The 55,340-nt window shown below is 64.4% G+C and carries 59 protein-coding genes and 5 tRNA genes (1 of these 64 running past the window's edge); 58 read left to right on the top strand and 6 right to left on the bottom strand.

Annotated features, from left to right (window positions below):
• The 3 genes in view from RTX79_RS14845 to hemA are tightly spaced (each overlapping or abutting the next) and all read right to left on the bottom strand, a layout consistent with a single transcriptional unit that may run on beyond the window.
• Positions 1-515, bottom strand: partial view of a tetratricopeptide repeat protein gene (locus RTX79_RS14845; protein ID WP_312684546.1) — the 5' portion only. Its footprint begins 1,189 nt before the window's first position; only the first 515 of its 1,704 coding nucleotides appear in the window; it begins with the start codon at positions 513-515; the stop codon falls past the left edge of the window.
• Positions 515-1,600 (bottom strand): peptide chain release factor 1, encoded by a 1,086-nt coding sequence (gene prfA, locus RTX79_RS14840; protein ID WP_123698705.1) that lies wholly within the window; start codon positions 1,598-1,600, stop codon positions 515-517. Before prfA ends, RTX79_RS14845 begins: the two co-directional genes overlap by 1 nt.
• On the bottom strand, positions 1,578-2,861 hold the full coding sequence (gene hemA, locus RTX79_RS14835) for a glutamyl-tRNA reductase (RefSeq protein WP_312684544.1): 1,284 nt from the start codon (positions 2,859-2,861) through the stop codon (positions 1,578-1,580). Before hemA ends, prfA begins: the two co-directional genes overlap by 23 nt.
• Positions 2,862-2,924: 63 nt before the next feature.
• Between hemA and RTX79_RS14830 the strand changes: the two genes are divergently transcribed.
• From RTX79_RS14830 to RTX79_RS14555, 56 genes are all read left to right on the top strand, one after another.
• Positions 2,925-4,613, top strand: a complete 1,689-nt coding sequence (locus tag RTX79_RS14830; RefSeq protein WP_312684543.1) for a tetratricopeptide repeat protein — start codon at positions 2,925-2,927, stop codon at positions 4,611-4,613.
• The gene (gene lolB, locus RTX79_RS14825; RefSeq protein ID WP_428696017.1) at positions 4,613-5,266 is read left to right on the top strand and encodes a lipoprotein insertase outer membrane protein LolB; all 654 of its coding nucleotides are present in this window, start codon (positions 4,613-4,615) and stop codon (positions 5,264-5,266) included. Before RTX79_RS14830 ends, lolB begins: the two co-directional genes overlap by 1 nt.
• Entirely contained in the window at positions 5,263-6,135 is an 873-nt protein-coding gene (gene ispE / locus RTX79_RS14820) for a 4-(cytidine 5'-diphospho)-2-C-methyl-D-erythritol kinase (RefSeq protein ID WP_312684603.1), read from the top strand. Before lolB ends, ispE begins: the two co-directional genes overlap by 4 nt.
• 12 nt (positions 6,136-6,147) lie before the next feature.
• Positions 6,148-6,224, top strand: a tRNA-Gln gene (locus RTX79_RS14815).
• Between the two features lie 138 nt (positions 6,225-6,362).
• The gene (locus RTX79_RS14810; RefSeq protein WP_042614861.1) at positions 6,363-7,322 is read left to right on the top strand and encodes a ribose-phosphate diphosphokinase; all 960 of its coding nucleotides are present in this window, start codon (positions 6,363-6,365) and stop codon (positions 7,320-7,322) included.
• A gap of 111 nt (positions 7,323-7,433) precedes the next feature.
• A complete protein-coding gene (locus RTX79_RS14805) occupies positions 7,434-8,057 on the top strand; it encodes a 50S ribosomal protein L25/general stress protein Ctc (RefSeq protein WP_042614860.1) in 624 nt (207 codons plus the stop codon).
• Between the two features lie 77 nt (positions 8,058-8,134).
• Positions 8,135-8,713 (top strand): aminoacyl-tRNA hydrolase, encoded by a 579-nt coding sequence (pth, locus tag RTX79_RS14800; RefSeq protein WP_042614859.1) that lies wholly within the window; start codon positions 8,135-8,137, stop codon positions 8,711-8,713.
• A 112-nt stretch (positions 8,714-8,825) separates the two neighbouring features.
• Positions 8,826-9,917 carry a redox-regulated ATPase YchF gene (gene ychF, locus RTX79_RS14795; protein WP_309687882.1) on the top strand — a complete coding sequence of 364 codons (1,092 nt, stop codon included), beginning with the start codon at positions 8,826-8,828 and terminating at the stop codon, positions 9,915-9,917.
• 860 nt (positions 9,918-10,777) lie between these two features.
• Positions 10,778-11,806 carry an isoaspartyl peptidase/L-asparaginase family protein gene (locus RTX79_RS14790; RefSeq protein ID WP_312684538.1) on the top strand — a complete coding sequence of 343 codons (1,029 nt, stop codon included), beginning with the start codon at positions 10,778-10,780 and terminating at the stop codon, positions 11,804-11,806.
• Between the two features lie 136 nt (positions 11,807-11,942).
• A tRNA-Tyr gene (locus RTX79_RS14785) sits at positions 11,943-12,028 on the top strand.
• Between the two features lie 35 nt (positions 12,029-12,063).
• Positions 12,064-12,137 (top strand) — tRNA-Gly (locus tag RTX79_RS14780).
• Positions 12,138-12,190: 53 nt separating this feature from the next.
• Positions 12,191-12,266, top strand: a tRNA-Thr gene (locus RTX79_RS14775).
• 40 nt (positions 12,267-12,306) lie between these two features.
• Positions 12,307-13,497, top strand: coding sequence for an elongation factor Tu (gene tuf, locus RTX79_RS14770; protein ID WP_101098575.1), 1,191 nt, complete (start codon positions 12,307-12,309; stop codon positions 13,495-13,497).
• Between the two features lie 103 nt (positions 13,498-13,600).
• Positions 13,601-13,676 (top strand) — tRNA-Trp (locus RTX79_RS14765).
• A 46-nt stretch (positions 13,677-13,722) separates the two neighbouring features.
• On the top strand, positions 13,723-14,136 hold the full coding sequence (gene secE / locus RTX79_RS14760) for a preprotein translocase subunit SecE (RefSeq protein ID WP_312684537.1): 414 nt from the start codon (positions 13,723-13,725) through the stop codon (positions 14,134-14,136).
• 10 nt (positions 14,137-14,146) lie between these two features.
• Positions 14,147-14,710 (top strand): transcription termination/antitermination protein NusG, encoded by a 564-nt coding sequence (nusG, locus tag RTX79_RS14755; RefSeq protein WP_042615323.1) that lies wholly within the window; start codon positions 14,147-14,149, stop codon positions 14,708-14,710.
• Between the two features lie 222 nt (positions 14,711-14,932).
• The gene (gene rplK / locus RTX79_RS14750; RefSeq protein WP_042615322.1) at positions 14,933-15,361 is read left to right on the top strand and encodes a 50S ribosomal protein L11; all 429 of its coding nucleotides are present in this window, start codon (positions 14,933-14,935) and stop codon (positions 15,359-15,361) included.
• A 4-nt stretch (positions 15,362-15,365) separates the two neighbouring features.
• Positions 15,366-16,064 (top strand): 50S ribosomal protein L1, encoded by a 699-nt coding sequence (gene rplA, locus RTX79_RS14745; RefSeq protein WP_042615321.1) that lies wholly within the window; start codon positions 15,366-15,368, stop codon positions 16,062-16,064.
• A gap of 386 nt (positions 16,065-16,450) precedes the next feature.
• Positions 16,451-16,984 carry a 50S ribosomal protein L10 gene (gene rplJ / locus RTX79_RS14740; protein WP_057687563.1) on the top strand — a complete coding sequence of 178 codons (534 nt, stop codon included), beginning with the start codon at positions 16,451-16,453 and terminating at the stop codon, positions 16,982-16,984.
• Between the two features lie 63 nt (positions 16,985-17,047).
• The gene (gene rplL / locus RTX79_RS14735; RefSeq protein ID WP_042615319.1) at positions 17,048-17,416 is read left to right on the top strand and encodes a 50S ribosomal protein L7/L12; all 369 of its coding nucleotides are present in this window, start codon (positions 17,048-17,050) and stop codon (positions 17,414-17,416) included.
• 310 nt (positions 17,417-17,726) lie between these two features.
• Entirely contained in the window at positions 17,727-21,881 is a 4,155-nt protein-coding gene (gene rpoB / locus RTX79_RS14730) for a DNA-directed RNA polymerase subunit beta (protein ID WP_057687562.1), read from the top strand.
• 89 nt (positions 21,882-21,970) lie between these two features.
• Positions 21,971-26,215, top strand: coding sequence for a DNA-directed RNA polymerase subunit beta' (rpoC, locus tag RTX79_RS14725; RefSeq protein ID WP_312684533.1), 4,245 nt, complete (start codon positions 21,971-21,973; stop codon positions 26,213-26,215).
• A gap of 290 nt (positions 26,216-26,505) precedes the next feature.
• Positions 26,506-26,880, top strand: coding sequence for a 30S ribosomal protein S12 (gene rpsL, locus RTX79_RS14720; protein WP_042615316.1), 375 nt, complete (start codon positions 26,506-26,508; stop codon positions 26,878-26,880).
• Positions 26,881-26,891: 11 nt separating this feature from the next.
• Complete coding sequence (gene rpsG / locus RTX79_RS14715; protein ID WP_042615315.1) at positions 26,892-27,359, top strand: 30S ribosomal protein S7; 468 nt, start codon at positions 26,892-26,894, stop codon at positions 27,357-27,359.
• Positions 27,360-27,496: 137 nt separating this feature from the next.
• Positions 27,497-29,638: an elongation factor G gene (gene fusA / locus RTX79_RS14710; protein WP_057687560.1), complete on the top strand. Its 2,142-nt coding sequence runs from the start codon at positions 27,497-27,499 to the stop codon at positions 29,636-29,638.
• A gap of 50 nt (positions 29,639-29,688) precedes the next feature.
• Positions 29,689-30,879: an elongation factor Tu gene (tuf, locus tag RTX79_RS14705; RefSeq protein ID WP_101098575.1), complete on the top strand. Its 1,191-nt coding sequence runs from the start codon at positions 29,689-29,691 to the stop codon at positions 30,877-30,879.
• 330 nt (positions 30,880-31,209) lie between these two features.
• Entirely contained in the window at positions 31,210-31,521 is a 312-nt protein-coding gene (gene rpsJ / locus RTX79_RS14700; protein WP_010341589.1) for a 30S ribosomal protein S10, read from the top strand.
• A gap of 11 nt (positions 31,522-31,532) precedes the next feature.
• Positions 31,533-32,183, top strand: coding sequence for a 50S ribosomal protein L3 (gene rplC / locus RTX79_RS14695; RefSeq protein ID WP_042614230.1), 651 nt, complete (start codon positions 31,533-31,535; stop codon positions 32,181-32,183).
• A 12-nt stretch (positions 32,184-32,195) separates the two neighbouring features.
• Entirely contained in the window at positions 32,196-32,801 is a 606-nt protein-coding gene (rplD, locus tag RTX79_RS14690) for a 50S ribosomal protein L4 (RefSeq protein ID WP_057508940.1), read from the top strand.
• The gene (rplW, locus tag RTX79_RS14685; RefSeq protein WP_042614228.1) at positions 32,798-33,097 is read left to right on the top strand and encodes a 50S ribosomal protein L23; all 300 of its coding nucleotides are present in this window, start codon (positions 32,798-32,800) and stop codon (positions 33,095-33,097) included. Before rplD ends, rplW begins: the two co-directional genes overlap by 4 nt.
• Positions 33,098-33,107: 10 nt before the next feature.
• Positions 33,108-33,935: a 50S ribosomal protein L2 gene (rplB, locus tag RTX79_RS14680; RefSeq protein WP_042614227.1), complete on the top strand. Its 828-nt coding sequence runs from the start codon at positions 33,108-33,110 to the stop codon at positions 33,933-33,935.
• A 6-nt stretch (positions 33,936-33,941) separates the two neighbouring features.
• Positions 33,942-34,211 (top strand): 30S ribosomal protein S19, encoded by a 270-nt coding sequence (gene rpsS / locus RTX79_RS14675; protein ID WP_042614226.1) that lies wholly within the window; start codon positions 33,942-33,944, stop codon positions 34,209-34,211.
• 12 nt (positions 34,212-34,223) lie between these two features.
• Positions 34,224-34,559 carry a 50S ribosomal protein L22 gene (gene rplV / locus RTX79_RS14670; protein WP_017355410.1) on the top strand — a complete coding sequence of 112 codons (336 nt, stop codon included), beginning with the start codon at positions 34,224-34,226 and terminating at the stop codon, positions 34,557-34,559.
• 17 nt (positions 34,560-34,576) lie between these two features.
• The gene (rpsC, locus tag RTX79_RS14665) at positions 34,577-35,308 is read left to right on the top strand and encodes a 30S ribosomal protein S3 (protein WP_042614225.1); all 732 of its coding nucleotides are present in this window, start codon (positions 34,577-34,579) and stop codon (positions 35,306-35,308) included.
• Between the two features lie 5 nt (positions 35,309-35,313).
• The gene (rplP, locus tag RTX79_RS14660) at positions 35,314-35,727 is read left to right on the top strand and encodes a 50S ribosomal protein L16 (RefSeq protein ID WP_042614224.1); all 414 of its coding nucleotides are present in this window, start codon (positions 35,314-35,316) and stop codon (positions 35,725-35,727) included.
• Positions 35,727-35,912: a 50S ribosomal protein L29 gene (rpmC, locus tag RTX79_RS14655; RefSeq protein ID WP_042614223.1), complete on the top strand. Its 186-nt coding sequence runs from the start codon at positions 35,727-35,729 to the stop codon at positions 35,910-35,912. The genes rplP and rpmC overlap by 1 nt, the downstream gene beginning before the upstream one ends.
• 11 nt (positions 35,913-35,923) lie before the next feature.
• Complete coding sequence (gene rpsQ / locus RTX79_RS14650) at positions 35,924-36,193, top strand: 30S ribosomal protein S17 (RefSeq protein WP_042614222.1); 270 nt, start codon at positions 35,924-35,926, stop codon at positions 36,191-36,193.
• Between the two features lie 13 nt (positions 36,194-36,206).
• Positions 36,207-36,575, top strand: a complete 369-nt coding sequence (rplN, locus tag RTX79_RS14645; RefSeq protein WP_042614221.1) for a 50S ribosomal protein L14 — start codon at positions 36,207-36,209, stop codon at positions 36,573-36,575.
• Positions 36,576-36,591: 16 nt separating this feature from the next.
• A complete protein-coding gene (gene rplX / locus RTX79_RS14640) occupies positions 36,592-36,909 on the top strand; it encodes a 50S ribosomal protein L24 (RefSeq protein WP_042614220.1) in 318 nt (105 codons plus the stop codon).
• Between the two features lie 10 nt (positions 36,910-36,919).
• Positions 36,920-37,462, top strand: coding sequence for a 50S ribosomal protein L5 (gene rplE, locus RTX79_RS14635; protein WP_042614219.1), 543 nt, complete (start codon positions 36,920-36,922; stop codon positions 37,460-37,462).
• A gap of 20 nt (positions 37,463-37,482) precedes the next feature.
• Entirely contained in the window at positions 37,483-37,788 is a 306-nt protein-coding gene (rpsN, locus tag RTX79_RS14630) for a 30S ribosomal protein S14 (protein WP_042614218.1), read from the top strand.
• Positions 37,789-38,012: 224 nt separating this feature from the next.
• Positions 38,013-38,411 (top strand): 30S ribosomal protein S8, encoded by a 399-nt coding sequence (gene rpsH, locus RTX79_RS14625; RefSeq protein ID WP_004145387.1) that lies wholly within the window; start codon positions 38,013-38,015, stop codon positions 38,409-38,411.
• 17 nt (positions 38,412-38,428) lie between these two features.
• Positions 38,429-38,953, top strand: coding sequence for a 50S ribosomal protein L6 (rplF, locus tag RTX79_RS14620; protein WP_312684524.1), 525 nt, complete (start codon positions 38,429-38,431; stop codon positions 38,951-38,953).
• Between the two features lie 80 nt (positions 38,954-39,033).
• Positions 39,034-39,393, top strand: coding sequence for a 50S ribosomal protein L18 (gene rplR / locus RTX79_RS14615; RefSeq protein ID WP_312684602.1), 360 nt, complete (start codon positions 39,034-39,036; stop codon positions 39,391-39,393).
• A 160-nt stretch (positions 39,394-39,553) separates the two neighbouring features.
• Positions 39,554-40,096, top strand: coding sequence for a 30S ribosomal protein S5 (rpsE, locus tag RTX79_RS14610; RefSeq protein ID WP_042614215.1), 543 nt, complete (start codon positions 39,554-39,556; stop codon positions 40,094-40,096).
• Entirely contained in the window at positions 40,089-40,280 is a 192-nt protein-coding gene (gene rpmD, locus RTX79_RS14605) for a 50S ribosomal protein L30 (protein ID WP_042614214.1), read from the top strand. The genes rpsE and rpmD overlap by 8 nt, the downstream gene beginning before the upstream one ends.
• A 4-nt stretch (positions 40,281-40,284) precedes the next feature.
• Positions 40,285-40,728 (top strand): 50S ribosomal protein L15, encoded by a 444-nt coding sequence (gene rplO, locus RTX79_RS14600; RefSeq protein ID WP_057508937.1) that lies wholly within the window; start codon positions 40,285-40,287, stop codon positions 40,726-40,728.
• A gap of 7 nt (positions 40,729-40,735) precedes the next feature.
• Complete coding sequence (secY, locus tag RTX79_RS14595) at positions 40,736-42,103, top strand: preprotein translocase subunit SecY (protein ID WP_057508936.1); 1,368 nt, start codon at positions 40,736-40,738, stop codon at positions 42,101-42,103.
• Positions 42,104-42,464: 361 nt separating this feature from the next.
• Entirely contained in the window at positions 42,465-42,821 is a 357-nt protein-coding gene (gene rpsM / locus RTX79_RS14590; RefSeq protein WP_042614233.1) for a 30S ribosomal protein S13, read from the top strand.
• Between the two features lie 11 nt (positions 42,822-42,832).
• Positions 42,833-43,222 carry a 30S ribosomal protein S11 gene (rpsK, locus tag RTX79_RS14585; protein WP_042614211.1) on the top strand — a complete coding sequence of 130 codons (390 nt, stop codon included), beginning with the start codon at positions 42,833-42,835 and terminating at the stop codon, positions 43,220-43,222.
• A 14-nt stretch (positions 43,223-43,236) separates the two neighbouring features.
• On the top strand, positions 43,237-43,866 hold the full coding sequence (rpsD, locus tag RTX79_RS14580) for a 30S ribosomal protein S4 (protein WP_042614210.1): 630 nt from the start codon (positions 43,237-43,239) through the stop codon (positions 43,864-43,866).
• 55 nt (positions 43,867-43,921) lie between these two features.
• Positions 43,922-44,920, top strand: a complete 999-nt coding sequence (locus RTX79_RS14575; RefSeq protein WP_312684521.1) for a DNA-directed RNA polymerase subunit alpha — start codon at positions 43,922-43,924, stop codon at positions 44,918-44,920.
• 245 nt (positions 44,921-45,165) lie between these two features.
• Positions 45,166-45,552, top strand: a complete 387-nt coding sequence (gene rplQ, locus RTX79_RS14570; protein WP_042614208.1) for a 50S ribosomal protein L17 — start codon at positions 45,166-45,168, stop codon at positions 45,550-45,552.
• A gap of 151 nt (positions 45,553-45,703) precedes the next feature.
• The gene (locus tag RTX79_RS14565) at positions 45,704-46,207 is read left to right on the top strand and encodes a disulfide bond formation protein B (RefSeq protein WP_312684519.1); all 504 of its coding nucleotides are present in this window, start codon (positions 45,704-45,706) and stop codon (positions 46,205-46,207) included.
• 66 nt (positions 46,208-46,273) lie between these two features.
• Complete coding sequence (locus RTX79_RS14560; protein ID WP_312684518.1) at positions 46,274-47,632, top strand: class II 3-deoxy-7-phosphoheptulonate synthase; 1,359 nt, start codon at positions 46,274-46,276, stop codon at positions 47,630-47,632.
• A gap of 134 nt (positions 47,633-47,766) precedes the next feature.
• Positions 47,767-48,885, top strand: a complete 1,119-nt coding sequence (locus RTX79_RS14555) for a mechanosensitive ion channel family protein (RefSeq protein ID WP_312684601.1) — start codon at positions 47,767-47,769, stop codon at positions 48,883-48,885.
• 72 nt (positions 48,886-48,957) lie between these two features.
• Here the strand turns inward: RTX79_RS14555 and RTX79_RS14550 are convergent, their stop codons facing one another.
• The 3 genes from RTX79_RS14550 to typA are packed head-to-tail and all read right to left on the bottom strand — an operon-like array spanning position 48,958 to position 52,930.
• Positions 48,958-50,559, bottom strand: a complete 1,602-nt coding sequence (locus tag RTX79_RS14550) for an amidase (RefSeq protein ID WP_312684599.1) — start codon at positions 50,557-50,559, stop codon at positions 48,958-48,960.
• 47 nt (positions 50,560-50,606) lie between these two features.
• Complete coding sequence (locus RTX79_RS14545) at positions 50,607-51,074, bottom strand: DUF2127 domain-containing protein (protein WP_123700513.1); 468 nt, start codon at positions 51,072-51,074, stop codon at positions 50,607-50,609.
• A gap of 8 nt (positions 51,075-51,082) precedes the next feature.
• Entirely contained in the window at positions 51,083-52,930 is a 1,848-nt protein-coding gene (gene typA, locus RTX79_RS14540; protein WP_312684517.1) for a translational GTPase TypA, read from the bottom strand.
• A 597-nt stretch (positions 52,931-53,527) separates the two neighbouring features.
• Here typA and RTX79_RS14535 point away from each other — a divergent pair.
• Both RTX79_RS14535 and RTX79_RS14530 read left to right on the top strand, forming a co-directional pair.
• On the top strand, positions 53,528-54,025 hold the full coding sequence (locus RTX79_RS14535; RefSeq protein WP_057687625.1) for a peptidylprolyl isomerase: 498 nt from the start codon (positions 53,528-53,530) through the stop codon (positions 54,023-54,025).
• 116 nt (positions 54,026-54,141) lie between these two features.
• Positions 54,142-55,128 (top strand): malate dehydrogenase, encoded by a 987-nt coding sequence (locus RTX79_RS14530; protein WP_057687624.1) that lies wholly within the window; start codon positions 54,142-54,144, stop codon positions 55,126-55,128.
• The last annotated feature ends 212 nt before the right edge of the window (positions 55,129-55,340 follow it).

The raw sequence follows: 55,340 nt of genomic DNA, 5'->3' as shown, positions 1-55,340 counted from the left end.
GCACTGGCGTCTTCGCTGAGGAAGGCGAACGGTTCCACCGCGCCGCGGCCGCTGGCCACGGCATCGCGGACCTGCCGCGACAGCGCATCGATGTCCTGCCAGTCGCACAGGCGGCGCTGCCAGGCCAGCCGCTGCGCGGCGATGTAGGGCTCGTCGGGCAACAGCGCGTGGGCGCGTCGGTACGCATCCGCCGCGCCTTCGGCATCGCCGGCATCTTCCAGCGCGTGGCCCAGCCACAATGCAATGCCAGGGTGCTGCGGCGCGCCGGCTGCGGCCTCGCCAAGCAGCTGGGCGGCATCGCCGTGCGCGCCGGCCATCCACGCCACCCGGCCCAGCCGGGCCAGCGCTTCGGGATGCCGCGGACGCAGCTGCAGGGCACGCCGCGCGGCCTGCTCACCGGCTGCCAGGTCGCCGGCTTCCAGTTCGGCATCGGCCAGCATCACCCAGGCGATGAAGTCCGCCGGCTGGCGGCGGACCGCCTGCTGCAGCTGCTGGCGCTGGCTGGCCGGCTGCATCAGGGGGACGCGGCCAGCTGGGCCAGGGCGTCGGCCTGGTGTTCCTGCGAAAGCCGCTGCAGCAAGGCATCCATGTCGCCGGCCATCACGTTGGGCAGGTCATACAGCGTCAGTCCCTCCACGCGGTGGTCGGTGATGCGGCCCTGCGGAAAACTGTAGGTGCGGATGCGCTGGCTGCGGTCGCCACTGCCGACCTGCAGGCGTCGCGATTCGGCCTGCGCTGCATCCTGGCGCGAACGCTCGGCATCCAGCAGCTGCGCTTTCAGGCGCTTCATCGCCTTGTCGCGGTTGGCATGCTGGCTGCGCTCGGTCTGGCATTCCACCACGACCCCGGTCGGGACATGGGTGATGCGGATGGCCGATTCGGTCTTGTTGACGTGCTGGCCACCGGCGCCGGAGGAGCGGAACGTATCCACCCGCAGGTCGGCCGGATTGATCTGTACCTCGTCGATTTCGTCGGCTTCGGGGATGATCGCCACCGTCGCCGCCGAGGTATGGATGCGGCCCTGCGATTCGGTCGCCGGCACCCGCTGCACGCGGTGCGTGCCGGATTCGAATTTCAGCCGCGAGAACGCGCCGCGCCCGACCACCCGGGCCACCACTTCCTTGTAGCCGCCGTGTTCGCCGGGGCTGTCCGATTCGACTTCCACCTTCCAGCCCTGGCGTTCGGCGTAGCGGGCATACATGCGGAACAGGTCGCCGGCGAAGATCGCCGCTTCGTCGCCGCCGGTGCCGGCACGTACTTCCAGGAACAGGTTGCCCTCATCACGCGGGTCGCGCGGGACCAGCAGCAGCGCCAGGTCATGGTCCAGCTGCGCCAGGCGGGCCTGCGCGGCGTCCACTTCCTCGTCGGCCAGCTCACGCAGGTCCGGGTCGGCGCGCATCGCCTCGGCGGCGGCAAGGTCGTCCTTGGCGCGGCGCTCTTCGGCCAGCGCGGTGGCGACCGGTTCCAGCTGCGCGAATTCGCGCGAAAGATCGCGGAAGCGCTTGTTGTCGGCCACCACGCTGGGGTCGGAAAGCAGGCGTTCGAGTTCTTCGCGGCGCTCGGCCAGCGCTTCAAGCTTACGGCGCAGGGTCGGCGTCATCAGGTCTCACGGCAGGATGGTGGTATCCCGGCTGCGCCGGGAACAGGCGCTCGGCGGCGCGGGTCAGGTCGGCATCGCCGGTCAGCGCGGCGGCGCGCAGGGCGGCGGTGGGCGGGTGCAGCAGGCGGTTGGTCAGGCCATGGGCGAGCAGTTCCAGTACTTCGTCGGCCGGCTTGCCGTTGGCCAGCTGCGCCCGCGCCCGTTCCAGCATTTCCGCGCGGGTGGTTTCGCCGAACGCGCGCAGCTGCTTCAGCGGCGCATGGTGCGCGCCCGCCTGCTGGGTTTCCACGAAACGGGCGACCTGCAGCTCGATGATGGCTTCGGCTTCAGCGGCGGCCTCGCGGCGCCCGCGGCGGTTGTCTTCCACCGCCCGTTCCAGGTCGTCCACGGTGTACAGGAAGGCATCGGCCAGGGCGGCCACGCTGGCTTCGATGTCACGCGGCACGGCCAGGTCGAACAGCAGCATCGGCTTGTGCCGGCGGGCACGCAGCGCCGCGGCCACCGCGTCGCGGTGGATCACCGGCTCGCGCGCGGCGGTGGCGGAGAACACGATGTCCGCTTCGGCAAGATGGCGGTCCAGCTCGGCCAGCGGCAAGGCCACCCCGCCGTGCCGGCTGGCCAGGTCCTGGGCGTGGGCCAGGGTGCGGTTGGCGATCAGCAGGCGGCGCACCTTGCCATCGCTGAGGTGGCGCGCGGCCAGTTCGATGGTTTCCCCGGCGCCGACCAGCAGCACGGTGGAATCGTCCAGCCGCGCGAACGAGTTCTGCGCCAGCCGCACGGCGGCAGAAGCCACCGAGACCGGATTGGCGCCGACCTGGGTATCGGTGCGGGCGCGCTTGGCCACCGAGAAGGTCTGCTGGAACAGCCGGTCCAGGCGCTGGCCGAGCAGGCCGTGTTCGCGCGCCACCGACCAGGCGTCCTTCACCTGGCCCAGGATCTGCGGTTCGCCCAGCACCATCGAATCCAGCCCGGTGGCGACCCGGAACAGGTGGCGCACCGCATCGGCGTCGGCATGCTGGTACAGGTAGCCCTGCAGGTCACCGGCCTGGCCCTGCAGCCACTGGTTCAGGGCGGCTTCGGAGTCGGCCACCGCATACAGTTCGGTGCGGTTGCAGGTGGACAGCAGCACTGCCTCGGCGATCTGCGGGGTGTCGCGCAGCGAACCGAGCGCGCGCGGCAACGCCTCACCGGCGAAGGCCGCGCGTTCGCGCAGGTCCACCGGTGCGGTCTGGTGATTCAGTCCGAGCACCCACAGGGTCATTGTTCAGTTGCTTGCGATAAGCTGCTGGCCATAGGCACACATTTTAAGGCCCCAATGCCGTCGATGCCCGCATTGATTCGCATCTCCAGTGTTCTGCTGCTCAGCCTGATGGCGGGCGAAGCGCTGGCAGCCCCCTCCATCGCCCGCGTGCTGGACCAGGCCGAACGTGCCCAGGAGCCTTCGCTGGAGCCTGCGCTGGTGGGCGAATTCGCCCTGCAGGCGGGCAAATTGCCCGACTCGGCGGCGCAGTACCTGCTGGCCGCGCAGGCCAGTGAAGGCGATGCCGGGCTGGCCGAACGTGCCACCCGGATCGCCATGCTGGCCAATGATGATGCGCGTGCCGCGCAGGCGCTGGCCCTGTGGCAGCAACGCGCACCGCGTTCGCTGGCGATGCGCAGCGCCGCCGCGGCGCTGGCGATGCGGCAGGGCAAGCCCGAGGTGGCGGAAGCCGAACTGAAGGCGCTGCTGGCCGCACCCGGCGAGGAAGGCTGGCGCTTCAGCCTGGCCGCGCTGGTCGGTGGTGGGCGCGACCCGGGAGTGCCGGCGCAGGTGCTGGAAGCCCTTGTCGAGGCCGATGCGATCCCCAACCGGATCGAGGTCTGGCAGGAGTTCGGCCGGCTGGCGATGCGCATGGACAAGCCGGAACTGGCCCAGCGCATGGTCGACCAGGTGGTGCGCCGCTTCCCGCAGGACCCGCGCGTGGCGCTGCTGCGGGCCAGCCAGCTGCAGCAGACCGGACACACCGCTGAAGCGGTGACCGTGCTGCAGGCACTGGAGCCGCAGACCCGCACCAGCGTCGACCTGCGCAATGCGGTGGCCATTGCCTACGACAGCATGAACGAGGCGGTGGCTGCCGAGCGCGTGCTGTCCAGCGGACCGCAGGACACCCAGACCTACGGCATGCGCGCATCGCTGTTGGCCAAGCAGGATGACGCCACCGCGCTGACCGCGCTGTACACCGAGCTGTCGCGTGCGGCCAGCAAGCCTGATCCGGCTCAGCGCCTGCTGCTGGGCAAGATCGCCGAATACCTCAAGCGCTACCAGGAGGCGGTGGACTGGTACCACAGCGTGCCCGGGGGCGAGGAACTGAGCGAAGCCCGGCTGCGCGCGGCCAACGCACAGGGCCTGCTCGGCAACCAGGCCAAGGCGCTGGAAGAGGTGCGCGCCGTGCAGTCCGACGCGGTGCTGGCCGAGGAAGCCCGCCGCGACGCCTACCTGCTGGAAGCCGAGCTGCGCCTGCGGGCCGGCGACGAGGCCGGCGAGCTGGACGCGCTGGCCCGTGGGCTGGCCGCGTATCCCGATGAAAACGCGCTGCTGTACGCCCGCGCGCTGGCCTGGGAGCGCCGCGATGACATCCCGCGTGCGGAGGCCGACCTGCGCAAGGTGCTGGTCACCGAACCTGAAAACGTCGCCGCGTTGAATGCCTTGGGCTACACCCTGGCCGACCGCACCCACCGCTACCAGGAGGCGCTGGAGCTGATCGACCGCGCCCGCGTGGCCGAGCCGGACAACCCGGCCATCATCGACAGCCATGGCTGGGTGCTGTATCGGCTGGGGCGCAACGAAGAGGCGCTGGTGCAGCTGCGTCGTGCCTACGGACTGGCCAAGGATGCCGAGATCGCCGTGCACCTGGGCGAAGTGCTGTGGGTGAGCGGCCGGCAGGACGAGGCGCGCCGTTACTTCGACGAGGCCGCCAGGCTGGACCCCGACAACCGCGCGCTGCAGCGCGTCCGCGAGACCCTGAAACCATGATGCATTCAATGACCCGGCCGCTGCTGTTGGCCGCGGCCACGGTGGCGCTGGCCGCCTGTACGTCGGTCGGCTCGCAGAAGACGCCGGTGCCGGACGTGGCCTATACCGTTTCGCCGGCCGCCGAACGTGCCGAAGCGGCACGCGTGCAGGCACTGCGGGCACAGCCGGACTGGTCGTTCCAGGGGCGGGTGGCGGTCAGCAAGGGAAAAAACGGCGGCAGCGGCCGGATCGACTGGGGGCAGCAGGGCAGTGCCTACCAGGTGCAGCTGAGCGCCCCGGTGACCCGGCAGAGCTGGCGCCTGCAGGGCGACGCCCTGCAGGGCAGCGGCCGGCTGGAAGGCCTGGACGGTGGGCCGCGCGAGGGTGCGGATGCGCAGGCCGTGCTGCTCGAGGCGACCGGCTGGGACATCCCGGTCAACCAGCTGCCCGACTGGACCCGCGGACTGGTGCTGGAAGGCAGCGGCGAAGCCGCCCTGCAGCGTGACGCCGAAGGGCGCCCGCGCCAGCTGCGGCAGGCCGGATGGCAGGTGGATTACCTGGACTGGTACCCCGCGCAGGACGGCCGGCAGTCGCTGCCGCGGCGCATCGAAGCCAGCAAGGGCGACGCCAAGGTGCGGCTGGTGGTCGACCAGTGGGGCGCGGCCAACCCATGAATCCGTCGTGTGATGACGCCGATGGCTGGTCCTGGTGGCCGGCGCCGGCGAAGCTGAACCTGTTCCTTCATATCACCGGCCGCCGCGCCGACGGCTATCACCAGCTGCAGACCGTGTTCCGGCTGCTGGACTGGGGTGACCGGATCGGCCTGCGGCTGCGCCAGGATGGGCAGATACGTCGCCAAGGGGCGTCGCTTCCCGGTGTCGCCGAGGCTGATGACTTGGCGGTAAGGGCGGCAGTTGCGCTCAAAAAAGCCGCGAAAACCGACCAAGGCGTGGATATCGTCGTCGAAAAGCACGTCCCAGCCGGTGGCGGCTTTGGCGGCGGATCGTCCGATGCGGCGACCGTGCTGGTGGCCTTGAACCGGCTGTGGCGCACCGGGCTGGACCCGGATGCGCTGGCCGCGCTGGGCCTGCAGCTGGGGGCGGACGTGCCGGTTTTCGTGCGCGGACACAACGCCTGGGCCGAAGGCATCGGCGAGCAGCTGACCCCCATCGACCTGCCACCGGCGTGGTATGTGATCGCCGATCCGGGGGTCCACGTGCCCACGCCGGCCCTTTTTGCAGATCCGGATTTGACGCGCGACAGTCCAATGGCGAAAATAGAGGACTTCGTTTCCGGATACCTGTCCGGCAATGCGTTCGAGCCGGTGCTGCGCCGCCGCGAGCCTGCCGTTGAGGCCGTGCTTGCTGCGTTGAGCGACATCGGCACGGCGCGGCTGACAGGATCGGGAAGTGGGTGCTTCGTCGAGTTCCCTTCGCAGCAGGCTGCGCAGGCGGGCAGGGCGGAGTTGTCCAAGGAGTTGCGGGCGTGGGTGGTGGCGGGCGTTGGCCGGTCACCACTGCTGGATGCACTCGAGCGTAACTGATTCATTTGATGCAGGGGCGTCGCCAAGAGGCCCAAGGCACCAGGTTTTGATCCTGGCATTCGGAGGTTCGAATCCTCCCGCCCCTGCCACTTGCGGCTTGGTCCGCGCCAACCAGCGCAGCTGTCTGCGCGGGACGTGGAAATGCCGTGGTGCAATCAGCCGCAGGGGCCTTCGGGTGCCTGGGGTAACCCGATCTCCGCCACTCGCCCCCGCCCGAGACAATCATGATGCAAGATTCGCCCAACCTGCTGGTGTTTTCCGGCAACGCCAACAAACGCCTCGCACAGAACATCTGCAAGGAACTGGGCGTGCGTCCGGGCAAGGCACTGGTGTCGCACTTCTCCGATGGTGAAGTGCAGGTCGAAATCGAAGAGAACGTCCGCAAGCAGGACGTCTTCGTGATCCAGCCGACCAGCGCACCGAGCGCAGAGAACCTGATGGAACTGCTGGTGCTGATCGACGCGCTCAAGCGCGCATCGGTAGCCAGCGTCACCGCCGTGGTGCCGTACTTCGGCTACTCGCGCCAGGATCGCCGCATGCGGTCTTCGCGCGTGCCGATCACCGCCAAGCTGGCAGCGAAGATGTTCAGCACCGCCGGTGCCGATCGGGTGCTGACCGTGGACCTGCATGCCGACCAGATCCAGGGCTTCTTCGACATCCCGGTGGACAACGTATATGCGTCGCCGCTGCTGCTCGCCGATATCTGGCGCGCCTACGGCACCGAAAACCTGATCGTGGTGTCCCCGGACGTGGGTGGCGTGGTGCGTGCGCGCGCCGTGGCCAAGCGCCTGGACGACGCCGACCTGGCGATCATCGACAAGCGCCGTCCGCGCGCCAACGTCTCCACCGTGATGAACATCATCGGTGACGTCGAAGGCAAGACCTGCGTGATGGTCGATGACATCGTCGATACCGCCGGCACCCTGTGCGCCGCTGCTGCTGCCCTGAAGGCGCGCGGTGCGCTTAAGGTCGCCGCGTACTGCACCCACGCGGTGCTGTCCGGCCCGGCGGTGGACAACATCACCAATTCCCAGCTCGATGAGCTGGTGGTGACCGACACCATCCCGCTGAAGGACGCCGCGCGCGTGTGCAGCAAGATCCGCCAGCTGAGCGTGGCGGAGATGCTGGCCGAGACGATGCGCCGCATCGCCTTCGGTGAGTCGGTCAGCTCGTTGTACGTGGATTGATTTTTTTTTCGTCCCCGCCGGTAACGGCAGGGACCTCCAAGGGCACTTCTGGTCGCGGAAGTGCCTTCATCCGCCCCGCCACACGGCAGGGCACCCAACAGGTAGTAGAAAATGTCCAAGACCCATGAAATCAAGGTCACCAAGCGTGAACTGCAGCGCAAGGGTGCGAGCCGCCGCCTGCGTCACGCTGGCGTGATCCCGGCGATCGTCTACGGCGGCAACGCCGAGCCGGTGGCCATCAGCCTTGACCACAATGAAATCTGGCTGGCCCAGTACAACGATTGGTTCTACTCGTCCATCCTGGACCTGAACCTCGATGGCAAGGTCGAGCGCGTGCTGCTGCGTGACATGCAGCGCCACCCGTTCAAGCAGCTGATCCTGCACCTGGATTTCCTGCGCGTGAACGAGAACGAAGTCCTGACCGCTTCGGTGCCGCTGCACTTCATCAATGAAGAAACCTCGCCGGCCGGCAAGGCTTCGGACATCGTGGTCACCCACGAAGTGAAGGAAGTCACCGTGTCCTGCCTGCCGAAGGACCTGCCGGAGTCGATCGAAGTCGACCTGGGCGCCCTGGAGGCCGGTGGCGTGATCCATCTGTCCGACCTCAAGCTGCCGAAGGGCGTTGAGCTGCCGGCGCTGGCGCTGGGCAAGGATCACGACGATGCCGTGGTCACCGCCAAGCACGGCAAGGAAGATGCTGCCGACGCTGCTGAAGACGCAGAAGCCGCAGAGTAATGCCGTTGCGGCGCCTGTCCTCCGGGACGGGCGCCGTACCTGCCGGCAGCGCTGGCAGGCCGTGACAGGAAGAGACAATGGCAGGATTGCGACTGATCGTCGGCCTGGGGAACCCAGGTGCCGAGCACGCCCGGACCCGGCACAACGCTGGGTTTCATTTTGTGGAGGCCCTGGCCGAAAAGGCGGGCGCACGCTGGAGCGTGGACAGCAAGCTGTTCGGCGAGACCGCCAAGGTCGATATCGCAGGCCAGCCGGTCTGGCTGCTGAAGCCGGCCACGTACATGAACCTCAGTGGCAAGTCGGTGACTGCCGCGCAGCGGTTCTGGAAGATCGAGCCCGAAGAAACCCTGCTGGCCCACGACGAACTGGACCTGCCGCCGGGTGCGGCGCGCTTGAAGTTCGATGGTGGCCACGGCGGGCAGAATGGCCTTCGCGATACCATCCGCCTGCTCGGGCATGGTCGCTTCCATCGCCTGCGCGTGGGCATCGGCCATCCCGGCCACAAGGATCGCGTGGTGCCGTGGGTACTGGGACGTGCATCGAAGGACGACGACGTGCTGATCGCGCGCGCCATCGATGATGCGATCGACGTGCTGCCGTTGGCGGTGCAGGGCGATTTCAGCGAGGCGATGAAGCGCCTGCACACCCCGAAGTAACCCAGAAGCGTGATGGCGCCGAGCCGTGCTCGGCGGCGGTACGACGAAAATGATTTGCCAAACAGCGCGTGCGCTTTTTCGCCAATCACTTTCACCCCAAAGGTTGTCGAACATGGGTATCAAATGCGGAATCGTCGGCCTGCCCAACGTGGGCAAGTCGACGCTGTTCAATGCGCTGACCAAGGCGGGTATCGCCGCGGCCAACTTCCCGTTCTGCACGATCGAGCCGAACGTCGGCATCGTGCCGGTGCCGGATCCGCGGCTGAACGAACTGGCGGGCATCATCAATCCGCAGAAGGTCATCCCGACGGCGGTCGAGTTCGTCGACATCGCCGGCCTGGTGGCCGGTGCGGCCAGCGGTGAAGGGCTGGGCAACAAGTTCCTGGCGCACATCCGCGAAGTGGATGCGATCACCCACGTGGTGCGTTGCTTCGAGAATGCCGACGTCATCCACGTCAACAACAAGGTTGATCCGCTGTCGGACATCGACACCATCGATACCGAGCTGGCGCTGGCTGACCTGGACAGCGTGGAGAAGGCGCTGAACCGCGCCGAGCGTTCGGCCAAGGGCGGTGACAAGGAGGCAGCGGCACGCAAGCCGGTGCTGGCCAAGCTGCAGGCGGCGCTGGCCGACGGCAAGGCCGGTCGTGCGGCCGGCCTGGACGAAGAAGAAAAGGCGCTGGTGCGCGATCTGTTCCTGCTGACGCTGAAGCCGGTGATGTATATCGCCAACGTGCTGGAAGATGGCTTCGAGAACAATCCGCACCTGGATGCCGTGCGTGCGCGCGCTGCCGAAGAGGGGGCCAAGGTGGTGCCGGTCTCGGCGGCCATCGAAGAAGAGCTGTCGCAGCTGGATGACGAAGACCGTGACACCTTCCTGGCTGATCTCGGCCTGCAGGAGCCGGGCTTGAACCGCGTCATCAACGCGGCTTACCAGCTGCTGGGCCTGCAGACCTATTTCACCGCTGGCGTGAAGGAAGTCCGTGCCTGGACCGTGCGCAAGGGGGCCACCGCGCCGCAGGCCGCCGCGGTCATCCACACCGATTTCGAGAAGGGCTTCATCCGCGCCGAAACCATCGCCTATGACGACTTCATCAAGTTCAAGGGCGAAGCCGGTGCCAAGGAAGCCGGGCGGTTGCGCCTGGAAGGCAAGGAATACCGCGTGCAGGAAGGCGACGTGCTGCATTTCCGCTTCAACGTCTGATCCTGCAACGGGCGATCGGAAGTCCCGCCTGCGGGCGAACGGCGGAGCCCCTCGTGGTGGGTCTCTGTGAGCGGTTTACCAGGGTGGGCCGGGCGCGAGGGGTTGGTGGGGGACGGCAAAAACCGCATCCATGCGGGCCTCGTTTCGCGCCATCCTTGGCGCTCAACGCCCCCATCAACCCCTCCCGCCCGGCCCTGACAATCCGCGCGCGCGCGTCCCGCCACGTTGAAGAAAAAAGCTTAAAGGATGGGTGGAGGGAGCCCCTGAGTCAGGGGCGGCCGCGAAGCGGCGGGGTGTGGGTGCTGGTGAGATGGGGCCCACGGTTTGCGCAGCAAAGCGTGGGAGCGGCAGCGCGAATGCGGTGACGTGGACCCGTGCCATGGATGGCGCGAAACGAGGCCCGCATGGACGCAGTTCTTGCCGTCCCCCATCCAGCATCGCCGCCCGGCTCCAGCCTGAGAACCCGTACTGCGCGACCCCCACGAGGGGCTGTGCCGTTCGCTGCTGCGATACATCGCTCGCTTGAGTGAGCGGCAGCATGCCTGAGCGCGGCACTTTTTCTGTGTGGACAAATAATGACCAGCATCTGAAACGCTTGCGGCGTGTGGCTCAGTGGCACTTGTCCACACCAAACCCCCATCGCTCTCCACGCGGGGTGTGGAAAACCGCGGCGGTGCGTGGACAAATAATCGCCACCTTTGGAAACGCTTGCGGCGTGTGGCTCAGCGCTACTTGTCCACACCAAACCCCCATCGCTCTCCACGCCGCGTGTGGAGAACCCGGCGCCGGCAGCGAAAGGCACTTGCCAACGGCCACGCCGCCGCGCAGCGTGTCGGCAACGATGGGGATGGAGTTGCCGAATGAACCTGCGCCTGGGAATGCTGTGCGTGCTGTTGACGATCTCCGGCACCGCTGTGGCGGCCGCCGCTGCGAAGGAGCCGCAGCCATTGCTGGTGATCCACGGAGGTGCCGGCGTGCAGCGCGCAGGGCTTTCCGCTGAGGAGGAGCGCGCCGCGCGCGAAGCGCTGCGCAGTGCGTTGCTGCAGGGGCATGCCGAGCTGAAGGCGGGCCGCCCAGCGCTGGCCGCGGTGACCCGGGCGATCACCGTGCTGGAGGACGATCCGACCTTCAATGCGGGGCGCGGTGCGGTATTCACCCATGACGGCCGCAACGAACTGGACGCGGCGCTGATGGAGGGCGCGACGCGCCGCGCGGGTGCGGTGGCGGGCGTGCAGCGGGTGCGCAACCCGATCCTGCTGGCGCAGGCGGTGATGGCGCACTCCGCGCACGTGATGATGGTCGGCCAGGGCGCCGAGGCCTTCGCGGCCGAACAGGGCGTCGCCCTGGTCGATCCGTCGTACTTCCGCACCGAAAAGCGCTGGCAGCAGCTGCAGCGCGCCCTGCAGGAGGAGAGGGCAGGGCAGGCGCATGCCGAGCTGGAAACCGCCCGGCACTTCGGCACCGTCGGCGCGCTGGCGCTGGATGCTGCAGGCACGCTCGCGGCGGGCACGTCGACGGGCGGCATGACCAACAAGCGCTATGGGCGGGTCGGCGACTCGCCGATCCTCGGCGCGGGCACCTGGGCCGACGAGGGCTGTGCCGTTTCCGGCACGGGTTGGGGCGAGTACTACCTGCGCACCGCGGCCGCGCACGAGATCTGCGCGCGCGTGCGGCTGGCCGGCGCGTCCGCCGCGCAGGCCGGCCGCGAAGTGATCAACGAAATGATTCCCGCGCTGGGCGGCGACGGTGGGGCGATCGTGCTCACCGCGAAGGGCGAAATCGGGCTGCCGTTCAACACCGAGGGCATGTATCGGGGCTGGATCGGCGCGGACGGTGTGCCGCATGTCGCGATCTTTGCCGACGAAGCGCTGCAGCCGCCCGGCCAATAACCTTGCGTATCAACGGGTTTGCGACAGCGTGTGAAAAAAAAGAAAAAACGTGTTGACAGACCCCCGCCGGATCAGCAGAATTGCGGGCTCACCACCACACACCGCAACGCTTCGGCGCCACGGCATGGGGTGGTAAGGAGGGATACCCAAGCGGCCAACGGGGGCAGACTGTAAATCTGCTGGCTTACGCCTTCGGTGGTTCGAATCCACCTCCCTCCACCAGTTTCACGTAGTTTCACGTTGTGGCAATTCCCGGTGCGGGAGTAGTTCAATGGTAGAACTTCAGCCTTCCAAGCTGATTGTGCGGGTTCGATTCCCGTCTCCCGCTCCATTGAATGTTTAGAACTTTGAAGATATTTCAGTTCATGCCATAATGCAAAACTCGCTCACGTAGCTCAGTCGGTAGAGCACTTCCTTGGTAAGGAAGAGGTCGAAGGTTCGATTCCTTTCGTGAGCACCATCTTCAGCACCACCCCAAGACGAATTCGAGATAAGCAGCCATGGCCAAGGGTAAGTTCGAGCGCACCAAGCCGCACGTCAACGTCGGCACCATCGGTCACGTCGATCACGGCAAGACCACGCTGACCGCCGCACTGACCAAGATCGGTGCCGAGCGCTTCGGTGGCGAGTTCAAGGATTACTCCGCGATCGACGCCGCGCCGGAAGAAAAGGCACGTGGCATCACGATCTCGACCGCACACGTCGAATACGAATCCACCGTCCGTCACTACGCCCACGTCGATTGCCCGGGCCATGCTGACTACGTCAAGAACATGATCACCGGTGCTGCGCAGATGGACGGCGCGATCCTGGTCTGTTCCGCTGCTGACGGCCCGATGCCGCAGACCCGCGAGCACATCCTGCTGTCGCGCCAGGTCGGCGTGCCGTACATCGTCGTGTTCCTGAACAAGGCCGACATGGTCGACGACGCAGAGCTGCTTGAGCTGGTCGAAATGGAAGTGCGCGAGCTGCTGAGCAAGTACGACTTCCCGGGCGACGACACCCCGATCATCGCTGGTTCGGCCCGTCTGGCGCTGGAAGGCGACCAGAGCGACATCGGCGTGCCGGCCGTGATCAAGCTGGTCGAAGCCCTGGACAGCTGGATTCCGCTGCCGGAGCGTGACGTCGACAAGCCGTTCCTGATGCCGGTGGAAGACGTGTTCTCGATCTCGGGCCGCGGCACCGTGGTGACCGGTCGTATCGAGCGCGGCGTGATCAAGGTCGGCGAAGAAATCGAAATCGTCGGTATCCGTGACACCGTCAAGACCACCGTCACCGGTGTGGAAATGTTCCGCAAGCTGCTCGACCAGGGTCAGGCAGGCGACAACGCCGGTCTGCTGCTGCGCGGCACCAAGCGTGACGACGTGCAGCGCGGTCAGGTCCTGTGCAAGCCGGGTTCGATCAAGCCGCACACCGAGTTCGAAGGCGAAGTGTACGTGCTGTCGAAGGATGAGGGCGGCCGTCACACCCCATTCTTCAACGGCTACCGTCCGCAGTTCTACTTCCGCACCACCGACATCACCGGCGCAGCCAAGCTGCCGGAAGGTGTTGAAATGGTGATGCCGGGCGACAACGTGAAGATGGTTGTCACCCTGATCAACCCGGTCGCCATGGACGAAGGCCTGCGCTTCGCCATCCGTGAAGGCGGTCGTACCGTCGGCGCCGGCGTGGTCTCCAAGATCATCAAGTAATCTGCACTACCGGCGGTTTTTCTAAAGCTGCCGGTCGCGCGAGTGGCGGGCCGGGAACCTCGGTCCGCCTTCGCCGTCTAAGGCAAGGCAAAGTTTATAACGTACGCCAGTAGCTCAATTGGCAGAGCAGCGGTCTCCAAAACCGCAGGTTGGGGGTTCGAGTCCCTCCTGGCGTGCCATCTGCCTTCCTAACCAGCGGTCCGCCGCTAAAGCAGCCCGAGCCGGATGAACAGCAAGATCGAACACTCCAAGGATACGTCCACTTCTGGTGGAGACCTCGTCAAGTACGTCGCCGCAGCCCTGCTGGTGCTGGCCGGACTGTTCGTGTGGTTCTGGTTCTCCGCAGACTCCGGTCGTGCCGCCCAGCTGGGTGCCTGGACCGCTCAGATCCGCGCGCTTGCCGTCATTGCCGGCCTGGCGGGCGGTATTGCCGTTTTCATGCTGACCGGGAAGGGTCGCGATACCCGCGAGTTCCTGTCCGAGTCGCGTTTCGAACTGCGCAAAGTGGTCTGGCCGACGCGCCAGGAAGCCATCCGGATGACCTGGGTCGTCATCGTTGTTGTGATCATCCTCAGCCTGCTGCTGGGTGGGTTCGACTTCGTCATTCAGAAACTGACTCAGCTGTTCCTGAGCCGGTAAGGAGATACCCATGAAGCGCTGGTACGTTGTTCACGCCTATTCAGGCTTCGAGAAGTCGGTTGCGCAGGCCCTGCGCGATCGCATCGTTCGTGAAGAGAAGCAGGAGCTGTTTGGTGATGTGCTGGTCCCGACCGAAGAAGTGGTCGAGATGCGCGCTGGCCAGAAGCGCCGCTCCGAACGGAAGTTCTTCCCCGGCTACGTGCTGGTCCAGATCGAGACCCACGAAGAAGGCGGCATTCCGCGCATCGACAGCGAGAGCTGGCACTTGGTGAAGGACACCTCCCGCGTGCTGGGCTTCATCGGTGGCACCGCTGATCGTCCGCTGCCGATTGCCGATTCGGAGGCCGAGGCCATCCTGAACCGGGTCCAGGACGGTATCGAGAAGCCGCGTCCGAAGGTGCTGTTCGAGCCGGGCCAGATGGTCCGCGTCACCGACGGCCCGTTCAACGACTTCAATGGCGTCGTGGAAGAAGTCAATTACGAGAAGAGCCGCCTGCGCGTCTCGGTGCTGATCTTCGGTCGCGCCACCCCGGTCGAGCTCGAGTTCGGCCAGGTCGAGAAGGCCACGGGCTGATCGCCGCAGCGCCAGGCACCGCCTGGCGTTCATGTTGCCAGTGTGGACGCTTCGTCAAAGCGCTGGTATAGTGCCCGGCTTCCTGCCAGGAATCTGGCAAAAGTGAAGGCCGCCGAAAGGTGGCCTTCTGCATGTATTCAAAAACGCGATGCCGGGACGCGTGATTCCCGGTCCGATGGGGAGCCTGTTGTCGTAAGGCGCTAGCACCCGGAGAGCATACTCATGGCAAAGAAAGTTGTCGGTTACATCAAACTGCAGGTGAAGGCCGGTCAGGCCAACCCCTCGCCGCCGGTCGGTCCTGCGCTGGGTCAGCGCGGCCTGAACATCATGGAATTCTGCAAGGCCTTCAATGCCGCCACGCAGAAGCTCGAGCCGGGTCTGCCGGTTCCGGTGATCATCACGGCCTATTCGGACCGTACGTTCACCTTCATCACCAAGAGCACCCCGGCGACCACCCTGCTGAAGAAGGCTGCTGGCATCTCGTCGGGCTCCAAGCGCCCGAACACCGAGAAGGTCGGCAAGGTCACCCGCAAGCAGCTGGAAGAGATCGCCAAGGCGAAGGAACCCGACCTGACCGCCGCTGACCTGGACGCCGCCGTGCGTACCATCGCCGGCTCGGCCCGTTCTATCGGCATCGTGGTGGAGGGCTAATAACATGGCACTGAACAAGCGTGAGAAGGCCCTGAAGGCCGCCGTCGTCCCGGGCAAGTCGTATGGCTTCGAAGACGCGATCAAGATCCTGAAGACCACCGCCAGCGCCAAGTTCGTCGAGTCGATCGACGTGGCTGTGCGCCTGGGCGTGGACGCCAAGAAGTCCGACCAGCAGGTGCGCGGTTCCACCGTGCTGCCGGCCGGTACCGGCAAGTCGGTCCGCGTTGCGGTGTTCGCACCGGCCGGTGCCAAGGCTGACGAAGCCCTGGCCGCTGGCGCCGAAGCCGTCGGCATGGACGACCTGGCCGAAAAGATGCAGGCCGGTGATCTGAACTATGACGTCGTGATCGCGACCCCGGACGCCATGCGCGTCGTGGGTAAGCTGGGCACCGTGCTCGGCCCGCGCGGCCTGATGCCGAACCCGAAGGTCGGCACCGTCTCGGCCAACCCGGGTGAAGCCGTCAAGAACGCCAAGTCGGGCCAGGTGCGTTACCGCACCGACAAGGCCGGCATCATCCACTGCACCATCGGCAAGGCCAGCTTCGAAGACGAAGCGCTGAAGTCGAACCTGCAGGCGCTGCTGCTGGACCTGATCAAGGCCAAGCCGGCCACCTCGAAGGGCCTGTACCTGCAGAAGGTGTCGGTCAGCTCGACGATGGGCCCGGGCGTCACCGTCGACCAGTCGACCCTGACCCTGAAGTAAGTGTTTGAAGCGGATGTGGAGCCCCCGGGTTCCGCATCCGTCCCATTTGAAGGCAACCGCCGGCAGCGCATCGCCGGTGGCAGCCGTCAAAGACCGCAGGTGCGGTCGTGGCATGCCGGCGACGGGCACGGAAGCTCGATTTGGCAGGGAGTCGCCGCCGGAGCAGTCACGAACGCTTAATCGATCCGTCCGGATCACCCTGCGTAGATGGTGCCCTTCTGGAGTTTTTCTGGTTTACGCAATTCTGGTTTGATACCAGGTTGAGTCCAGGTCTGGAACGGCCCACCCCCCGGAACATCAACCCGATGTTCCCGGTGTCCAGGAAGGACGCCGCCCAGGACCGCAAACGGCAGGAGCCGTAAGCGGAGTTCAATCGGAGGAGTGCAATGGCTCTCAATCTGTCCCAGAAGCAAGAAGTAGTCGCGGAGCTGGCAGACGTCGCCGCCAAGGCCCACTCCTTGATCGCAGCCGAATACGCTGGCACCACGGTCTCCCAGATGACCGCGATGCGCAAGCAGGCTCGTGAAACCGGCGTTTTCTTGAAAGTCGTCAAGAACACCCTGGCCTCGCGTGCTGTTGAAGGCACCGAATTCGCATGTGCACAGGACAAGCTGGTCGGTCCGCTGCTGTATGCGTTCTCGCTCGAGGAGCCCGGCGCAGCCGGTCGCCTGATCAAGGAATTCGCCAAGGGCAACGATAAGCTGCAGCCCAAGGTCGTCGCCATTGGTGGCGAAGTGTTCCCGGCAAGCCACGTTGACGTGTTGGCCTCGCTGCCGACCCTCGACCAGGCCCTGGCAATGCTGGCACGCGTCCTGACCGAGCCGGTCACGATGTTCGCGCGCGCCAACAAGGCACTGGCGGATCAGCTGGGTGGTGGCGAAGCCGCTGCTGCTGCTGAGCCGGTCGCCGAGACCGCCTGAGTTTCGACCTACCGTGGTTCCTGACGGAACCTCAATCCAGAAAATCATTCAAAGGTAATCAAAATGTCCCTTTCCAACGAACAGATCGTCGAAGCCATCGCCTCGAAGTCCCTGATGGAAGTGATGGAGCTGGTCAAGGCCATCGAAGAGAAGTTCGGCGTTTCCGCCGCTGCTCCGGTCGCCGTGGCTGCTGCCGCTGGCCCGGCTGCCGCTGTTGAAGAGCAGACCGAATTCACCGTGACCCTGAAGTCGCCGGGCGACAAGAAGGTCGAAGTGATCAAGGCCGTCCGCGCCATCACCGGCCTGGGCCTGAAGGAAGCGAAGGACCTGACCGAAGCCGGCGGCGTCGTGAAGGAAGGCGCGTCGAAGGACGAAGCCGAGAAGATCAAGAAGGACCTGGAAGCTGCTGGCGCGACTGTCGAAGTCAAGTAAGCAGATCCCTTGCGTCGCCATCGATTTCCGGCGATGCAGCCAAGGCTGGGGGCGTAAAGCCCCCGGCCTTTGGTCGTTTCACGCGGTACCCCGAAACATCGTTTGAAAAAGCCCAACACGGGCTGCAGGAAAAGGCCCGTCCGGCCAGCGCCAAGCGCGCCGGCGGTCACGCAGATGCAGTCAAGTTGGCAGTTGGAAGTAGCAATAGAAGGCGTGCTGGTGCCGGCAATACCAGCGACTTCCAACTGACAATTTCAAGTTTCCTTTTGGGTCGTGGACGCACGCCCCGCACAACAAGGTGGAAGATCTCATGACGTCCTATTCGTTCACCGAGAAGAAGCGCATCCGCAAGGATTTCGCCAAGTCGCGCGCTATTCTCGAAGTGCCGTTCCTGCTCGCCATCCAGGTGGACTCCTACCGCGAGTTCCTGCAGGAAAACGTCGATCCGGCCAAGCGCACGGACCACGGCCTGCACGCCGCACTGAAGTCCGTCTTCCCCATCTCCAGCTACAGCGGCAATGCCGCGCTGGAATACGTCGGCTACAAGCTGGGCGAACCGGTGTTCGACGAACGCGAGTGCCGCCAGCGTGGCATGAGCTACGGCGCCCCGCTGCGCGTGACCGTGCGCCTGGTGATCTACGACCGTGAGTCGTCGACCAAGGCCATCAAGTACGTGAAGGAGCAGGAGGTCTATCTCGGCGAAATCCCGCTGATGACCGACAACGGCACCTTCATCGTCAACGGCACCGAGCGCGTCATCGTCTCGCAGCTGCACCGCTCGCCGGGTGTGTTCTTCGACCACGACCGTGGCAAGACCCACAGCTCGGGCAAGCTGCTGTACAGCGCCCGCATCATCCCGTACCGCGGTTCCTGGCTGGACTTCGAGTTCGACCCGAAGGACGCGCTGTTCACCCGTATCGATCGCCGTCGCAAGCTGCCGGTGTCGATCCTGCTGCGCGCGCTTGGCTACAGCAACGAAGAGATGCTGGCCGAGTTCTTCGAAATCAACACCTTCCACATCAACCCCGACGAAGGCGTGCAGCTGGAGCTGGTCGCCGAGCGTCTGCGCGGTGAAACCCTGGGCTTCGACCTGGCCGACGGTGACAAGGTCATCGTGGAAGCCGGCAAGCGCATCACCGCGCGCCACGTCAAGCAGCTGGAAGCCTCGGGCATCGCCGCCCTGGCCGTGCCGGACGATTACATCGTGGGCCGCATCCTGTCGCACGACGTGGTCGATTCGGCCACCGGCGAACTGCTGGCGCAGGCCAACGACGAGATCACCGACGACCAGCTGCAGGCCTTCCGCAAGGCCGGCGTGGACGCGGTGGGCACCCTGTGGGTGAACGACCTCGATCGTGGTCCGTACCTGAGCAACACCCTGCGCATCGATCCGACCAAGACCCAGCTGGAAGCGCTGGTCGAGATCTACCGCATGATGCGTCCGGGCGAGCCGCCGACCAAGGACGCCGCGCAGAACCTGTTCCACAACCTGTTCTTCACCTTCGAGCGTTACGACCTGTCCACGGTCGGCCGGATGAAGTTCAACCGTCGCGTGGGCCGCAAGGAAACCACCGGCGAAGCCGTGCTGTACGACCGCAAGTACTACGGCGAGCGCAATGACGAAGAGTCCAAGCGCCTGGTTGCCGCGCATGGCGAGTCGTCCGACATCCTGGACGTGATCAAGGTCCTGACCGAGATCCGCAACGGCCGTGGCGTCGTCGATGACATCGACCACCTGGGCAACCGTCGCGTGCGTTCGGTCGGTGAAATGGCCGAGAACGTGTTCCGCGTGGGCCTGGTCCGCGTCGAGCGCGCGGTCAAGGAACGCCTGTCGATGGCCGAATCCGAAGGCCTGACCCCGCAGGAACTGATCAACGCCAAGCCGGTGGCTGCGGCGATCAAGGAATTCTTCGGCTCCTCGCAGCTGTCGCAGTTCATGGATCAGAACAACCCGCTGTCGGAAGTCACGCACAAGCGTCGCGTCTCGGCCCTCGGCCCGGGCGGCCTGACCCGCGAACGCGCCGGTTTCGAAGTGCGCGACGTGCACCCGACCCATTACGGCCGCGTCTGCACCATCGAAACGCCGGAAGGCCCGAACATCGGCCTGATCAACTCGCTGGCCGTGTACGCCCGCACCAATGAGTACGGTTTCCTTGAAACCCCGTACCGCAAGGTCGTGGACGGCAAGGTGTTCGACGAAGTCGAATTCCTGTCGGCGATCGAAGAAAACGAGTACGTCATTGCCCAGGCCAACGCCCTGACCAATGCCGACAGCGTGCTGACCGAGCAGTTCGTGCCGTGCCGCTTCCAGGGCGAATCGCTGCTGAAGCCGCCGGCGGAAGTGCACTTCATGGACGTCTCGCCGATGCAGACCGTGTCGGTCGCCGCGGCGCTGGTTCCGTTCCTGGAACACGATGACGCCAACCGTGCACTGATGGGCGCCAACATGCAGCGCCAGGCCGTGCCGACCCTGCGTGCGCAGAAGCCGCTGGTGGGTACCGGTATCGAACGTGCCGTGGCACGCGACTCCGGCGTCACCGTCAACGCCCGTCGTGGTGGTGAAGTGGTGCAGGTCGATGCCGCACGCATCGTGGTCAAGATCGTCGAAGAAGAAATCATCGGCGCGACCGACGCCGGCGTGGACATCTACAACCTGGTCAAGTACACCCGTTCCAACCAGAACACCTGCATCAACCAGCGTCCGCTGGTGAACGTGGGTGACGTGGTGGCGCGTGGCGACGTGCTGGCTGATGGTCCGTCCACCGACATCGGCGAACTGGCCCTGGGCCAGAACATGCTGATCGCCTTCATGCCGTGGAACGGCTACAACTTCGAAGACTCCATCCTGCTCTCCGAGCGCGTGGTGGAAGAGGATCGCTACACCACGATCCACATCGAAGAGCTGACCTGCGTCGCGCGTGATACGAAGCTGGGGCCGGAGGAAATCTCCGCCGACATCCCGAACGTGTCCGAGCAGGCGCTGAACCGCCTGGACGAATCCGGCGTGGTGTACATCGGTGCCGAAGTGCGCGCCGGCGACATCCTGGTCGGCAAGGTCACCCCGAAGGGCGAAAGCCAGCTGACCCCGGAAGAAAAGCTGCTGCGCGCGATCTTCGGCGAGAAGGCTTCGGACGTGAAGGACAGCTCGCTGCGCGTGCCGCCGGGCATGGACGGCACCGTCATCGACGTGCAGGTCTTCACCCGCGACGGCATCGAGAAGGACAAGCGTGCGCGCCAGATCGAGGAATCCGAGATCAAGCGCGTCAAGAAGGACTTCGACGACCAGTACCGCATCCTGGAAGGTGCCATCTACGCCCGCCTGCGTTCGCAGATCGTCGGCAAGGTGGTCAACGGTGGTGCCAACCTGAAGAAGGGCGACACCATCACCGACGCCTACCTGGACGGCCTGAAGAAGGCTGACTGGTTCGTGCTGCGCATGAAGGACGAGGACGCTTCGGAAGCCATCGAACGCGCCCAGAAGCAGATCCAGGCGCACGAGAAGGAGTTCGAGCGTCGCTTCGCCGACAAGCGCGGCAAGATCACCGCCGGCGACGACCTCGCCCCGGGCGTGCTGAAGATGGTCAAGGTGTTCATGGCCGTGAAGCGCCGCATCCAGCCGGGCGACAAGATGGCAGGCCGCCACGGCAACAAGGGTGTGGTCTCCAACGTGGTGCCGGTCGAAGACATGCCGTACATGGCCTCGGGCGAGACCGTGGACATCGTGCTGAACCCGCTGGGCGTGCCGTCGCGCATGAACATCGGGCAGATCCTGGAAGTCCACCTGGGCTGGGCCGCCAAGGGCCTGGGGCGCAAGATCCAGGGCATGCTGGAAGCCCAGGCCGCCGTGGCGCAGCTGCGCGTGTTCCTGGACGAGGTGTACAACCACGACAGCGACAACGTGGCCACCCACGTCGACCTGACCCAGTTCAGCGATGAAGAGCTGCTGCGTCTGGCCGGCAACCTGACCGACGGCGTGCCGATGGCAACGCCGGTCTTCGACGGTGCCACCGAAGCGGAAATCAAGCGCATGCTGGAACTGGCAGACCTGCCGGCCAGCGGCCAGACCCAGCTGTATGACGGCCGTACCGGTGAGGCATTCGATCGCCACACCACCGTCGGCTACATGCACTACCTGAAGCTGAACCACCTGGTCGACGACAAGATGCACGCCCGTTCGACCGGTCCGTACTCGCTCGTCACCCAGCAGCCGCTGGGCGGCAAGGCGCAGTTCGGCGGCCAGCGCTTCGGTGAAATGGAAGTCTGGGCGCTGGAAGCCTACGGCGCGGCCTACACCCTGCAGGAAATGCTGACGGTGAAGTCCGATGACGTGCAGGGCCGCAACCAGATGTACAAGAACATCGTCGACGGCGAGCACGAGATGGTGGCCGGCATGCCGGAATCCTTCAACGTGCTGGTGAAGGAAATCCGCTCGCTGGCCATCAACATGGAACTGGAAGACAACTGATCGCGCAGGCGCTGCTGCTCCCGGGCAGCAGCGCCGCCGCTCCGTTCTGACAGCCCATCGACAACGCATTCCTCCTTCTGGAGAACACCATGAAAGACCTGCTCAACCTCTTCAACCAGCAGCGCCAGACGCTGGATTTCGACGCGATCAAGATCGCGCTGGCTTCGCCCGACCTGATCCGTTCGTGGTCGTTCGGCGAAGTGAAGAAGCCGGAAACCATCAACTACCGTACCTTCAAGCCGGAGCGTGACGGCCTGTTCTGCGCCGCCATCTTCGGACCGGTCAAGGACTACGAGTGCCTGTGCGGCAAGTACAAGCGCATGAAGCACCGCGGCGTGGTCTGCGAAAAGTGCGGCACCGAAGTGACCCTGGCCAAGGTGCGTCGCGAGCGCATGGGCCACATCGACCTGGCGTCGCCGGTCGCGCACATCTGGTTCCTCAAGTCGCTGCCGTCGCGCATCGGCCTGATGCTGGACATGACCCTGCGTGACATCGAGCGCGTGCTGTACTTCGAAGCCTACGTGGTGACCGAGCCGGGCCTTACCGCCCTGGAACGCCGCCAGCTGCTGACCGAAGAGCAGTACCTGACCGCACGCCAGGAACACGGCGACGACTTCGATGCCGCCATGGGCGCCGAGGCCGTGTACGAACTGCTGCGCACGATCGACCTGCAGTCGGAAATGACCCGCCTGCGCGAAGAAATCGCCAGCACCGGTTCGGAAACCAAGCTCAAGCGCCTCACCAAGCGCATCAAGCTGATCGAAGCCTTCCTGGAATCGGGCAACCGTCCGGAGTGGATGGTCATGACCGTGCTGCCGGTGCTGCCGCCGGACCTGCGTCCGCTGGTGCCGCTGGACGGTGGCCGCTTCGCCACCTCCGACCTGAACGACCTGTACCGCCGCGTCATCAACCGCAACAACCGCCTGCGTCGCCTGCTGGAACTGAGCGCGCCGGACATCATCGTGCGCAATGAAAAGCGCATGCTGCAGGAATCGGTCGATGCGCTGCTGGACAACGGCCGTCGCGGCCGTGCCATCACCGGCACCAACAAGCGCCCGCTGAAGTCGCTGGCCGACATGATCAAGGGCAAGCAGGGCCGCTTCCGCCAGAACCTGCTGGGCAAGCGCGTGGACTACTCGGGCCGTTCGGTCATCGTGGTCGGTCCGTACCTGCGCCTGCACCAGTGCGGCCTGCCGAAGAAGATGGCGCTCGAGCTGTTCAAGCCGTTCGTGTTCGCCAAGCTGCAGCGTCGTGGCCTGGCCACCACCATCAAGGCCGCCAAGAAGCTGGTCGAGCGCGAAGAAGCCGAAGTCTGGGACATCCTGGAAGAGGTCATCCGCGAACATCCGGTGATGCTGAACCGTGCGCCGACCCTGCACCGCCTGGGCATCCAGGCGTTCGAGCCGGTGCTGATCGAAGGCAAGGCCATCCAGCTGCACCCGCTGGTCTGCACCGCGTTCAACGCCGACTTCGACGGTGACCAGATGGCCGTCCACGTGCCGCTCTCGCTGGAAGCCCAGCTGGAAGCGCGTGCGCTGATGATGTCCACCAACAACATCCTGTCGCCGGCCAACGGCGAGCCGATCATCGTGCCGTCGCAGGACGTCGTGCTGGGTCTGTACTACATGACCCGCTCGCTGGAAAACAAGAAGGGCGAGGGCATGGCCTTCGCCAACATCGCCGAAGTCAAGCGCGCCTACGACAACCGCGTGGTGGAACTGCACGCACGCGTCAAGGTCCGCATCACCGAAGTGGTGACCGACGAAGACGGCAACAAGCAGAACAAGACCTCGATCGTGGACACCACGATCGGTCGCGCCCTGCTGGCTGAAATCCTGCCGGAAGGCCTGCCGTTCGCGCTGGCCAACACCGAGCTGACCAAGAAGAACATCAGCCGCCTGATCAACTCCAGCTACCGCCAGCTGGGTCTGAAGGACACGGTCGTGTTCGCCGACAAGCTGATGTACACCGGCTTCGCCTACGCGACCCGCGCCGGCGTGTCGATCGGCATCGACGACATGCTGATCCCGGACGAGAAGAAGGGCATCCTCACCGAGGCCGAAGCCGAAGTGCTGGAAATCCAGGAGCAGTACCAGTCGGGCCTGGTCACCGCCGGCGAGCGCTACAACAAGGTGGTCGACATCTGGTCGCGCACCAATGAGCGCATCGCCAAGGCGATGATGGACACCATCGGTACCGAGAAGGTCACCAATGCCAAGGGCGAGACCATCGACCAGAAGTCGATGAACTCCCTGTACATCATGGCCGACTCCGGTGCACGTGGTTCGCAGGCGCAGATCCGCCAGCTGGCCGGCATGCGTGGCCTGATGGCCCGTCCCGATGGCTCCATCATCGAAACGCCCATCAAGGCGAACTTCCGTGAAGGCCTGAACGTGCAGGAGTACTTCAACTCCACCCACGGTGCCCGTAAGGGTCTGGCCGATACCGCGCTGAAGACCGCCAACTCGGGTTACCTGACCCGTCGTCTGGTGGACGTGGCGCAGGACGTGGTGATCACCGAAGTGGATTGCGGTACCACCGACGGCCTGACCATGACCCCGATCGTGGAAGGCGGCGACGTCGTGGAGCCGTTGAAGGACCGCGTGCTGGGTCGTGTCGTGGCCGAGGACGTGTTCCTGCCGGGCAACGACGAAGATCCGATCGTGACCCGCAACACGCTGCTCGACGAAGCCTGGGTGGCCAAGCTGGAAGATGCCGGCGTGCAGACCATCAAGGTCCGTTCGACGATCTCCTGCGCCTCCGCGTTCGGCGTCTGCGGTCGCTGCTACGGCCGCGATCTGGCCCGTGGCCACATCGTCAACATCGGTGAAGCGGTCGGCGTCATCGCCGCACAGTCGATCGGTGAGCCGGGTACCCAGCTGACCATGCGTACGTTCCACATCGGTGGTGCGGCGTCGCGTGCGGCTGCGGTCGACAACATCACCGTCAAGACCACCGGTTCGGTTAAGTTCAACAACCTGAAGTCGGTCTCGCATGCCAACGGTTCGCTGGTGGCGGTGTCGCGTTCGGGCGAAATCTCGGTGCTCGATGCCCATGGCCGCGAGCGCGAGCGTTACAAGCTGCCGTACGGCTCGATGATCGCGTCCAAGGACGGCGATGCAGTGAAGGCTGGCCAGACCGTGGCCAACTGGGATCCGCATAACCACCCGATCGTGTCGGAAGTCGCTGGTTTCCTGCGCTTCATCGACTTCGTCGACGGCATCACCGTCATCGAGAAGACCGACGAACTGACCGGCCTGGCCTCGCGCGAGATCACCGATCCGAAGCGTCGTGGTTCGATGGGCAAGGACCTGCGTCCGCTGATCCGCATCGTCGATGCCAAGGGCAACGATCTGCTGATCCCGGGCACCGACATGCCGGCCCAGTACCTGCTGCCGCCGCGCTCCATCGTCAACCTGCAGGACGGCGCCGCCGTCGGCGTGGGTGACGTGGTCGCCAAGATCCCGCAGGAAGCGTCCAAGACCCGCGACATCACCGGTGGTCTGCCGCGCGTGGCCGATCTGTTCGAAGCGCGCAAGCCGAAGGATCCGGCGGTGCTGGCCGAGCGTTCGGGCATCATCAGCTTCGGCAAGGACACCAAGGGCAAGCAGCGCCTGATCATCAAGGACACCGATGGTTCCGAGCACGAAGAGCTGATTCCGAAGTACCGCCAGGTGATCGTGTTCGAAGGTGAGCACGTGACCAAGGGTGAAACCATCGTGGACGGCGAGCCGAGCCCGCAGGACATCCTGCGTCTGCTGGGTGTCGAACCGCTGGCGGCTTACCTGGTCAAGGAAATCCAGGACGTGTACCGCCTGCAGGGCGTGAAGATCAACGACAAGCACATCGAGGTGATCACCCGCCAGATGCTGCGCAAGGTCGAGATCACCGACCAGGGCAACAGCAAGTTCCTGAATGGCGAACAGGTGGAACGTCAGCGCGTTATCGAGGAGAATGCACGCCTCGGTGCCCGTACCGAACTGCCGGCCCAGTACGATCCGGTCCTGCTGGGCATCACCAAGGCCTCGCTGGCCACCGAGTCGTTCATCTCGGCGGCATCCTTCCAGGAAACCACCCGCGTGCTGACCGAAGCTGCCGTCCGCGGCACCAAGGACAACCTGCGCGGCCTGAAGGAAAACGTCATCGTCGGTCGCCTGATCCCGGCCGGTACCGGCCTGTCGTATCACGCCAACCGCCGCCGCAACGCGAGCGGGCTGACCGATTCGGAAATGCAGACGCTGGCCGGCACCCCGGTTGCCGCTGCCGCTGTGGTCGCCGAGCCGGTGATCGAAGCCGCTGCTGAAGCTGAACAGGCTCCGGGCAGCGACGAGTAAGCAAGGCGGTCCGGTCGAAAGGCCGGACCTGCCGGGTTGCAGCACCGGGCCCATCGCCCGGTGGTAGTGAAAGGGCAGGGGAGACTCCGGTCTCTCCCGCCAGTCTGAACGGGGTACACGGAGGCCCCCCCGTAACCTTCCAGGATAAGGAAGGGCTTGACAGAACCGCATTTGACTGCGTTTCTGGCAGGTTGCTACAATCGTCTGTCTCAGCAGGCCAGTAATGGTCTGCTTTAACATTTCCGCATCTCTGGCCGGCATCTGCCGGCCCCAATCAGAAGAACCTACTGATGGCGACGATCAACCAGCTGGTCCGCAAGCCGCGGCAAGCTACCACCTACAAGAGTGCCTCGCCGGCGCTCGAGAAGTGCCCGCAGCGCCGTGGCGTCTGCACGCGCGTCTACACCACCACCCCGAAGAAGCCGAACTCGGCCCTCCGCAAGGTTGCAAAGGTCCGCCTGACCAACCAGGAAGAGGTCATCAGCTACATCGGTGGTGAAGGCCACAACCTGCAGGAGCACTCCGTGGTCCTGATCCGCGGCGGTCGCGTCAAGGATCTGCCGGGTGTGCGTTACCACACTGTTCGCGGTTCGCTCGATGCCTCCGGTGTCGCCAAGCGTCGCCAGGCCCGTTCGAAGTACGGCGCCAAGCGTCCGAAGGCATAAGGAGAGAGCACATGTCGCGTAAAGGTAATACTCCCCAGCGTTCCGTCCTGCCCGATCCGAAGCACGGAAGTGAAACGATCGCCCGCTTCATCAACATGGTGATGCTGAGCGGCAAGAAGTCCGTGGCCGAAAAGATCGTCTACGGTGCGATGGACGTGATCAGCGAAAAGAACGCCAACTCGATCGAGCTGGTGCAGAAGGCGCTGGACAACGTTGCTCCGTCGGTCGAGGTCAAGTCCCGCCGTGTCGGTGGTGCCACCTACCAGGTGCCGGTCGAAGTGCGTTCGTCGCGCAAGATGGCGCTGGCCATGCGTTGGCTGATCGACTCCGCGCGCAAGCGTGGCGAAAACACCATGCCGAAGAAGCTGGCTGCTGAACTGATCGATGCCTCGGAAAACCGTGGCGGCGCCATCAAGAAGCGCGAAGAAACCCACCGTATGGCCGAAGCCAACAAGGCATTCGCCCACTACCGCTGGTGAGTTTGACGGCCTTGCAAAACAGGCAGGGCAGCACCATCTGAGTGCTGCCCCGCGACCCCGGAAGGGTCGCGCCAATCCGAAGGCCGCCGAAAGGCGGCGTTCGGCCATCCGAAATCCAAGAAATCGAGAGGCTCCCCGTGGCCCGCACCACTCCCATCGAGCGTTACCGCAATTTCGGCATCATGGCTCACATCGATGCCGGCAAGACCACCACGTCCGAGCGCATCCTGTTCTACACCGGCAAGAGCCACAAGATCGGTGAAGTGCATGACGGCGCCGCCACCATGGACTGGATGGAGCAGGAGCAGGAGCGTGGCATCACGATCCAGTCCGCTGCCACCACCGCGTTCTGGAAGGGCATGGACAAGTCCCTGCCGGAGCACCGTTTCAACATCATCGACACCCCCGGGCACGTCGACTTCACCATCGAAGTGGAGCGCTCGCTGCGCGTGCTCGACGGTGCGGTGTTCGTGCTGTGCGCCGTCGGTGGCGTCCAGCCGCAGTCCGAAACCGTGTGGCGCCAGGCCAACCGGTACAAGGTGCCGCGCATTGCCTTCGTCAACAAGATGGACCGTACCGGTGCCAACTTCACCAAGGTCGTTGGCCAGCTGAAGGCCAAGCTCGGTGCCGTTGCCGTGCCGATGCAGCTGCCGATCGGCGCTGAAGAAAACTTCAAGGGCGTGGTCGACCTCATCAAGATGAAGGCCATCCATTGGGATGAAGCCTCGCAGGGCATGAAGTTCGACTACCTGGAGATCCCGGCGGACATGCAGGCGGAGGCCGAAGAGGCCCGCACCTACATGATCGAAGCCGCGGCTGAAGCCAGCGAAGAGCTGATGGAAAAGTACCTGGGCGGCGAAGAGCTGACCGAGGCCGAAATCGTCGAAGCCCTGCGCGTGCGCACCCTGGCCACCGACATCGTGCCGATGTACTGCGGTTCGGCGTTCAAGAACAAGGGCGTGCAGGCCATGCTGGACGGCGTGGTGCAGCTGCTGCCGTCGCCGATCGACGTGCCGGACGTGACCGGTACCGACGTGGACGACGAAACCGTTGCCCTGAGCCGCAAGTCCGACGACAAGGCTCCGTTCTCGGCACTGGCCTTCAAGATCATCACCGATCCGTTCGTGGGCGCGCTGACCTTCTTCCGTGTCTACTCGGGCACCCTGAACGCCGGCGACCAGCTGCTGAACTCGGTCAAGGGCAAGAAGGAGCGCATCGGCCGCATCCTGCAGATGCATTCCAACGATCGCGAAGAGATCAAGGAAGTGCTGGCCGGTGACATCGCCGCGGCCGTGGGTCTGAAGGACACCACCACCGGTGACACCCTGTGCTCGCAGGAACACCCGATCATCCTGGAGCGCATGGTGTTCCCGGAGCCGGTCATCTCGATGGCCGTCGAACCGAAGACCAAGTCCGACCAGGAAAAGATGGGTCTGGCCCTCGGCCGTCTGGCCCAGGAAGATCCGTCGTTCCGCGTCAAGACCGACCAGGAATCCGGCCAGACGATCATCTCGGGCATGGGTGAGCTGCACCTGGACATCATCGTTGACCGCATGAAGCGCGAGTTCAACGTTGAAGCCAACGTCGGCAAGCCGCAGGTGGCTTACCGCGAAACCATCCAGATGTCGGACGTGAAGTCGGACTACAAGCACGCCAAGCAGTCCGGTGGTAAGGGTCAGTACGGTCACGTCGTGATCGAGCTGTCGCCGATCACCGCTGAAGACCGTGCCGATCCGAAGATCGGTCCGATGATCAAGGACGACTTCCTGTTCATCAACGACATCACCGGTGGCGTGATTCCGAAGGAATTCATTCCGTCGATCGAAAAGGGTCTGCGCGAAACCATCACCAGCGGTCCGCTGGCGGGCTTCCCGGTGGTCGACGTCAAGGTCAAGCTGGTGTTCGGCTCGTACCACGACGTGGACTCCTCGGAAATGGCGTTCAAGCTGGCCTCCTCGATGGCCTTCAAGCAGGGCTTCTCCAAGGCCAAGCCGGTCCTGCTGGAGCCGATCATGAAGGTCGAGATCGTGACCCCGAGCGACTATCAGGGTGACGTGATGGGCGACGTCAGCCGTCGTCGCGGCATGCTGCAGGGTTCGAGCGTGACCGGTGACGGTTCCGCCGAGATCATCAACGCGATGATCCCGCTGGGTGAAATGTTCGGCTACGCGACCTCGCTGCGTTCGCAGACCCAGGGCCGTGCCACGTTCACGATGGAATTCGACCACTACGAGCCGGCACCGAGCAACATCGCCGACGAAGTCATGAAGAAGGCCTGAGCCCAGCTCAGGTCCTCCACTCCACTTTAGAAACTAAAAGGTAGATAGAAATGGCAAAGGGTAAGTTCGAGCGCACCAAGCCGCACGTCAACGTCGGCACCATCGGTCACGTCGATCACGGCAAGACCACGCTGACCGCCGCACTGACCAAGATCGGTGCCGAGCGCTTCGGTGGCGAGTTCAAGGATTACTCCGCGATCGACGCCGCGCCGGAAGAAAAGGCACGTGGCATCACGATCTCGACCGCACACGTCGAATACGAATCCACCGTCCGTCACTACGCCCACGTCGATTGCCCGGGCCATGCTGACTACGTCAAGAACATGATCACCGGTGCTGCGCAGATGGACGGCGCGATCCTGGTCTGTTCCGCTGCTGACGGCCCGATGCCGCAGACCCGCGAGCACATCCTGCTGTCGCGCCAGGTCGGCGTGCCGTACATCGTCGTGTTCCTGAACAAGGCCGACATGGTCGACGACGCAGAGCTGCTTGAGCTGGTCGAAATGGAAGTGCGCGAGCTGCTGAGCAAGTACGACTTCCCGGGCGACGACACCCCGATCATCGCTGGTTCGGCCCGTCTGGCGCTGGAAGGCGACCAGAGCGACATCGGCGTGCCGGCCGTGATCAAGCTGGTCGAAGCCCTGGACAGCTGGATTCCGCTGCCGGAGCGTGACGTCGACAAGCCGTTCCTGATGCCGGTGGAAGACGTGTTCTCGATCTCGGGCCGCGGCACCGTGGTGACCGGTCGTATCGAGCGCGGCGTGATCAAGGTCGGCGAAGAAATCGAAATCGTCGGTATCCGTGACACCGTCAAGACCACCGTCACCGGTGTGGAAATGTTCCGCAAGCTGCTCGACCAGGGTCAGGCAGGCGACAACGCCGGTCTGCTGCTGCGCGGCACCAAGCGTGACGACGTGCAGCGCGGTCAGGTCCTGTGCAAGCCGGGTTCGATCAAGCCGCACACCGAGTTCGAAGGCGAAGTGTACGTGCTGTCGAAGGATGAGGGCGGCCGTCACACCCCATTCTTCAACGGCTACCGTCCGCAGTTCTACTTCCGCACCACCGACATCACCGGCGCAGCCAAGCTGCCGGAAGGTGTTGAAATGGTGATGCCGGGCGACAACGTGAAGATGGTTGTCACCCTGATCAACCCGGTCGCCATGGACGAAGGCCTGCGCTTCGCCATCCGCGAAGGCGGTCGTACCGTCGGCGCCGGCGTGGTCTCGAAGATCATCAAGTAATCTGTTAGAATCTGCACCCCGATGTTGCCTGGGTAGGGCATCGGGGTGCTTTAAAAGGGAAAAGAAACACAGGACGTGTTTCGTGTTCCCCGGACCAGGATCGGTCGCGCCATTCAGGCTTTGTCAACACACTGTGTTGACAGGCTTTTTGTATGTGCGCTATGCTTCTACGTCTGGGCAGGCCGGGAAACCGACCTGCCTACGTTTTTGAGGTTAATGGATTGACCTTGTCGGCCTGCAGGAGTGCGGGCCGTCTGTATGCAGGATATTCACGGGACATGGCAACCCAGAGGCCTTGTCCGTCGCTCTTTTAACGAAGGAACCCCCGTCATGGCGGACCAAAAGATCCGTATCCGGCTGAAGGCGTTCGATCATCGCTTGATCGACCGTTCGGCCAGCGAGATCGTAGAAACGGCAAAGCGGACCGGCGCGCAAGTGCGTGGCCCGATCCCGCTGCCGACCAAGATCGAACGCTACACCATCCTCGTCTCCCCGCACGTCGACAAAGACGCGCGTGACCAGTACGAGACCCGCACGCACAAGCGCGTGCTCGATATCGTTGATCCGAACGACAAGACCGTGGACGCGCTGATGAAGCTCGAACTGGCTGCCGGCGTCGACGTTCAGATCAAGCTGACCTGAGGACTACGACCATGACGAAGAAATATTCGTTGGGCTTCGTGGGCCGCAAGGCTGGCATGAGCCGCGTTTTCACTGAAGATGGCCAGTCCATCCCGGTGACCCTGATTGAAGCTTCCCCGAACCGCATCGCGCAGATCAAGACCGTCGAAACCGACGGCTACAGCGCCGTGCAGGTGACCGTCGGCGCACGTCGTGCTGCCCTGGTCAACAAGCCGGAAGCCGGCCACTTCGCCAAGGCGAAGGTCGAAGCCGGTCGGGGCCTGTGGGAATTCCGCGTTGAAGACGCGCAGCTCGGCGATTTCGCCGTCGGCGGCGAAGTCAAGGCGGACATCTTCGAAGTCGGCCAGATCGTCGACGTCCAGGGTGTCACCAAGGGCAAGGGCTTCCAGGGCACCATCAAGCGCTACAACTTCCGCATGGGTGACGCTACCCACGGCAACTCGCTGTCGCATCGCGCGCCGGGTTCGCTGGGTCAGCGCCAGACGCCCGGCCGCGTGTTCCCGGGCAAGAAGATGTCCGGTCACATGGGTTCGGTGCAGCAGAGCACCCAGAACCTGGAAGTTGTCAAGGTCGACGTCGAGCGCGGTCTGATCGCAGTTCGCGGCGCCGTTCCTGGCGCGGCGGGTGGCGACGTGATCGTCCGTCCGGCGAGCAAGGCATAAGGAGAGATGACGATGGAACTCGTTATCACGGGTAGCAACAACAAGGTCTCGGTCTCCGACGCCGTGTTCGGTCGCGATTTCAGCGAAGATCTGGTTCACCAGGTCGTCGTCGCCTATCGCAACGCCGGTCGCGCTGGTACCAAGGCTCAGAAGACTCGTTCTGAAGTGGCTGGCACCACCAAGAAGTCGAAGAAGCAGAAGGGCGGCGGTGCGCGTCATGGCGCGCTGACGGCTCCGATCTTCGTCGGCGGTGGCGTCACCTTCGCGGCCAAGCCGCGCAGCTTCGAGCAGAAGGTCAACCGTAAGCAGTACCGTGCCGCCATGTGCGCGATCCTGTCCGAGCTGAACCGTCAGGGCCGTTTGACGATCGTGGAGGCCTTCGATGTCGAAGCGACCAACACCAAGTCGTTGATCGCCAAGCTGGCCGGCCTGGAAGTGGGCAAGCGCCCGCTGATCGTCACTGAAGAAGCCTCCGAGCACCTGTACCTGTCGGCCCGCAACATTCCCTACGTGGAAGTGCGTGACGTGCAGGGTCTGGACCCGGTGTCGCTGGTCGGTGCCGATACGGTCATCATTACCGCTGACGCGGTCAAGAAGGTCGAGGAGTGGCTGGCATGAGCAGCAACGAGAAAATCTTCAGCGTGCTGCGCGCTCCGCGAGTCTCTGAAAAGACCGCGCGCCTGCAGGAACTTTCCAACCAGTATGTCTTCGAGATTTCGAACGAAGCCACCAAGGCCGATGTAAAGGCCGCGGTCGAGCAGCTGTTCGACGTCAAGGTCGAGGCCGTCAACGTGCTGAACGTCAAGGGCAAGAACAAGTCCTTCCGTAACCGCGCTGGCCGCCGTGGCGATTGGCGCAAGGCGTACGTGCGCCTGGCCGATGGCCAGTCCATCGATGTAACGGCCAAGGCCTGAGGTCCATCCCATGCCATTGATGAAATTCAAGCCCACTTCCCCCGGCCGCCGTTCGGCCGTGCGCGTGGTTACGCCCGATCTGCACAAGGGCGCACCGCACGCAGCGTTGCTGGAGCCGCAGAGCAAGTCCGGTGGTCGTAACCACCACGGTCGCATCACCACGCGTCACGTTGGTGGTGGTCACAAGCAGCACTACCGCGTCATCGATTTCAAGCGCAACAAGGAAGGCATTCCGGCGCGCGTGGAACGGATTGAATACGATCCGAACCGCACCGCCCATATCGCCCTGCTGTGCTACGTCGACGGTGAGCGTCGCTACATCATCGCACCGAAGGGCCTGAAGGCCGGTGACCAGGTGATCGCGGGCTCCGATGCGCCGATCAAGGCAGGCAACACGCTGCCGCTGCGCAACATCCCGGTCGGTACCACCATCCACGGCATCGAACTGAAGCCGGGCAAGGGTGCCCAGATCGCTCGTGCCGCCGGCGCCGCCGTGCAGCTCGTCGCTCGTGAAGGCATCTACGCCACCCTGCGCCTGCGCTCGGGTGAAATGCGCAAGGTGCCGGTCGAGTGCCGCGCCACCATCGGTGAAGTCGGTAACGACGAGCACAACCTGGAAAAGCTGGGCAAGGCTGGCGCCAAGCGCTGGCGCGGTGTCCGCCCGACCGTTCGTGGTGCTGCCATGAACCCGGTTGACCATCCGCACGGCGGTGGTGAGGCGAAGGCCGGCCAGGGTAACCCGCATCCGGTCACCCCGTGGGGTGTTCCGACCAAGGGTTACAAGACGCGCCATAACAAGCGCACTCAGCAGTTCATCGTCCGCGATCGTAGGGGCTAATCGACCATGGCACGTTCACTCAAGAAGGGCCCGTTTGTCGATCACCACCTGGTTGCTAAGGTGGCTGCCGCTGCGGGTAGCAAGCGTCCGATCAAGACCTGGTCGCGTCGTTCGATGATCCTGCCTGACATGGTAGGCGTCACCATTGCCGTGCATAACGGCAAGAACCACATCCCGGTTCTCATCAACGAGAACATGGTCGGCCACAAGCTCGGCGAATTTGCCATCACCCGGACCTTCAAGGGTCACGGTGGTGACAAGAAGTCCGGCAAGTAAGGAGAGATGACAATGGAAGCGAAAGCCATTTTGCGCTCCGCACGCATCTCTGCGCAGAAAGCCCGCCTGGTCGCTGACCAGGTGCGCGGCCTGCCTGCCGAGCGTGCGGTCAACCTGCTGAAGTTCTCGGACAAGAAGGCTGCCCACCTGATCAAGAAGGTGGTGGAGTCGGCTATTGCAAATGCCGAGAACAACCAGGGCGCTGACGTCGACGAGCTGAAGGTCCAGACCATCATGGTAGATGAAGGTCCGACCCTGAAGCGTTTCATGGCGCGGGCGAAAGGCCGCGGTACCCGCATCCTCAAGCGCACCAGCCACATCACTGTGGTTGTGGGCGCCGGCAAGTAAGCGGAAAGGAAAAGACCATGGGTCATAAAGTTCATCCGATTGGTATCCGCCTCGGTATTTCCAAGGATTGGAACTCCAAGTGGTACGCCAACAAGGCCGAGTTCGCTGGTTACCTGGCGGCCGACCTGAAGGTGCGGGAAATGCTGCGCAAGAAGCTTGCGCAGGCCGGCATCAGCAAGATCCTGATCGAGCGTCCGGCAAAGACCGCTCGCGTGACGATCCACACCGCCCGTCCGGGCGTGGTGATCGGCAAGCGCGGTGAGGACATCGAGAAGCTGCGCAAGGAAGTGAGCGAAATGATGGGCGTCCCGGCGCACATCAACGTCACCGAAGTGCGCAAGCCCGAGCTGGACGCCCAGCTGGTTGCCGAGTCCATCGCGCAGCAGCTTGAGCGTCGCATCATGTTCCGCCGCGCAATGAAGCGCTCGGTCGGCAACGCGATGCGCCTCGGTGCCCTGGGCATCAAGGTCAACGTCGGTGGCCGCTTGAACGGTGCTGAAATCGCCCGTTCGGAGTGGTACCGCGAAGGCCGCGTGCCGCTGCACACGCTGCGTGCCGACATCGACTATGGCTTCGCTGAAGCCAAGACGACCTACGGCATCATCGGCATCAAGGTCTGGATCTACAAGGGCGAGGTCTTCGATTTCTCCCAGGTTGGCCAGGAAAAGCAGGACGATTCCCCGCGCAACGATCGTAACGATCGCGGCGACCGCGGTGACCGTCAGCGCCCGGCTCGTGAAGCGAGGTAACGACAATGTTGCAACCCAAGCGAACCAAATACCGCAAGGTACATAAGGGTCGTAACGACGGCCTGAGCTGGAGCGCCAACGCTGTCAGCTTCGGCGAGTACGGCCTGAAGGCGACCGCCCACGGTCAGCTGACCGCGCGTCAGATCGAAGCGGCCCGCCGCTCGATCAGCCGCTATGTCAAGCGCGGTGGCAAGATGTGGATCCGTGTGTTCCCCGACAAGCCCATCACCAAGAAGCCCATCGAAGTTCGAATGGGTTCGGGTAAGGGCAACGTGGAATACTGGGTGGCCCAGATCCAGCCCGGCCGCATGATCTATGAAATCGAGGGTGTAACCGAAGACGTGGCACGCGAGGCGTTCCGCCTGGCCGCCGCCAAGCTCTCGGTCACCACCACTTTCGTAACCCGGACGGTGCGCTGATGGACCTCAAACAACTCCGTGAAAAGTCGGCTGACGAACTGAAGGCCCACCTGATCGACCTGCGTAAGGAACAGTTCTCTGTCCGTATGCAGCAGGTCACCGGCCAGCTGCCGAAGACTCACGATATCCGCCGGGTCCGGCGCGAGATTGCTCGCACCAAGACCCTGCTCGGCAGCATCAAGTAAGGATGGCCGCTATGAGCGACAATACTGAAAACAAAGCGCTGCGCACGGTCGAAGGCCGTGTCGTCAGCAACAAGATGGACAAGACGGTCACCATCCTGGTGGAACGCCAGGTCAAGCACCCGCTGTACGGCAAGTACATCAAGCGCTCGACCAAGCTGCACGCCCACGATGCCGACAATGCCTGCAACGAAGGCGATGTCGTCCGCGTGACCGAGATTGCTCCGATGTCCAAGACCAAGAACTGGCGCGTGGTGGAAGTCATCACGCGTGCGGCTGAATAAGGAGATCTGACTCATGATCCAGATGCAGAGCTACCTTGACGCCGCGGACAACTCCGGTGCCAAGGAACTGATGTGCATCAAGGTGCTTGGCGGTTCCAAGCGCCGTTATGCCCACATCGGTGACATCATCAAGGTCACCGTGAAGGATGCGATTCCGCGCGGCAAGGTCAAGAAGGGCGAAGTCTACGACGCCGTTGTTGTCCGTACCCGCAAGGGTGTTCGTCGTCCGGACGGTTCGCTGATCCGCTTCGACGGCAACGCAGCTGTCCTGCTGAACAACAAGCAGGAGCCGATCGGCACCCGTATCTTCGGACCGGTGACGCGTGAACTTCGTTCCGAGAAGTTCATGAAGATCGTCTCGCTCGCTCCCGAAGTGCTGTGAGCGACAGGAGATAATCATGGCTAACCGTATCAAGAAGGGCGACCAGGTTGTCGTCACCGCTGGCAAGGACAAGGGCAAGCAGGGCGAAATCGTCCGCGTCGACGGCGACCGTGTGGTCGTCGCCAACGTGAACATCGTCAAGCGCCACACCAAGCCGAATCCGCAGGCAGGCGTTGCCGGCGGCGTGGTCGAGCGTGAAGCGTCGATCCATATCTCCAACGTAAGCGTCGTCAACCCGGCAACGGGCAAGGGCGAGCGCGTTGGCTTCAAGGTGCTGGAGGATGGACGCAAACTGCGTGTGTTCCGCTCCAGCGGTGAGGCGCTCGACGCCTGAGGATGCGCTGATGAATACCCGTCTCGAAAAGTTTTACAAGGAAGAAGTAGTCCCGGCGCTGATGAAGCAGTTCGGCTACAAGAATCCGATGGAAGTGCCGAAGCTGGTCAAAGTCACCCTGAACATGGGTGTCGGTGAAGCAGCGACCAACAAGAAGATCCTGGAAAACGCCGTCGGCGACATGACCAAGATTTCCGGCCAGAAGCCGGTTGTCACCAAGTCGCGTGTGTCGGTTGCGTCGTTCAAGATCCGCGATGGTTGGCCGATCGGCTGCAAGACCACGCTGCGCCGTGAAAAGATGTACGAGTTCATGGACCGCCTGATCAACATCTCGCTGCCGCGCGTGCGCGACTTCCGTGGTGTTTCCGGTCGTTCCTTTGACGGTCGCGGCAACTTCAACATGGGTGTGAAGGAACAGATCATCTTCCCGGAAATCGACTTCGACGCTGTCGACGCGATCCGCGGCATGGATATCGCCATCACCACCACGGCGAAGACCGATGCGGAAGCGAAGGCGCTGCTGGCAGCGTTCAAGTTCCCGTTCCGTAACTGATACGTCGAGGAATAACCGAAATGGCAAAGACCTCCATGGTCAACCGCGACATCAAGCGGAAGAAGCTGGCTGAGAAGTTCGCTGACAAGCGCGCTGCTCTGAAGAAGATCGTGTCCTCGCCGGACGCGTCTTACGAAGAGAAGATCGAAGCCTCCACCAAGTTGTCGAAGCTGCCGCGCGATTCGTCGCCGAGCCGCCACCGCAACCGTTGCGAACTGTCTGGCCGCCCGCGTGGCGTGTACAGCAAGTTCGGCCTGGGCCGCAACAAGCTCCGCGAAGCCACCATGCGTGGTGACGTCCCGGGCCTGCGCAAGGCCAGCTGGTAACAGCTGACCGCCTTGCCTGAACAGGGCAGGGCGGGTCCAGGGAGGGCAAGTTCAGCTGCCCTCCAGAAAAAACCAGGGAGCCCGGCGCAAGTCGGGCTCTTTTGGCGTATACTCCCGCGTCTCGCTCTGCGCCTGTCGTGGGGGAGTAACAGGGTTCTGGCCCATTCCAGGAACAAAAACAGAATTCGCGAAAGCGGATATCGGTGCACTCAAAGGTACTCATAATGAGCATGACTGATCCCATCGCCGACCTGCTGGTCCGCATCAAGAATGCGGCAGCGGTTGGCAAGCAGACGGTGAAAGCCCCGTCGTCCAAGATCAAGGTTGCGATCGCCCAGGTCCTGAAGGACGAGGGTTACATCACCGACCTGCGCGTTACCGCGCTCGAGAACAACAAGTCCGAGCTGGAAATCGTGCTGAAGTATTTCGAAGGCAAGCCGGTCATCGCGACCCTGAAGCGCTTCTCGCGTTCGGGCCTGCGCCAGTACCGTGGCAAGAGCGAACTGCCGAAGGTCATGAACGGCCTGGGTATCTCCATCATTTCCACCTCCAAGGGCATCATGACTGATGCGCAGGCGCGCCAGCTCGGCGTCGGCGGCGAAGTCCTGTGCTTCGTGGCCTAAGGCGAAAGGAGTAAGACATGTCCCGTGTAGCCAAGAAGCCGATCGACCTGGGTAAGGTCGAACTGAACGTCCAGGACGAGAACGTCACCGCCAAGGGCCCGAAGGGCACCCTGTCGCTGGCCAAGCCGGCTGGTATCGAAATCAATGTCGAAAACGGCGTTGCCACCCTGAGCACCGAAGATGCAGCCCTCGTGCCGCTGACCGGTACCGTCCGCGCGATCCTGGCCAACATGGTCAAGGGCGTCACCGATGGCTTCGAGCGCAAGCTGGAGCTGGTCGGCGTCGGTTACCGTGCGTCGATGCAGGGCAAGGACCTGAGCCTGGCGCTCGGTTTCTCGCACCCGGTGCTGTACGTGGCGCCGGAAGGCATCACCATCAGCACCCCGACCCAGACCGAGATCCTGGTCCAGGGCGCGGACAAGCAGGTCGTCGGTGAAGTCGCCGCCAAGATCCGTGCGTTCCGCAAGCCGGAACCGTACAAGGGCAAGGGCGTGAAGTACTCCGACGAAGTCATCATTCGCAAGGAAGCCAAGAAGGCGTAAGTGCGAGTCCCCTGCAGGAGCCCGCACCTCCGTGTGCGGATTCCCCGGGGAAAAGCCCAACCTTCAGCTTTCCAGGACTAATAATCATGAACAAGAACATCGCCCGTCTGCGTCGTGCCAAGTCGACCCGCGCCCACATCCGTGTGCTCGGCGTCGCCCGTCTGTCGGTGCTGCGCACCGGCCAGCACCTGTACGCGCAGGTCTTCACCGCCGACGGCTCGCAGGTGCTGGCTGCCGCCAACACCACCCAGGCCGACGTCAAGGAAGGCCTGAAGAACGGCAAGAACGCCGACGCCGCCGCCAAGGTTGGCCGCATCGTTGCCGAGCGCGCCAAGGCCGCTGGCATCGAGAAGGTTGCCTTCGACCGTTCGGGTTACCGTTACCACGGCCGCATCAAGGCCCTGGCTGACGCCGCCCGCGAAGCCGGCCTGCAGTTCTAAGGGATCAGGAAAGGAACCTGCGGGTTCCTTTCCGCCTGCTCGCCGGCCAGAGGGTGGCCGGACGCTGTCGTTCTTCTGCAACGACATGTCGGAACAACGCACCACTCCACAACCATAAGCGGCCCCGAGCCGTACATACCCAATCAACCAAGGAATCAAAATGGCAGAAGAACGTCAGCAGCGGGGTCGCGACCGCGACCGTAACCGCGAAGAGAAAGTCGACGACGGCATGATCGAGAAGCTGGTCGCGGTCAACCGCGTCAGCAAGACCGTCAAGGGCGGTCGCCAGTTCACCTTCACCGCACTGACCGTGGTCGGCGACGGCGAAGGCAAGGTCGGTTTCGGTTACGGCAAGGCGCGTGAAGTGCCGGTCGCCATCCAGAAGTCGATGGAGCAGGCGCGCAAGAACCAGGTCACCGTCGATCTGAACAACGGCACCCTGTGGCACACGGTCAAGGACGGTCACGGCGCAGCCCGTGTGTTCATGCAGCCGGCCTCGGAAGGTACCGGCGTGATCGCCGGCGGCGCCATGCGTGCCGTGCTGGAAGCGGTTGGCGTGAAGAACGTGCTGGCCAAGGCCACCGGCTCGCGCAACCCGATCAACCTGGTGCGTGCCACCGTGAAGGGCCTGGCTGCCACGCAGTCGCCGGCTCGCATCGCGGCCAAGCGCGGCAAGAAGGTAGAGGATCTGAACCATGGCTAATGAAACCGGCAAGACCGTCAAGGTGCGCCTGGTGCGCGGCCTTCGTGGTTCCCAGTCGCTGCACCGCCTGTCGGTCCGCGCCCTGGGCCTGAGCAAGCTCAACGATGTGCGTGAACTGAAGGACAGCCCGCAGGTTCGCGGCCTGATCAACAAGGTTCACTACCTCGTCAAGGTTGAGGAATAATCCAATGACCATGCATCTGAATGACCTGAGCCCGGCACCGGGCGCCCGCACCGCACGCACCCGCGTCGGTCGTGGCATCGGCTCCGGCCTGGGCAAGACCTGCGGCCGCGGCCACAAGGGTTCGTTCGCCCGCAAGGGTGGCGGCAAGATCAAGGCCGGCTTCGAAGGCGGCCAGACCCCCATGCAGCGTCGTCTGCCGAAGATCGGCTTCAACTCGCCGATCGCCAAGGACACCGCTGAAGTGCTGCTGTACCAGCTGGACAAGCTGCCGGCCGGCGAGATCACCTTCGCCACCCTGCGTGAAGCCAAGCTGGTCCCGAGCATTGCCAAGCGGGCCAAGATCGTCGTCAAGGGCGAACTGACCAAGGCGTACACCCTGAAGGGCATCGTTGCCACGGCTGGTGCCAAGGCTGCGATCGAAGCTGCCGGCGGCAGCGTAACGGAGTAATAGCATCATGGCGCAAGCTGGCATCGGTAACCTCGCGGGTGGAATGGGCAAGTTCACTGAACTTCGCCAACGTCTGCTGTTCGTGGTCGGGGCTTTGATCGTCTATCGGATCGGCTGCTATGTGCCGGTCCCGGGCGTGAATCCCGATGCCATGCTTGCAATGATGGAACAGCAGGGCGGCGGCATCGTGGACATGTTCAACATGTTCTCGGGCGGCGCCCTGCACCGTTTCTCGATCTTCGCGCTGAACGTCATGCCGTACATCTCGGCATCGATCGTGATGCAGCTGGCGGTCCACATCTTCCCGGCGCTGAAGGCGCTGCAGAAGGAAGGTGAATCCGGACGCCGCAAGATCACCCAGTATTCCCGCATCGGCGCCGTGTTGCTGGCGGTGGTGCAGGGCGGCAGCATCGCGCTGGCGCTGCAGAACCAGGTCTCGCCGGGCGGCGCGGCCGTGGTCTATGCCCCGGGCATGGGCTTCGTGCTGACCGCCGTGATCGCGCTGACCGCAGGCACCATGTTCCTGATGTGGGTCGGTGAGCAGGTCACCGAGCGCGGCATCGGCAACGGCGTGTCGCTGATCATCTTCGCCGGTATCGTGGCCGGCCTGCCGGGTGCGGTCATCCACACCTTCGACGCGTACCGCGACGGCAACATCCAGTTCATCCAGCTGCTGCTGATCGCGCTGGTGGTGCTGGCCTTCACCTTCTTCGTGGTGTTCGTCGAACGCGGCCAGCGCCGCATCACGGTGAACTACGCGCGCCGCCAGGGTGGCCGCAACGCGTACATGAACCAGACCTCGTTCCTGCCGTTGAAGCTCAACATGGCCGGCGTGATCCCCGCGATCTTCGCCTCCAGCCTGCTGGCCTTCCCGGCAACGCTGGCGATGTGGTCCGGCCAGGCCGCCAACCAGAGCGCCACCGGCCAGTGGCTGCAGAAGATCGCCAATGCCCTGGGCCCGGGCGAGCCGCTGCACATGATCGTGTTCGCAGGCCTGATCACCGGTTTCGCGTTCTTCTATACCGCGCTGGTGTTCAATTCGCAGGAAACCGCCGACAACCTGAAGAAGTCGGGCGCGCTGATTCCGGGCATCCGTCCGGGCAAGGCCACCGCCGATTACATCGACGGCGTGCTGACCCGCCTGACCGCAGCCGGTTCGGCCTACCTGGTGATCGTCTGCCTGCTGCCGGAACTGATGCGCACGCAGCTGAATGCTTCGTTCTACTTCGGCGGTACCTCGCTGCTGATCGTGGTGGTGGTGGTGATGGACTTCATCGCCCAGGTGCAGGCGCACCTGATGTCCCACCAGTACGAGAGCCTGCTGAAGAAGGCAAACCTGAAGGGCGGCAACCGCGGCGGTTTTGCGCGCGGCTGATCTCCCTGTTACACTATCGTCTTCCTGATGTGATGGTCCTCCGCTTCGCGGACCCGGCTATCCAAAGAAGGGCGGCCCCCGCAGCGGTTCCGGGTGGGGGTGAGATCTGGTGGTCCTGCGCAGGAGTAGCGCGGGCGGCCACGGCAGCAATCCCCCGGGATTGCCGTCGCGACCAACCTGATCCGGCGCCGGAGCCTGGGCACACTCCCCGGGCCAAGGTTCATGAGGCCTTCGTGGCTTCACGGACTTTCCAGTAAACCGGAACCTGTTCGTTTGTTGGTTACCATTTTTGATCCATCCTGCCGGATTTGCGCGCCTTCACGGTGCGCTGTCGGCCATCACTCAGCTGGAGAACCGCGTCATGGCGCGTATTGCAGGCGTCAACCTGCCAGCCCAGAAGCATGTCTGGGTCGGGTTGCAAAGCATTTACGGCATCGGCCGTACCCGTTCGAAGAAGGTCTGCGAAGTCGCAGGCGTTGCTTCGACCACCAAGATCCGCGATCTGTCGGAGCCGGAAATCGAACGTCTGCGTTCGGAAGTCGGCAAGTACATCGTTGAAGGCGATCTGCGCCGTGAAATCGGCATCGCGATCAAGCGCCTGATGGACCTGGGCTGCTACCGCGGTCTGCGTCATCGTCGCGGTCTCCCGCTGCGTGGCCAGCGTACCCGTACCAACGCCCGCACCCGCAAGGGTCCGCGCAAGGCGATCAGGAAGTAAGGGACACATAAATGGCTAAGCCCGCTGCTAAGACCAAGAAGAAGATCAAGCGCGTCATCACTGATGGCGTTGCCCACGTCCACGCTTCTTTCAACAACACCATCGTGACCATCACCGACCGCCAGGGTAATGCCCTGTCGTGGGCGACCTCCGGTGGCGCCGGCTTCCGCGGTTCGCGCAAGTCGACCCCGTTCGCTGCCCAGGTTGCCGCCGAAAAGGCCGGCCGTGCTGCGCTCGACTACGGCGTGAAGTCGCTGGAAGTCCGCATCAAGGGCCCGGGTCCGGGTCGTGAGTCCGCCGTTCGTTCGCTGAACAACGTCGGTTACAAGATCACCAACATCATCGACGTGACGCCAATCCCGCACAACGGGTGCCGTCCGCCGAAGAAGCGTCGCGTCTAAGGGAGCGATAAGAAATGGCTCGTTATATCGGTCCTACCTGTAAGCTCGCCCGCCGCGAAGGCGCCGACCTTTCCCTCAAGAGCCCGGCGCGTGCGCTGGACTCCAAGTGCAAGCTGGAGCAGAAGCCCGGCCAGCACGGCGCCACTGCCCGCAAGGGCAAGCTGTCCGACTACGCCACCCAGCTGCGTGAAAAGCAGAAGGTCAAGCGTATCTACGGCCTGCTGGAGCGTCAGTTCCGCAACTACTACAAGAAGGCCTCGACCAAGAAGGGCAACACCGGCGAGAACCTGCTGCAGCTGCTGGAAACCCGTCTGGACAACGTCGTCTATCGCATGGGCTTCGCTGTGACCCGTCCGGCTGCGCGTCAGCTGGTCTCGCACCGCGGCGTCACCGTCAACGGCAAGTCGGTCAACCTGGCTTCGTACCAGATCAAGGCCGGCGACGCGGTTGCACTGTCCGAAAAGGCTGCCAAGCAGCTGCGCGTTCAGGAAGCCCTGACCGTTTCGGCCACGCACGACATGCGTCCGTCGTGGATTGAAGTGGACTCCGGCAAGTTCGCCGGCGTCTTCAAGGCGGTTCCGGATCGTTCGGACCTGCCTGCAGACATCAATGAAGCGCTGATCGTCGAGCTGTATTCGAAGTAATTCACATTGGAGAGCCCCCGGCGACGGCCGGGGGTTCACTAGGAGAACCCGCAACATGACGGTTACCGCCAACCAGGTTCTGCGTCCTCGTGGCCCGCAGATCGAACGCCTTACCGACACACGCGCCAAGGTCGTTATCGAACCCTTGGAGCGTGGTTATGGGCACACGCTGGGCAATGCCCTGCGTCGCGTCCTGCTGTCGTCCATCCCGGGCTTCGCGATCACGGAAGTCGAAATCGACGGCGTGTTGCATGAGTACACCACGGTCGAAGGTCTGCAGGAGGACGTGCTTGAAGTCCTGCTCAACCTGAAGGACGTGGCCATCCGTATGCATACCGGCGACAGCGCCACCCTGTCCCTGTCCAAGCAGGGTCCGGGCGTCGTTACCGCTGCCGACATCAAGGTCGATCACAACGTGGAGGTCCTCAACGGCGACCACGTGATCTGCAACCTGACCAAGGATACGGCAATCAACATGCGTCTGAAGATCGAACGTGGTTTCGGCTACCAGCCGGCTGCCGCGCGTCGTCGTCCGGACGAAGAAACCCGTGCCATCGGCCGCCTGGTCCTGGATGCCTCGTTCTCGCCGGTCCGCCGCGTCGCCTATGCCGTGGAAGCGGCACGTGTCGAACAGCGCACCGACCTGGACAAGCTGGTCATCGATATCGAGACCAACGGCACCATCGATGCCGAGGAAGCCGTGCGCACCGCCGCCGACATCCTCAGCGACCAGCTGTCGGTGTTCGGTGACTTCACCCACCGCGACCGCGGTGCGGCCAAGCCGGCCAACAACGGCGTGGATCCGGTGCTGCTGCGCCCGATCGACGATCTGGAGCTGACTGTGCGTTCGGCCAACTGCCTCAAGGCCGAGAGCATCTACTACATCGGCGATCTGATCCAGAAGACCGAAGTGGAGCTGCTGAAGACCCCGAACCTGGGCAAGAAGTCGCTCACTGAAATCAAGGAAGTGCTGGCCCAGCGTGGCCTGTCGCTCGGCATGAAGCTGGAGAACTGGCCGCCGGCCGGCGTCGCCAGCCACGGCATGCTCGGCTGATAGCCGCTTCCTGCAGCATCGCGAAAGGCTCCACCGGCAACGGTGGGGCCTTCGCACCGTAGCGTCGAGCTTGCTCGATTGCCTCACCCGCAGTCGAACAAGCTCGACGCTACACCAACCGACGGACGATCAGTCCGCGGACAGGCCGACCAGGACGGGCGGCCAGGACCATCCGCAGTCCGAATTCAGCGCCATGACGGCGACAACGATCCCCAAAGACTCAATCTTGCAAAGGAATCACCACCATGCGTCACCAGAAATCCGGCCGTAAGTTCAGCCGCACCAGCGCCCACCGCGAAGCAATGTTCAAGAACATGGCCGCCTCGCTGTTCAAGCACGAGCTGATCAAGACCACCCTGCCGAAGGCCAAGGAACTGCGCCGCGTCGCCGAGCCGCTGATCACCCTGGCCAAGGTCGACTCCGTCGCCAACCGCCGCCTGGCCTTCGCCCGCCTGCGTGACAACGAAGCCGTCGGCAACCTGTTCACCATCCTCGGCCCGCGTTACGCGTCGCGCCCGGGTGGTTACCTGCGTCTGCTGAAGTGCGGCTTCCGCGCCGGCGACAACGCCCCGATGGCCTACGTCGAGCTGGTCGACCGTCCGGCCGCCGTTGCAGAGGAAGTGGCCGAGTAATCGGACCGGTTCCTGCTGTACCGTCAGAAGCCCGGCCGCGTGCCGGGCTTCTGCGTTTCCGCTGACCGCATTCCGACAGGCGATGCGCGTGGCGGTTCGAACGGCGGCGCCGGTCGGTTACCCTTGGCACCTGCCTGGCTAGAGTCGCCCTATGAATCCGTTCCGTTGGCCGTTCCGCGCCCAGTTCCTGCTGGGATTCCTGATCTGTGCGGGGCTGCTGGCCTATGCCATCTTCCTGCAGCTGCAGATGGGGCTGGAGCCGTGCCCGTTGTGCATCTTCCAGCGCATCGCCTTCGCCGCGCTGGGCCTGGTGTTCCTGCTCGGGGCGCTGCACGGGCCCTCCAACCGTCCCGGCCGCGTCACCTACGGGGTACTGGCCTTCATCGCCGCCGGCGTGGGCATCGGCATCGCCGCACGGCATGTGTACGTGCAGATGATCCCGCCGGAGTTCGGCGCCACCTGCGGACCGCCGCTGGCGTTCCTCAGCGAGACCATGGGGCCCTTCGAAGTGTTCCGCACGGTGCTTACCGGCACCGGTAACTGCGGCAACATCGACTGGACCTTCCTCGGGCTGACGATGCCGATGTGGTCGCTGGCGTGGTTCGCTCTGCTGGCGGCGTGGGCGCTGCTGGTATCGTTGCGCCGCATGCGCTGAGCGCGCCTGCTGTAACTGATCCGCCGAGCATGGCTCGGCGCTACCTTGAAGGTCCTGGAGTCCGCCATGTCGTCCGTTGATTCGTTGCCCCCCGCCGACTGGTCGCCGGAGAGCTGGCGCCGCAAGACCGCGCTGCAGATGCCGAGCTACCCGGATCCCGTGGCCCTGGATGCCGCGCTGCATGAGCTGAAGCGGTTGCCGCCGCTGGTGACCTCGTGGGAAATCGTCGCACTGAAGCAGCAGCTCGCTGATGCCCAGGAAGGGCGGCGCTTCCTGCTGCAGGGCGGTGACTGCGCGGAAAACTTCAGCGACTGCGAATCGGGCATGATCTCCAACCGGCTCAAGGTGCTGCTGCAGATGAGCCTGGTGCTGGTGCACGGCCTGCGCAAGCCGGTGATCCGGGTCGGGCGCTTCGCCGGGCAGTACGCCAAGCCGCGCTCCGCCGATACCGAAACGCGTGACGGGGTGACCCTGCCGAGCTACCGCGGCGATGTGATCAATGCACCGGCGTTCACCGAGGCCGCGCGCCTGCCTGATCCGAAGCGGATGCTGCAGGCGCATGCGCATTCGGCGATGACCATGAACTTCGTGCGCGCGCTCATCGACGGCGGCTTCGCCGACCTGCACCACCCGGAATACTGGAACCTGGAGTGGGTGCGGCATTCGCCGTTGGCCGTGGAGTACCAGAAGATGGTGACCTCGATCGAGGATTCGATCGGCTTCATGGAAACCATTTCCGGCTCGCGCGTGCACAACCTCAAGCGCGTCGACTTCTACACTTCGCACGAAGCGCTGCTGCTGCCGTACGAGCAGGGCCTGACCCGGCAGGTGCCGCGCCAGCAGGGCTGGCTGAACCTGAGCACGCACTACCCGTGGATCGGCATGCGCACGGCGGCGCTGGATGGCGCCCACGTGGAATACCTGCGTGGCGTGCGCAACCCGATCGCGATCAAGGTCGGGCCGTCGGTCCAGCCGGACCAGTTGCTGCGATTGATCGACGTGCTGAACCCCGACGACGAGCCGGGCCGGCTCAGCTTCATCCACCGCATGGGCGCGGCGCAGATCGCCGACAAGCTGCCCCCGCTGCTGGATGCGGTGAAGCGCGACGGGCGCCGCGTGCTGTGGGTCTGCGATGCGATGCATGGCAATACCGAGAGCACCGACAACGGCTACAAGACGCGTCGCTTCGACAACATCCGCGGTGAAGTGGAGCTGTCCTTCGACCTGCATGCCGCAGCGGGCACCCGACTGGGTGGCGTCCACCTGGAGATGACCGGCGAGGATGTCACCGAGTGCACCGGCGGCGCGCGCGAGCTTACCGAACGCGACCTGGAGCGTGCCTACCGCTCCAGCGTGGATCCGCGGCTGAACTACGAGCAGTCGCTGGAAATCGCGATGGCGATCGTGCGCAAGCAGGCAGGCTGAAAGGGGTCAGAGTCCGGGTCGGAGTCGCGCCCCTGACCTCTGACGCTGACCCCCTTTTTACGAACGACTGACACCATGCTCATGGCCGCTGCGACACGCTGATCGTTTCGCGTGGTCGTGGAGGTGCACGGGTGATCGAGTGGGGACGGGCGCAGGCTTACGTGGTGCCGCTGGGCGTCGCGCTGGTAGTCGGTGGATTCGGCGCATGGCTCATCCTTGCGCTGTATCGGCGGCTAGCGGGCAAGGACCGACGGCGGGCACGCATCGGCCGGATGCTGGGTCCGCCGCTGGCGCTGGCCTTCCCGCTGTTGCTGCTGGTGCCGGCGCTGCAGGCGACGCCGCTGCACGACCGCTGGCTGGAACAGGCCCAGCGGGTGGCACACATCGGATTGACCGGCTGCTTCATCTGGCTGCTGGTGCGCGCGGTGGCCGCGGGTGAAAAAGCCATCCTGCGCAACCATCCCATCGAAGTGGCCGACAACCTGGAAGCGCGGCGCATCCAGACCCAGACCCGCGTCCTCAGCCGCGTGCTGATGGGCGGCATCATCATCCTGGGCGCCTCGCTGGTGCTGCTGCAGTTCGAGATGGTGGCCAAGATCGGCTCGGCGCTGCTGGCGTCAGCCGGCCTGATCGGCCTGGTGGCCGGTATCGCCGCCAAGCCGGTGTTCGGCAACCTGATCGCCGGCATGCAGATCGCGGTGACCCAACCGATCCGGCTGGATGACGTGGTGATCGTGGAAGGCGAGTGGGGGCGCATCGAAGAAATCGGCAGCAGTTACGTGGTGGTCCGCATCTGGGACGAACGACGGATGGTGGTGCCGCTGACCTGGTTCATCGAAAACCCCTTCCAGAACTGGACCCGGCGCAGCGCCGACCTGCTCGGTACCGCCTTCCTGTGGCTGGACTACCGCGCGCCGATTCCCGCCATCCGCGCCGAGCTTGAGCGCATCTGCAAGGACGCCCCGCTCTGGGACGGACGGGTCTGCGTGACCCAGGTCACCGAGACCACCGAACACACCCTGCAGGTACGCCTGCTGGTCAGTGCGCGCAATTCCGGCGATGCATTCGACCTGCGCTGCCTGATCCGCGAACGGATGCTGGATTTCCTGGCCCGCGAGCATCCGCAGGCGTTGCCACGGTTGCGTGCGCAGATGGAAGACGCCGCCGACACGCCGCGCCGCCGCGTGGCAGTGACGGCAGACCCGGACATCCGCTCACCCGGCGCCGAAGATGGCGAGCCGGCAGTTGGCTAGTGCCGAGCCATGCTCGGCGGCATGTCGGCGGGCACGCCTCGCCACGAGGGCCATCAGGCCGGTCGGCTGCCCTTACAGCAGCGGTGGTCGGCGCGCCATGGTGCGCTGCTCGTAGGCGTAGCCCAGTTCGATCAGGCGCGGTTCGGCCCAGGCCGTGCCCATGAACAACAGCCCCACCGGCAGGCCATCGACATGGCCCATGGGCACGCTCAGGCTGGGATAGCCGGCAACGGCGGCCGCACCGTAGCTGCCCCCGGGGAAGGTGTCCCCGCCACTGCGGGTGATCGGCCATGCGGTGCCCGTGGTGGGCGCCACCAGCGCGTCCAGCTGGTGAGCGCGCAGCAGCGCATCGATGCCCTGTTCACCGGCGATGCGCCGCGCCTGGCTGCGTGCCTGGATGTAGCCTGCATCGCCCAGCGTGCCCACCTGCGCGGAGGCTTCCAGCAGTTCCTGCCCGAACAGCGGCAGTTCCTGCGCGGCGTGTCGGGTATTGAAGGCAATGAGCTGGGGCAGGGTGCGCAGCGGCGCCTTCCAGTGGCGCAGGTAGCGTTCCAGCCCGGACTTGAACTCGAAGCGCAGCACCGTCTGCTCGGCCTCGGCCCACTGCGTCGGGTCCAGTTCCGGCACCTTCACCACCGTGGCGCCGGCCCGGCGCAGTTCGTCCACCGCATGCTGCATCAACGTGCCGATGCCGGGGCGTTGGGTGAGCGGACTGTCCATCACCCCGATCCGGGCACCGCGCAGGCCCTCCGGGTTCAGCCGCGCGGTGTAGTCGTACACCGCACGGCCCGGCAGGGTGGCGGTCGCCGGGTCGGCATCATCGCGCCCGGCGATGGCGGTCAGCACCGCGGCGGCATCGGCCACCGTGCGGGTGATGGGGCCGGCCGTGTCCTGGCTGAAGGAGATCGGGATGATGCCATCGCGGCTGACCAGTCCTACGGTGGGTTTCAGGCCGACCACCCCGTTGATCGCGGCGGGGCAGACAATGCTGCCATCGGTTTCCGTACCGATGGACACCGCGGCGAGGTTGGCCGCCACCGCCACCGCGCTGCCGCTGCTGGAGCCGCAGGGGCTGTAGCCGAGGCGATACGGGTTGCGGGTCTGGCCACCGCGCGCGCTCCAGCCGGAGGTGGAGTCCTCGCCCCGGTAGTTGGCCCATTCGCTCAGGTTGCTCTTGCCGAGGATGACCGCACCCGCCTCGCGCAGGCGGCGCACCAGGAAGGCGTCCGGCGGGCGGAAGCCGGCCAGTGCCAGTGAGCCGGCCGTGGTGCTCATGGGCGCGGCGTTGATGTTGTCCTTGAGCAGCACCGGGATGCCATGCAGGGGGCCGCGCACGCGGCCGCTGCGGCGCTCCCGGTCGCGTTCGGCGGCTTCCTTCAGGGCATCCGGGTTGAGTTCGATGACGGCGCGCAGGCGCGGGCCTGCGCGGTCCAGCGCGGCGATCCGCGTCAGGTAGGCGGTGGTCAGGGTGGTACTGGTCAGTTCGCCGGCCCGCATGCGCGCCTGCAGGTCGGTGACTTCGGCTTCGGCATAGGCGAAAGGCGCTGCGGCTGCCGCAGCAGGATGCGCCGTGGGCGCTCGTGGTGGCGCTGCCGCCAGGCCGACCGGGCACGCCAACAGCACCGCGGCGAGCACGATGGACAGGCGAAGACAGGGTTTCAACGAAGGGACGATGCGCATGCAGGGCGGCCTGGTCACCGGCCCAGTGTATCGCGGGGTCGTCAGGGTTTGCGCTTGAGGATGTCGCGTGCGAGCACGTAGACCACCAGCAGGTTGATCACCAGCACGGTCCAGGAGGCCCAGCCGGGATGGCGGGCGATGGCATACACATCGAAGGGCAGGTAGATGCCGGCCGAGACGCAGCCCAGCCAGGACGCCCAGGCCTTGGCGCGCCACAGGCCCCAGGCTTCCACCAGGTGCAGCAGGGCATAGGCGAGCATCGCCGCCGCCGCCAGATGCACCGCGTCGGGACTGATCATGTTGAGCAGCGAGGGCAGGGTGCCGTGATCCGGGTCCAGGCTGAAACGCCGGATCAGGGCATTGATCCCATCGCGCAGTGGCTGCGGACCGAGCATTTCCAGCCCGGTCGCCGCCAACAGTGCAAGCACCGCCTTGCCCGTTTCGAGCAAGGCGATGACATGCAGACCCGGATGCCGTTTCGGATCCGGGTTGTAAGCGGTCTGGCTCACGTGTCGGCTCAGCCGCCGCGCGAGGCCTTCTTGCGATCGCTTTCGGTCAGCCCCTTCTTGCGCAGGCGGATTTCCTTCGGCGTGATCTCGACCAGCTCGTCGTCTTCGATGAAGTCCAGGGCCTGCTCCAGCGAGTACTTGATCGCCGGGGTCAGCTGGATCGCATCGTCCTTGCCCGAAGCGCGCATGTTGGTCAGCGGCTTGGTCTTGATCGCGTTGACGGTCAGGTCGTTGTCCTTGGAGTGGATACCGATCAGCTGACCTTCGTACACGTTGTCGCCTTCAGCAGCGAACAGCTTGCCGCGTTCCTGCAGCGGTCCCAGCGAGTAAGCGGGGGTGGCGCCCGGCGCATTGGCGATCATCACGCCGTTCTGGCGCTTGGCAATGGCGCCCTGTTCCTTCGGACCGTAATGGTCGAAGACGTGGAACAGCAGGCCCGAGCCCTGGGTCAGGGTCTTGAACTCGTTCTGGAAACCGATCAGGCCACGGGCCGGGATCTGGTATTCCAGGCGCACGCGACCCTTGCCGTCCGGTTCCATGTTCTTCAGCTGGCCCTTGCGCATGCCCAGCTTTTCCATGACGCCGCCCTGGTGCTGTTCTTCGATGTCCACCACCAGCTGCTCGATCGGCTCCATGGCCTGGCCGTCGATCTGCTTGATGATGACTTCCGGGCGCGACACGGCCAGCTCGTAGCCTTCGCGACGCATGTTCTCGATCAGCACCGACAGGTGCAGTTCGCCACGGCCGGAGACCAGGAACTTGTCGGCGTCTTCCAGCTGTTCGACCTTCAGGGCCACGTTGTGGACCTGCTCGCGGTCCAGGCGGTCCTTGATCTGGCGGCTGGTCAGGAACTTGCCACCGGACAGGTCCTTGTTGCCGGCGAACGGCGAGTTGTTGACCTGGAAGGTCATCGAGATCGTCGGTTCATCGACGGTCAGCGCCGGCAGCGCTTCCGGGGTTTCCGGATGGCACAGGGTGTCGGAGATGGTCAGCTCGGCGATGCCGGAGATGGCGACGATGTCACCGGCTTCGGCGGTGTCCTGCTCGATGCGCTCCAGGCCCAGGAAGCCCAGCACCTGGCCAACCTTGCCGTTGCGCTTCTTGCCTTCGCGGTCGATCACTGCAACCTGCATGCCCTTCTTCAGGGTGCCACGCTGGATGCGGCCGATGCCGATCACGCCGACGAAGTTGTTGTAGTCCAGCTGGCTGATGCGCATCTGGAACGGGCCTTCCGGATCCACTTCCGGCTTCGGCGCGTGCTGCATGATGGCTTCGTACAGCGGGGTCATGTCGCCGTCGCGGACGCTGTCTTCCAGGCCGGCATAGCCGTTCAGGGCCGAGGCGTAGACGATCGGGAAGTCGAGCTGCTCATTGGTGGCGCCGAGCTTGTCGAACAGGTCGAAGACCTGGTCGATCACCCACTCCGGACGCGAGCCCGGACGGTCGACCTTGTTGACCACCACGATCGGCTTGAAGCCCATCGCGAAGGCCTTCTGGGTCACGAAGCGGGTCTGCGGCATCGGGCCGTCCATCGCGTCGACGAGGATCAGCACGGTGTCGACCATCGACAGCACGCGCTCCACTTCGCCGCCGAAGTCGGCGTGTCCGGGGGTATCGACGATGTTGATCCGGTTCTTGATACCGGTCTTCTTGTCTTCCCAGGTGATGGCCGTGTTCTTGGCCAGGATGGTGATGCCGCGTTCCTTTTCCTGGTCGTTGCTGTCCATCACGCGCTCGGCGAGGACGGTACGCTCGGACAGGGTGCCGGACTGCTTCAGCAGCTGATCGACCAGGGTGGTCTTGCCATGGTCGACGTGCGCGACGATGGCGATGTTGCGAAGATTTTCGATGGACATGCGAAAGGGGGCCAGTCGGCGCCGGATTTGGAAAAAGAAGTCCATCATCATACCGCGATCCGGGCGTTTGGCGAAAACCTTGTTTCACCGGCCGCCCGATCCCCATTCAGGCGCAGCCGCGGCGCCTCCATTTCCTCGGTGGGGCGGGGTCGGGGCAGGCCACACAGGACACGCCGTAAACCCTTCCATGGGGGCTTCAGTTCGGCTCCTGCCTCACAGAGTCCTGTGTGGCCTGCCCCGACCCCGCCTGCGAGTTCCCCGTGCCCGGCGGCAGAAGCGCAGCCACGCCCGGCCGCTCTTGCTCTTGCTTTCGCTTCTGCCGTTGCCTTTGCTCTTCCTTCCCCCCACAGCAGCGGCCATCTGTCTGGCGGGGTGGGAGGGGACGGTGCGGGGCCGTTAGAGCCGCATGGATGCGGCGACGAGCCTACAAGGACGTATTCACGGCGTGCCCCGCGCCGTCCCCTCCCACCCCGCACCCCAGAGGAAAAAACACAGAACCGCTGCGAAATCTCCAACGATCGTCGTACCCGCGACCGAAACGGGACGGGTGTAAACTAGGGAGCTAGACCTTTCCAACCTGAATTCCTGAGGATCCGCATGTCCCTGATCGCTACTTTCGATACCACCCAGGGCCCGATCAAGGTCGAGCTGTTCGCCGACAAGGCACCGCTGACCGTGGCCAACTTCGTGAACCTGGTGAAGCATGGCTTCTATGACGGCCTGGTGTTCCACCGCGTCATCGCCGATTTCATGATCCAGGGCGGTTGCCCGCGCGGCCAGGGCACCGGCGACGCAGGCTACAAGTTCGAAGACGAAAAGAATGGTGTGAAGCATCAGGTCGGTTCGCTGTCGATGGCCAACGCCGGCCCGAACACCAACGGCAGCCAGTTCTTCATCACCCACATCAAGACCGACTGGCTGGACGGCAAGCACACCGTGTTCGGCCAGGTGCTGGAAGGCCAGGCCATCGTCGATTCGGTCAAGCAGGGTGATGTGATCCATTCGATCACCCTGGAAGGCGATACCGACGCCGTGCTGGCCGCCAAGGCCGACCGCGTCGCCGAGTGGAACAAGTCGATTCCCTCGCGCGCCTGATCCCCTTTGAAACGGCCACCCTGCGGTGGCCGTTTTCATGATCCCCCGCCGCCTGCCAGGCCGCCCGGCCACGCCCGCGGTTCAAATCCAACGCTCGCAAGCTAGAGGAAACCCCCATGAAAGCACCCGTTCGTGTTGCCGTGACCGGCGCTGCCGGCCAGATCGGCTACGCCCTGCTGTTCCGCATCGCCTCCGGCGAAATGCTCGGCAAGGACCAGCCGGTCATCCTGCAGCTGCTTGAGCTGCCGGTGGAAAAGGCCCAGGCCGCGCTGAAGGGCGTGATCATGGAACTGGAGGACTGCGCATTCCCGCTGCTGGCCGGCATCGTCGGTACCGACAACGCCGAAGTGGCGTTCAAGGACGTCGACGTGGCCCTGCTGGTCGGCGCGCGTCCGCGCGGCCCGGGCATGGAGCGCGCCGACCTGCTGCAGGCCAACGCGGAAATCTTCACCGCGCAGGGCGCCGCCCTGAACAAGGTCGCCAAGCGTGACGTCAAGGTGCTGGTGGTCGGCAACCCGGCCAACACCAATGCCTACATCGCGATGAAGTCGGCGCCGGACCTGAACCCGCGCAACTTCACCGCCATGCTGCGCCTGGACCACAACCGCGCACTGAGCCAGCTGTCGACCAAGCTCGGCAAGCCGGTGGGTGGCATGGAAAAGCTGGTCGTGTGGGGCAACCACAGCCCGACCATGTACCCGGATTACCGTTTCGCCACCGCCGATGGCGCGTCCATCGCCGATGCCATCAACGACCAGGACTGGAACGCTGGCACCTTCATCCCGACCGTGGGCAAGCGCGGCGCGGCGATCATCGAAGCGCGCGGTTCGTCCTCGGCCGCTTCGGCTGCCAACGCCGCCATCGACCACATCCGTGACTGGGTGCTGGGCAGCAACGGCAAGTGGCTGACCATGGGCGTGCCGTCCGACGGTTCCTACGGCATTCCGGAAGGCGTGATCTTCGGCTTCCCGGTCACCACCGAGAATGGCGAGTACACGCTGGTCAAGGACCTGCCGATCGACGAGTTCAGCCAGAAGTACATCGACAAGACCCTGGCCGAGCTGGAAGACGAGCGTTCGGCCGTGGCGCACCTGCTGGGCTGATCCACCCGTTTGATGGTTCCGAAGAAACGCCGGGCTTGTCCTGGCGTTTTTTTTGCGTCTGGTGGTGGCGCGGCGAACGGGTGGGACCCCCTCGCGGGTAGCTGGTGTTTGAAGCCGCAGTTGGGGGTGGGCCGGGCGGGGAGGCTATGCGGGGCACGCGCAAGTACGTCCATGTAGCTCTTCGCGGCTCCTGCCGCTCAAGGCCCCGCATA

The sequence above is a fragment of the Stenotrophomonas chelatiphaga genome, from assembly GCF_032054965.1.
Taxonomy (GTDB): Bacteria; Pseudomonadota; Gammaproteobacteria; order Xanthomonadales; family Xanthomonadaceae; genus Stenotrophomonas; species Stenotrophomonas chelatiphaga.
Note: the sequence above shows the minus strand (reverse complement) of the source record. Positions and strands in the feature narration are given on the sequence as shown.

What these genes read in the sequence shown, in the direction of transcription:
- rpsN (WP_042614218.1), top strand. Translation starts at nt 37,483, where the DNA reads ATGGCAAAGACCTCCATGGTCAACCGCGACATCAAGCGGAAGAAGCTG.
- RTX79_RS14565 (WP_312684519.1), top strand. Translation starts at nt 45,704, where the DNA reads ATGAATCCGTTCCGTTGGCCGTTCCGCGCCCAGTTCCTGCTGGGATTC.
- nusG (WP_042615323.1), top strand. Translation starts at nt 14,147, where the DNA reads ATGAAGCGCTGGTACGTTGTTCACGCCTATTCAGGCTTCGAGAAGTCG.
- rpsS (WP_042614226.1), top strand. Translation starts at nt 33,942, where the DNA reads ATGGCACGTTCACTCAAGAAGGGCCCGTTTGTCGATCACCACCTGGTT.
- rplP (WP_042614224.1), top strand. Translation starts at nt 35,314, where the DNA reads ATGTTGCAACCCAAGCGAACCAAATACCGCAAGGTACATAAGGGTCGT.
- rpsD (WP_042614210.1), top strand. Translation starts at nt 43,237, where the DNA reads ATGGCTCGTTATATCGGTCCTACCTGTAAGCTCGCCCGCCGCGAAGGC.
- RTX79_RS14830 (WP_312684543.1), top strand. Translation starts at nt 2,925, where the DNA reads ATGCCCGCATTGATTCGCATCTCCAGTGTTCTGCTGCTCAGCCTGATG.
- rplN (WP_042614221.1), top strand. Translation starts at nt 36,207, where the DNA reads ATGATCCAGATGCAGAGCTACCTTGACGCCGCGGACAACTCCGGTGCC.
- rplV (WP_017355410.1), top strand. Translation starts at nt 34,224, where the DNA reads ATGGAAGCGAAAGCCATTTTGCGCTCCGCACGCATCTCTGCGCAGAAA.
- rplW (WP_042614228.1), top strand. Translation starts at nt 32,798, where the DNA reads ATGAGCAGCAACGAGAAAATCTTCAGCGTGCTGCGCGCTCCGCGAGTC.
- hemA (WP_312684544.1), bottom strand. Translation starts at nt 2,861, where the DNA reads ATGACCCTGTGGGTGCTCGGACTGAATCACCAGACCGCACCGGTGGAC.
- rpsG (WP_042615315.1), top strand. Translation starts at nt 26,892, where the DNA reads ATGTCGCGTAAAGGTAATACTCCCCAGCGTTCCGTCCTGCCCGATCCG.
- rplL (WP_042615319.1), top strand. Translation starts at nt 17,048, where the DNA reads ATGTCCCTTTCCAACGAACAGATCGTCGAAGCCATCGCCTCGAAGTCC.
- RTX79_RS14535 (WP_057687625.1), top strand. Translation starts at nt 53,528, where the DNA reads ATGTCCCTGATCGCTACTTTCGATACCACCCAGGGCCCGATCAAGGTC.
- rplC (WP_042614230.1), top strand. Translation starts at nt 31,533, where the DNA reads ATGACGAAGAAATATTCGTTGGGCTTCGTGGGCCGCAAGGCTGGCATG.
- ispE (WP_312684603.1), top strand. Translation starts at nt 5,263, where the DNA reads ATGAATCCGTCGTGTGATGACGCCGATGGCTGGTCCTGGTGGCCGGCG.
- RTX79_RS14805 (WP_042614860.1), top strand. Translation starts at nt 7,434, where the DNA reads ATGTCCAAGACCCATGAAATCAAGGTCACCAAGCGTGAACTGCAGCGC.
- rpsJ (WP_010341589.1), top strand. Translation starts at nt 31,210, where the DNA reads ATGGCGGACCAAAAGATCCGTATCCGGCTGAAGGCGTTCGATCATCGC.
- rplJ (WP_057687563.1), top strand. Translation starts at nt 16,451, where the DNA reads ATGGCTCTCAATCTGTCCCAGAAGCAAGAAGTAGTCGCGGAGCTGGCA.
- lolB (WP_428696017.1), top strand. Translation starts at nt 4,613, where the DNA reads ATGCATTCAATGACCCGGCCGCTGCTGTTGGCCGCGGCCACGGTGGCG.
- rplK (WP_042615322.1), top strand. Translation starts at nt 14,933, where the DNA reads ATGGCAAAGAAAGTTGTCGGTTACATCAAACTGCAGGTGAAGGCCGGT.
- rpsC (WP_042614225.1), top strand. Translation starts at nt 34,577, where the DNA reads ATGGGTCATAAAGTTCATCCGATTGGTATCCGCCTCGGTATTTCCAAG.
- typA (WP_312684517.1), bottom strand. Translation starts at nt 52,930, where the DNA reads ATGTCCATCGAAAATCTTCGCAACATCGCCATCGTCGCGCACGTCGAC.
- rplB (WP_042614227.1), top strand. Translation starts at nt 33,108, where the DNA reads ATGCCATTGATGAAATTCAAGCCCACTTCCCCCGGCCGCCGTTCGGCC.
- rpoB (WP_057687562.1), top strand. Translation starts at nt 17,727, where the DNA reads ATGACGTCCTATTCGTTCACCGAGAAGAAGCGCATCCGCAAGGATTTC.
- rpoC (WP_312684533.1), top strand. Translation starts at nt 21,971, where the DNA reads ATGAAAGACCTGCTCAACCTCTTCAACCAGCAGCGCCAGACGCTGGAT.
- rpsQ (WP_042614222.1), top strand. Translation starts at nt 35,924, where the DNA reads ATGAGCGACAATACTGAAAACAAAGCGCTGCGCACGGTCGAAGGCCGT.
- rpsM (WP_042614233.1), top strand. Translation starts at nt 42,465, where the DNA reads ATGGCGCGTATTGCAGGCGTCAACCTGCCAGCCCAGAAGCATGTCTGG.
- rpsL (WP_042615316.1), top strand. Translation starts at nt 26,506, where the DNA reads ATGGCGACGATCAACCAGCTGGTCCGCAAGCCGCGGCAAGCTACCACC.
- rpsK (WP_042614211.1), top strand. Translation starts at nt 42,833, where the DNA reads ATGGCTAAGCCCGCTGCTAAGACCAAGAAGAAGATCAAGCGCGTCATC.
- rpsE (WP_042614215.1), top strand. Translation starts at nt 39,554, where the DNA reads ATGGCAGAAGAACGTCAGCAGCGGGGTCGCGACCGCGACCGTAACCGC.
- tuf (WP_101098575.1), top strand. Translation starts at nt 12,307, where the DNA reads ATGGCCAAGGGTAAGTTCGAGCGCACCAAGCCGCACGTCAACGTCGGC.
- secE (WP_312684537.1), top strand. Translation starts at nt 13,723, where the DNA reads ATGAACAGCAAGATCGAACACTCCAAGGATACGTCCACTTCTGGTGGA.
- rplD (WP_057508940.1), top strand. Translation starts at nt 32,196, where the DNA reads ATGGAACTCGTTATCACGGGTAGCAACAACAAGGTCTCGGTCTCCGAC.
- rplE (WP_042614219.1), top strand. Translation starts at nt 36,920, where the DNA reads ATGAATACCCGTCTCGAAAAGTTTTACAAGGAAGAAGTAGTCCCGGCG.
- tuf (WP_101098575.1), top strand. Translation starts at nt 29,689, where the DNA reads ATGGCAAAGGGTAAGTTCGAGCGCACCAAGCCGCACGTCAACGTCGGC.
- rplO (WP_057508937.1), top strand. Translation starts at nt 40,285, where the DNA reads ATGACCATGCATCTGAATGACCTGAGCCCGGCACCGGGCGCCCGCACC.
- rplX (WP_042614220.1), top strand. Translation starts at nt 36,592, where the DNA reads ATGGCTAACCGTATCAAGAAGGGCGACCAGGTTGTCGTCACCGCTGGC.
- RTX79_RS14560 (WP_312684518.1), top strand. Translation starts at nt 46,274, where the DNA reads ATGTCGTCCGTTGATTCGTTGCCCCCCGCCGACTGGTCGCCGGAGAGC.
- prfA (WP_123698705.1), bottom strand. Translation starts at nt 1,600, where the DNA reads ATGACGCCGACCCTGCGCCGTAAGCTTGAAGCGCTGGCCGAGCGCCGC.
- rplQ (WP_042614208.1), top strand. Translation starts at nt 45,166, where the DNA reads ATGCGTCACCAGAAATCCGGCCGTAAGTTCAGCCGCACCAGCGCCCAC.
- RTX79_RS14810 (WP_042614861.1), top strand. Translation starts at nt 6,363, where the DNA reads ATGCAAGATTCGCCCAACCTGCTGGTGTTTTCCGGCAACGCCAACAAA.
- ychF (WP_309687882.1), top strand. Translation starts at nt 8,826, where the DNA reads ATGGGTATCAAATGCGGAATCGTCGGCCTGCCCAACGTGGGCAAGTCG.
- pth (WP_042614859.1), top strand. Translation starts at nt 8,135, where the DNA reads ATGGCAGGATTGCGACTGATCGTCGGCCTGGGGAACCCAGGTGCCGAG.
- rpsH (WP_004145387.1), top strand. Translation starts at nt 38,013, where the DNA reads ATGAGCATGACTGATCCCATCGCCGACCTGCTGGTCCGCATCAAGAAT.
- RTX79_RS14790 (WP_312684538.1), top strand. Translation starts at nt 10,778, where the DNA reads ATGAACCTGCGCCTGGGAATGCTGTGCGTGCTGTTGACGATCTCCGGC.
- secY (WP_057508936.1), top strand. Translation starts at nt 40,736, where the DNA reads ATGGCGCAAGCTGGCATCGGTAACCTCGCGGGTGGAATGGGCAAGTTC.
- RTX79_RS14575 (WP_312684521.1), top strand. Translation starts at nt 43,922, where the DNA reads ATGACGGTTACCGCCAACCAGGTTCTGCGTCCTCGTGGCCCGCAGATC.
- rplA (WP_042615321.1), top strand. Translation starts at nt 15,366, where the DNA reads ATGGCACTGAACAAGCGTGAGAAGGCCCTGAAGGCCGCCGTCGTCCCG.
- RTX79_RS14530 (WP_057687624.1), top strand. Translation starts at nt 54,142, where the DNA reads ATGAAAGCACCCGTTCGTGTTGCCGTGACCGGCGCTGCCGGCCAGATC.
- rpmD (WP_042614214.1), top strand. Translation starts at nt 40,089, where the DNA reads ATGGCTAATGAAACCGGCAAGACCGTCAAGGTGCGCCTGGTGCGCGGC.
- rpmC (WP_042614223.1), top strand. Translation starts at nt 35,727, where the DNA reads ATGGACCTCAAACAACTCCGTGAAAAGTCGGCTGACGAACTGAAGGCC.
- rplF (WP_312684524.1), top strand. Translation starts at nt 38,429, where the DNA reads ATGTCCCGTGTAGCCAAGAAGCCGATCGACCTGGGTAAGGTCGAACTG.